This window comes from Brevibacterium sp. LS14, from assembly GCF_012027885.1.
Taxonomy (GTDB): Bacteria; Actinomycetota; Actinomycetes; order Actinomycetales; family Brevibacteriaceae; genus Brevibacterium; species Brevibacterium casei.
This window is the reverse complement of the sequence record NZ_SJXG01000033.1, coordinates 1-52,857: the sequence shown is the minus strand read 5'-3', so window position 1 is coordinate 52,857 and position 52,857 is coordinate 1. Positions and strand designations below refer to the sequence as shown.

The 52,857-nt window shown below is 67.5% G+C and carries 47 protein-coding genes and 1 pseudogene; 26 read left to right on the top strand and 22 right to left on the bottom strand.

Annotated elements, in window-relative coordinates; all coding sequences use genetic code 11:
* The first annotated feature begins 44 nt into the window (after positions 1-44).
* The gene (locus EZE58_RS04620) at positions 45-1,136 is read left to right on the top strand and encodes an IS630 family transposase (RefSeq protein WP_009376884.1); all 1,092 of its coding nucleotides are present in this window, start codon (positions 45-47) and stop codon (positions 1,134-1,136) included.
* Positions 1,137-1,837: 701 nt separating this feature from the next.
* On the opposite strand, the gene EZE58_RS04615 is transcribed toward EZE58_RS04620, so the two are convergent.
* The 7 genes from EZE58_RS04615 to EZE58_RS04585 all read right to left on the bottom strand — a co-directional run bounded on the left by EZE58_RS04615 (position 1,838) and on the right by EZE58_RS04585 (position 11,431).
* A complete protein-coding gene (locus EZE58_RS04615) occupies positions 1,838-2,974 on the bottom strand; it encodes a peptidoglycan-binding protein (protein WP_009376882.1) in 1,137 nt (378 codons plus the stop codon).
* 91 nt (positions 2,975-3,065) lie between these two features.
* Positions 3,066-3,383 carry a thioredoxin gene (trxA, locus tag EZE58_RS04610; protein ID WP_009376880.1) on the bottom strand — a complete coding sequence of 106 codons (318 nt, stop codon included), beginning with the start codon at positions 3,381-3,383 and terminating at the stop codon, positions 3,066-3,068.
* Positions 3,384-3,492: 109 nt separating this feature from the next.
* Positions 3,493-4,482, bottom strand: a complete 990-nt coding sequence (trxB, locus tag EZE58_RS04605) for a thioredoxin-disulfide reductase (protein WP_144587778.1) — start codon at positions 4,480-4,482, stop codon at positions 3,493-3,495.
* 169 nt (positions 4,483-4,651) lie between these two features.
* Positions 4,652-6,865, bottom strand: coding sequence for a virulence factor MviN (locus EZE58_RS04600; RefSeq protein WP_144587822.1), 2,214 nt, complete (start codon positions 6,863-6,865; stop codon positions 4,652-4,654).
* A 135-nt stretch (positions 6,866-7,000) separates the two neighbouring features.
* A complete protein-coding gene (gene murJ, locus EZE58_RS04595; RefSeq protein ID WP_063250374.1) occupies positions 7,001-8,614 on the bottom strand; it encodes a murein biosynthesis integral membrane protein MurJ in 1,614 nt (537 codons plus the stop codon).
* Positions 8,615-8,617: 3 nt separating this feature from the next.
* Positions 8,618-10,900 (bottom strand): DUF6049 family protein, encoded by a 2,283-nt coding sequence (locus EZE58_RS04590; protein ID WP_144587776.1) that lies wholly within the window; start codon positions 10,898-10,900, stop codon positions 8,618-8,620.
* 42 nt (positions 10,901-10,942) lie between these two features.
* Complete coding sequence (locus EZE58_RS04585; RefSeq protein ID WP_040341368.1) at positions 10,943-11,431, bottom strand: NUDIX hydrolase; 489 nt, start codon at positions 11,429-11,431, stop codon at positions 10,943-10,945.
* A gap of 114 nt (positions 11,432-11,545) precedes the next feature.
* On the opposite strand from EZE58_RS04585, the gene EZE58_RS04580 reads away from it, so the two are divergent.
* The 9 genes from EZE58_RS04580 (at position 11,546) to EZE58_RS04540 (ending at position 21,735) form a co-directional block, all read left to right on the top strand.
* The gene (locus tag EZE58_RS04580) at positions 11,546-13,027 is read left to right on the top strand and encodes a CCA tRNA nucleotidyltransferase (RefSeq protein ID WP_063250373.1); all 1,482 of its coding nucleotides are present in this window, start codon (positions 11,546-11,548) and stop codon (positions 13,025-13,027) included.
* A 109-nt stretch (positions 13,028-13,136) separates the two neighbouring features.
* Positions 13,137-14,843 (top strand): AMP-binding protein, encoded by a 1,707-nt coding sequence (locus tag EZE58_RS04575; protein WP_009376862.1) that lies wholly within the window; start codon positions 13,137-13,139, stop codon positions 14,841-14,843.
* Between the two features lie 325 nt (positions 14,844-15,168).
* Positions 15,169-17,508 carry a transglycosylase domain-containing protein gene (locus EZE58_RS04570; RefSeq protein ID WP_009376861.1) on the top strand — a complete coding sequence of 780 codons (2,340 nt, stop codon included), beginning with the start codon at positions 15,169-15,171 and terminating at the stop codon, positions 17,506-17,508.
* A 50-nt stretch (positions 17,509-17,558) separates the two neighbouring features.
* The gene (locus EZE58_RS04565; protein ID WP_009376859.1) at positions 17,559-18,983 is read left to right on the top strand and encodes a hypothetical protein; all 1,425 of its coding nucleotides are present in this window, start codon (positions 17,559-17,561) and stop codon (positions 18,981-18,983) included.
* 176 nt (positions 18,984-19,159) lie between these two features.
* Positions 19,160-19,450, top strand: coding sequence for a 30S ribosomal protein S6 (rpsF, locus tag EZE58_RS04560; protein WP_009376857.1), 291 nt, complete (start codon positions 19,160-19,162; stop codon positions 19,448-19,450).
* A 31-nt stretch (positions 19,451-19,481) separates the two neighbouring features.
* Complete coding sequence (locus tag EZE58_RS04555; protein WP_009376855.1) at positions 19,482-20,102, top strand: single-stranded DNA-binding protein; 621 nt, start codon at positions 19,482-19,484, stop codon at positions 20,100-20,102.
* A 35-nt stretch (positions 20,103-20,137) separates the two neighbouring features.
* On the top strand, positions 20,138-20,377 hold the full coding sequence (gene rpsR, locus EZE58_RS04550) for a 30S ribosomal protein S18 (protein ID WP_009376853.1): 240 nt from the start codon (positions 20,138-20,140) through the stop codon (positions 20,375-20,377).
* 16 nt (positions 20,378-20,393) lie between these two features.
* Entirely contained in the window at positions 20,394-20,852 is a 459-nt protein-coding gene (gene rplI / locus EZE58_RS04545) for a 50S ribosomal protein L9 (RefSeq protein WP_009376850.1), read from the top strand.
* A gap of 247 nt (positions 20,853-21,099) precedes the next feature.
* Positions 21,100-21,735, top strand: coding sequence for a DUF1345 domain-containing protein (locus EZE58_RS04540; protein WP_009376849.1), 636 nt, complete (start codon positions 21,100-21,102; stop codon positions 21,733-21,735).
* A 163-nt stretch (positions 21,736-21,898) separates the two neighbouring features.
* On the opposite strand, the gene EZE58_RS04535 is transcribed toward EZE58_RS04540, so the two are convergent.
* The 4 genes from EZE58_RS04535 to EZE58_RS04520 all read right to left on the bottom strand — a co-directional run bounded on the left by EZE58_RS04535 (position 21,899) and on the right by EZE58_RS04520 (position 24,035).
* Positions 21,899-22,678, bottom strand: coding sequence for a class I SAM-dependent methyltransferase (locus EZE58_RS04535; protein WP_167559953.1), 780 nt, complete (start codon positions 22,676-22,678; stop codon positions 21,899-21,901).
* A gap of 119 nt (positions 22,679-22,797) precedes the next feature.
* On the bottom strand, positions 22,798-23,400 hold the full coding sequence (locus EZE58_RS04530; protein WP_009376847.1) for a DUF488 domain-containing protein: 603 nt from the start codon (positions 23,398-23,400) through the stop codon (positions 22,798-22,800).
* Positions 23,397-23,612, bottom strand: coding sequence for a DUF2945 domain-containing protein (locus EZE58_RS04525; RefSeq protein WP_009376846.1), 216 nt, complete (start codon positions 23,610-23,612; stop codon positions 23,397-23,399). The genes EZE58_RS04530 and EZE58_RS04525 overlap by 4 nt, the downstream gene beginning before the upstream one ends.
* Positions 23,613-23,624: 12 nt before the next feature.
* Complete coding sequence (locus tag EZE58_RS04520; RefSeq protein ID WP_131248443.1) at positions 23,625-24,035, bottom strand: hypothetical protein; 411 nt, start codon at positions 24,033-24,035, stop codon at positions 23,625-23,627.
* A 150-nt stretch (positions 24,036-24,185) separates the two neighbouring features.
* Here EZE58_RS04520 and EZE58_RS04515 point away from each other — a divergent pair, with 150 nt between their 5' ends.
* Positions 24,186-25,484 carry a DUF445 domain-containing protein gene (locus tag EZE58_RS04515; RefSeq protein ID WP_009376843.1) on the top strand — a complete coding sequence of 433 codons (1,299 nt, stop codon included), beginning with the start codon at positions 24,186-24,188 and terminating at the stop codon, positions 25,482-25,484.
* Positions 25,485-25,631: 147 nt separating this feature from the next.
* On the opposite strand, the gene EZE58_RS04510 is transcribed toward EZE58_RS04515, so the two are convergent.
* Genes EZE58_RS04510 through EZE58_RS04500 form a run of 3 tightly spaced genes read right to left on the bottom strand, consistent with a single transcriptional unit; the run spans position 25,632 to position 27,527 of the window.
* Positions 25,632-26,693 (bottom strand): FUSC family protein, encoded by a 1,062-nt coding sequence (locus tag EZE58_RS04510; protein WP_205772116.1) that lies wholly within the window; start codon positions 26,691-26,693, stop codon positions 25,632-25,634.
* A gap of 55 nt (positions 26,694-26,748) precedes the next feature.
* A complete protein-coding gene (locus EZE58_RS04505) occupies positions 26,749-27,138 on the bottom strand; it encodes a VOC family protein (protein ID WP_009376839.1) in 390 nt (129 codons plus the stop codon).
* Positions 27,135-27,527 (bottom strand): metalloregulator ArsR/SmtB family transcription factor, encoded by a 393-nt coding sequence (locus EZE58_RS04500; protein ID WP_009376837.1) that lies wholly within the window; start codon positions 27,525-27,527, stop codon positions 27,135-27,137. The genes EZE58_RS04505 and EZE58_RS04500 overlap by 4 nt, the downstream gene beginning before the upstream one ends.
* Positions 27,528-27,717: 190 nt before the next feature.
* On the opposite strand from EZE58_RS04500, the gene EZE58_RS04495 reads away from it, so the two are divergent.
* The 5 genes from EZE58_RS04495 (at position 27,718) to EZE58_RS04475 (ending at position 33,754) form a co-directional block, all read left to right on the top strand.
* The gene (locus EZE58_RS04495; protein ID WP_040341366.1) at positions 27,718-28,446 is read left to right on the top strand and encodes an ABC transporter ATP-binding protein; all 729 of its coding nucleotides are present in this window, start codon (positions 27,718-27,720) and stop codon (positions 28,444-28,446) included.
* Positions 28,447-28,454: 8 nt separating this feature from the next.
* Positions 28,455-29,810 carry an FtsX-like permease family protein gene (locus EZE58_RS04490; protein ID WP_227007234.1) on the top strand — a complete coding sequence of 452 codons (1,356 nt, stop codon included), beginning with the start codon at positions 28,455-28,457 and terminating at the stop codon, positions 29,808-29,810.
* A 26-nt stretch (positions 29,811-29,836) separates the two neighbouring features.
* Complete coding sequence (locus EZE58_RS04485) at positions 29,837-31,213, top strand: FtsX-like permease family protein (RefSeq protein ID WP_063250370.1); 1,377 nt, start codon at positions 29,837-29,839, stop codon at positions 31,211-31,213.
* Between the two features lie 164 nt (positions 31,214-31,377).
* Positions 31,378-32,715, top strand: coding sequence for a replicative DNA helicase (gene dnaB / locus EZE58_RS04480; RefSeq protein ID WP_009376829.1), 1,338 nt, complete (start codon positions 31,378-31,380; stop codon positions 32,713-32,715).
* 73 nt (positions 32,716-32,788) lie between these two features.
* Positions 32,789-33,754 (top strand): LysR family transcriptional regulator, encoded by a 966-nt coding sequence (locus EZE58_RS04475; RefSeq protein WP_009376827.1) that lies wholly within the window; start codon positions 32,789-32,791, stop codon positions 33,752-33,754.
* On the opposite strand, the gene EZE58_RS04470 is transcribed toward EZE58_RS04475, so the two are convergent.
* From EZE58_RS04470 to EZE58_RS04455, 4 genes are all read right to left on the bottom strand, one after another.
* On the bottom strand, positions 33,726-34,664 hold the full coding sequence (locus EZE58_RS04470) for an NAD-dependent epimerase/dehydratase family protein (protein WP_167559949.1): 939 nt from the start codon (positions 34,662-34,664) through the stop codon (positions 33,726-33,728). The two genes, EZE58_RS04475 and EZE58_RS04470, sit on opposite strands and share 29 nt — an antisense overlap.
* Positions 34,665-34,666: 2 nt before the next feature.
* Positions 34,667-36,247 (bottom strand): succinic semialdehyde dehydrogenase, encoded by a 1,581-nt coding sequence (locus EZE58_RS04465; protein WP_009376823.1) that lies wholly within the window; start codon positions 36,245-36,247, stop codon positions 34,667-34,669.
* Between the two features lie 30 nt (positions 36,248-36,277).
* Positions 36,278-37,186, bottom strand: coding sequence for an acetoacetate decarboxylase family protein (locus EZE58_RS04460; RefSeq protein ID WP_009376821.1), 909 nt, complete (start codon positions 37,184-37,186; stop codon positions 36,278-36,280).
* Between the two features lie 154 nt (positions 37,187-37,340).
* Positions 37,341-37,910, bottom strand: coding sequence for a TetR/AcrR family transcriptional regulator (locus EZE58_RS04455; protein ID WP_009376819.1), 570 nt, complete (start codon positions 37,908-37,910; stop codon positions 37,341-37,343).
* A gap of 94 nt (positions 37,911-38,004) precedes the next feature.
* Between EZE58_RS04455 and EZE58_RS04450 the strand changes: the two genes are divergently transcribed.
* The 4 genes from EZE58_RS04450 to EZE58_RS04435 all read left to right on the top strand — a co-directional run bounded on the left by EZE58_RS04450 (position 38,005) and on the right by EZE58_RS04435 (position 40,511).
* A complete protein-coding gene (locus EZE58_RS04450) occupies positions 38,005-38,733 on the top strand; it encodes a type 1 glutamine amidotransferase domain-containing protein (protein ID WP_009376817.1) in 729 nt (242 codons plus the stop codon).
* Positions 38,730-39,521 carry an SDR family oxidoreductase gene (locus EZE58_RS04445; protein WP_009376815.1) on the top strand — a complete coding sequence of 264 codons (792 nt, stop codon included), beginning with the start codon at positions 38,730-38,732 and terminating at the stop codon, positions 39,519-39,521. The genes EZE58_RS04450 and EZE58_RS04445 overlap by 4 nt, the downstream gene beginning before the upstream one ends.
* Before the next feature lie 19 nt (positions 39,522-39,540).
* Entirely contained in the window at positions 39,541-39,987 is a 447-nt protein-coding gene (locus EZE58_RS04440; protein ID WP_009376813.1) for a hypothetical protein, read from the top strand.
* A gap of 80 nt (positions 39,988-40,067) precedes the next feature.
* Positions 40,068-40,511, top strand: coding sequence for a hotdog domain-containing protein (locus EZE58_RS04435; protein ID WP_223289833.1), 444 nt, complete (start codon positions 40,068-40,070; stop codon positions 40,509-40,511).
* A 16-nt stretch (positions 40,512-40,527) separates the two neighbouring features.
* On the opposite strand, the gene EZE58_RS04430 is transcribed toward EZE58_RS04435, so the two are convergent.
* The 4 genes from EZE58_RS04430 to EZE58_RS04415 form a co-directional block, all read right to left on the bottom strand.
* Positions 40,528-41,196 carry an HAD family phosphatase gene (locus tag EZE58_RS04430; RefSeq protein ID WP_063250363.1) on the bottom strand — a complete coding sequence of 223 codons (669 nt, stop codon included), beginning with the start codon at positions 41,194-41,196 and terminating at the stop codon, positions 40,528-40,530.
* Positions 41,197-41,247: 51 nt separating this feature from the next.
* Entirely contained in the window at positions 41,248-42,027 is a 780-nt protein-coding gene (locus EZE58_RS04425; protein WP_009376807.1) for a DeoR/GlpR family DNA-binding transcription regulator, read from the bottom strand.
* Between the two features lie 209 nt (positions 42,028-42,236).
* Positions 42,237-43,610 carry a putative PEP-binding protein gene (locus tag EZE58_RS04420; protein WP_063250362.1) on the bottom strand — a complete coding sequence of 458 codons (1,374 nt, stop codon included), beginning with the start codon at positions 43,608-43,610 and terminating at the stop codon, positions 42,237-42,239.
* Between the two features lie 486 nt (positions 43,611-44,096).
* Complete coding sequence (locus EZE58_RS04415) at positions 44,097-44,300, bottom strand: cold-shock protein (RefSeq protein WP_009376805.1); 204 nt, start codon at positions 44,298-44,300, stop codon at positions 44,097-44,099.
* 300 nt (positions 44,301-44,600) lie between these two features.
* Between EZE58_RS04415 and EZE58_RS04410 the strand changes: the two genes are divergently transcribed.
* The 6 genes and pseudogenes from EZE58_RS04410 to nrfD all read left to right on the top strand — a co-directional run bounded on the left by EZE58_RS04410 (position 44,601) and on the right by nrfD (position 52,755).
* Positions 44,601-45,350: an ABC transporter permease gene (locus EZE58_RS04410; RefSeq protein WP_197464191.1), complete on the top strand. Its 750-nt coding sequence runs from the start codon at positions 44,601-44,603 to the stop codon at positions 45,348-45,350.
* 68 nt (positions 45,351-45,418) lie between these two features.
* On the top strand, positions 45,419-45,835 hold the full coding sequence (locus EZE58_RS04405; RefSeq protein WP_101623331.1) for a thioredoxin family protein: 417 nt from the start codon (positions 45,419-45,421) through the stop codon (positions 45,833-45,835).
* Positions 45,832-46,569, top strand: a complete 738-nt coding sequence (locus EZE58_RS04400) for a class I SAM-dependent methyltransferase (RefSeq protein ID WP_063250360.1) — start codon at positions 45,832-45,834, stop codon at positions 46,567-46,569. The genes EZE58_RS04405 and EZE58_RS04400 overlap by 4 nt, the downstream gene beginning before the upstream one ends.
* Before the next feature lie 47 nt (positions 46,570-46,616).
* Positions 46,617-49,787 (top strand): annotated as a pseudogene (gene fdnG / locus EZE58_RS04390) (formate dehydrogenase-N subunit alpha); the annotation flags it as partial.
* Positions 49,788-50,287: 500 nt separating this feature from the next.
* Complete coding sequence (locus tag EZE58_RS04385) at positions 50,288-51,394, top strand: 4Fe-4S dicluster domain-containing protein (RefSeq protein ID WP_009376796.1); 1,107 nt, start codon at positions 50,288-50,290, stop codon at positions 51,392-51,394.
* Positions 51,391-52,755 (top strand): NrfD/PsrC family molybdoenzyme membrane anchor subunit, encoded by a 1,365-nt coding sequence (gene nrfD, locus EZE58_RS04380; protein ID WP_009376794.1) that lies wholly within the window; start codon positions 51,391-51,393, stop codon positions 52,753-52,755. Before EZE58_RS04385 ends, nrfD begins: the two co-directional genes overlap by 4 nt.
* Positions 52,756-52,857: the final 102 nt, after the last annotated feature.

Sequence of the window (52,857 nt, the reverse complement as noted above, 5' to 3'; positions counted from 1 at the left end):
TGTCCTGCGCCTTAAATTCGGTCTGTAAGTTGTAGGATTGGAGTATGGCGCGAACTGGACGACCCAAGGCCGAACTGATCCTGACGGATGAGGAGCGGGAGCAGCTTGAGCGCTGGACTCGGCGTCGTAAGTCGTCTCAGGCGCTCGCGTTGCGCTCGCGGATCGTGTTGGCGTGTGGGGATGGCATGTCGAACAAGGACGTGGCCGCGTTGGTGGGTTGCTCGGATCCCACGGTGACGAAGTGGCGCTCTCGGTTCGTGGAGGCCCGTCTGGACGGTCTCGTTGATGATCCTCGCCCGGGGCGCCCGGCGACGATCACTGCGGAGCAGGTCGAGGATGTCGTGGTCGCGACGCTGGAGTCGACGCCCGCGAACGCGACGCATTGGTCGCGGGCGAAGATGGCCGAGCGCACCGGACTGTCGAAGTCCACGATCGGACGGGTATGGAAGGCGTTCGGTTTGAGACCTCACCAGGCGGACGGATTCAAGCTCTCTAACGACCCGCTGTTCGTGGAGAAGGTCTACGACATCGTCGGCCTCTACCTCGACCCGCCCGAATCCGCCGTCGTTCTTTCGGTGGATGAAAAATCTCAAGTGCAGGCGCTGTCGCGGTCACAGCCCGCGTTCCCGATGATGCCGGGCATGCCCGAAAAGCGCACGCACGACTACTTCCGACACGGCACGACGAGCCTGTTCGCGGCGATGAATGTCGCTGACGGCACGGTGATCGCGTCCACCCATCGCCGACACCGTGCGGTGGAGTTCAAGAAGTTTCTGCAGAAAATCGATCAGAACGTGCCCGAGCATCTGGATGTGCATGTTGTCTGCGACAACTACGGCACACACAAGCACCCGGCCGTGACAGCGTGGGTCGAAAAGCACCCCCGGTTCCACATGCACTTCACGCCGACGTACTCATCGTGGATCAATCAAGTCGAGCGGCTCTTCGCCGAAGTCACCCGCGAACTCCTCCAACGCTCAGATCACCGCAGCGTGCAAGCACTGGAGAAAGACCTCCGCGGCTGGATCAAAGCATGGAACGAGAACCCGAAACCCTTCATCTGGACCAAGACCGCCGACGAGATTCTCACCTCCATCGGACGACTTCTACAACGAATCAACGGCGCGGGACACTAGCGACTGAGTGGAATCGCTACGGCAGATCGTACATCCACATGGTTCCACATGGTATGAGCAACTGAAGACAGAATCACACGCACTGGCGCACGGGCGATTTTCAGCCGAACGATGTCGCTGGCGGAGGGAGAAAATGCTTGTCGTCTGCCGACTACTTGACCGGTTTAGTCAACCGAGGGATCGACTCTGTGGGCGCCCGCCGACGAGAATGAGCCGTGGATGTCGGAACTTTTGGGGTGTGATTGGGCCTTGGTTCCACGTGAAACGGAAGCCTCGTCCCTCCATACCCATCTCCGCCTCATAAGTGGCTGCGTCCGCCATGAGCTGACCGGCGGAAACGGTGTTCGTGTGGTGGTAAAACGGAAGGTTTGGGTGGTGGCGGCATAGGAATCTGAGTAGGCGTATCGGCGCGGCCCGTGAAGCGGGTCTATGCAAGGGAAGTCATCGTCGGCATAATGGACGACCGCCGGTTGTTTGCCGTCGGGTATCACGCACAGCGCCTATGACCCGGGGCAATTATGACATGGGGCCGATTCTGCGCTCTGCTTGACCGATATCTGATCGGAGACGGTCGATGACCTCGAGGGCCGGGCCCAGCACCAGTACTCGGCCAACGGGGCGAATCAGAATCGGGATCTTGTCGATTCGTGGATCACACGAACGGGAAGCGAATGGATGAACGCCGAACCGATCAGCGATCCTCAGCCGTAGGCCTTGATCTCGGCGAGGCTGAGGGTACCGGTCTCGGGATCCGAGTCCTCTCTGACGTAGAGACGCTGCAGCGCTGCAGCGATGCCATCCGCGATGGCGTCGCGGACCGCAGGGTCTTCGAGGTTGCGTCGATCGCCTTCGTTCGTGAGGTACCCGGTGACCACGTGGACCTTGGGTGTGCGGAGGCGCTTGAGTGACGACCACGTGCGAGCGTGGGATCGGCAGTCCTGCATTCCCGTACGCGCGGTGATCTCACTCTGGATGAGGCCCGCGAGACGGGCCCCTACCGGTGAGTTGATGTCCGGATGTTCCTCGTGCCCGAAATAGAACGTCGCGAGACCGTTCGCGCCGGGCGACCGACTGACGTCGGCGGTGACGGTGACGACGGCCGATGCGCCCAGCTGATCGGCCGCATTGATCTCGGCAGCATCGCCGTCGAGGAGGACGGCACCAGCGCCGACGGCCTCCAGGCGCCCTGCCAAGCGACGTGCTACATCTGTAGTGACTTCCCTCTCGAGCCTGCTCTGCTCCTCGTTCATCGGCAGGGTGACGAAGTCCGCGATCGTCGTCGCCGCTTCGATGACGAAAGTGCGTCCGGCGAGCGATGTTCCCGACGCCGCGACTCGAGCGTGCTCCTCGAGGGCGAAGAGGTTGCCCGTGCTCTGCTTGCGATCGACCGCAGAGAGTCCACGCAGCGTCTGCGGTCCTGCGACGCCGTCGACCTTGGTTCCGAGACCACGTTGCAGCTCCTTGACCGCCGCTTCGGTGGTGGCACCGTATTCGGCGTCGATTCGGCCGGCGTAGAACCCCAATCCCGACAAGGTGCGCTGCAACGAGAGCACATCATCCCCTGTGAGGACCTTGACGGGGTCAAAGCGGAGCACACGGTCCCCGAGCTGGTACCGGGCCCGTTCGAGCTCTGCGAACGTCTCAGTGCCGAGCACACCGTCGCAGAGGATTCCCCTGGTCTGCTGGAACTGCCGGACGGCGAGCTCGAAGGGACGATCGAAGTCCTGGGTGTGGGCATCGCCGACAGTGAGACCGAGACGCGCCATCTGCGATTTGATCGCAGGGAGGACCTCTGAGGTGTCCCCGTTCCTGAACTGGGGGCGTCCGTGGTGATTCAATGTCGTGCCAATCTGCTTCTCTGGGGTGTGTTTCCGAGGGGAATACGCCGAAGGCGCCTGTTGATATTACAACAGGCGCCTTGGAACTTGATCAGATGAACTCTGCGAGCTCTTCCTCCAGCGCCGGCTTGGGACGGGCACCGATGATCGTTTTGGCGACCTCGCCGTCCTTGAAGACGTAGAGTGCCGGGATCGAGGTGATCCCGTACTTGCTCGCGGTCTCGAGGTTGTCGTCGGTGTTGACCTTGACGACGGTGAGCTTGTCGGAGTTCTCGTCGGCGATCTGGTCGACGATGGGGCTGACCATGCGGCACGGGCCGCACCACGGGGCCCAGAAGTCGACGAGGACGGGCTTATCGGACTTGAGGACGGTCTCATCGAACGTGGCATCAGTGACTTCGGTCGTCATGAGCTCCCTTTCTGCTGGCGGTGGTCTGTCTCTACCGAGAACAGCGTGTGCGGGGGTTTCATTCCCCCAGGGCGCAGGCAGACTCCGGAGCCTGGTGCACCCGCCTCCGTCAGGCGTTCATGACCTCGACGGAGGCTTCGTGGTCGCCGTCGGCTTCGAGCTGCTCTGAGGCCTCGAGATCGGCGAGGTAGTTCTCCGCGTCGAGGGCGGCCGCACAGCCGGACCCGGCTGCGGTGATCGCCTGACGGTACACGGAGTCGATGACGTCGCCGGCGGCGAAGACGCCTTCGACGGCGGTCTTCGACGAGCGGCCTTCCACCTCGAGGTAGCCGTCGGCGCGCAGGGGCAGCTGCTCGGCGAAGAGGCTCGTGCGCGGGTCGGACCCGATCGCGACGAACAGACCGGTGACCGGAAGTTCGGAGGTCTCTCCCGTGACGGTGTTGCGGACCGTCAGCCCGGTGAGAGCCTCGTCTCCATGGATCTCCGCCACCTCGGTGTCGAGGAGGAACTCGAGCTTCTCATCGGCGCGCGCACGATCCTGCATGGCCTGGGAGGCACGGAGCTCCTGCCTGCGATGGATGAGCGTGACCTTCGACGCGAAGCGAGTGAGGAACGTCGCCTCCTCGAGGGCGGAGTCGCCGCCCCCGACGACGGCGATGTGCTGGTCGCGGAAGAAGAAGCCGTCGCAGGTCGCGCACCAGCTCACCCCGTGGCCGGAGAGCTTCTTCTCGTTCGGCAGTCCGAGCTCGCGGTAGGCGGAGCCGGTGGCGAGGATGACGGCCTTGGCGGTGTAGCGCGCGCCGAGGGCGGTTTCGATCTGATGGGCTCCGGGGTTGAGCTTGAGCGTCTCGACGTCGTCGTAGACGACCTCGGCTCCGAAGCGTTCGGCCTGCTCGCGCATGGCCTCCATGAGCTCGGGACCTTGGATCCCCGCGGGGAACCCGGGGTAGTTCTCGACGTCGGTGGTGTTCATGAGCTCACCGCCGGCGGTCACGGATCCCGCGATGACCACAGGTGACAGGTTGGCTCGGGCGGCGTAGACGGCGGCCGTGTATCCGGCCGGACCGGACCCGATGATCACCAGTTGTGTGTCAGTCATGTTGTGCGTTCCCTGTCGTAGTCTCGTGCGCCGTGCTGACGCTGGATTCCTAGCCTAGTGGTAACGGCAGCCCGACGGCGACTATTCCGCAGGCAGCGGTCGCCTGCGGCCGTCGTCCGGGCACCCCCGCCGAGGTGGTCCACCGGCTGACGTGGCCGACCGCGACCGCTCAGGCGAGGTCGACGGTGCTGATGGTGGCTCGGTACCCGCCGTCATCCTTGGGCAGCTGGGTGATCCACAGGATGAGAGAATCGGTCTCCACGCCCTCATCGAGCTTGACGGTCACCCCGTCGTCGCCCTTTTCGAACTCGCCCTCGCCGACCTTCTTCGCCGAGGTGGGATCGGAGCCGTTGAGGATCTCGAACTTTCCCCCGGAAGTCGAGGACTTCACGGTGACCTCATTGACGGTCGCCGACTTCTCGAGCTCGAAGAGCAGGCCGACCCCGGACTTGAGGTTGCCGAACTTCGCCGAGTTGTAGCGATCCGTCCGCCACGACCCCTTCTCGCCGGAGACGACGTCGCCGGCGCGGTCGTCGTTCTCCTTGTCGTCGCCCTCGGGATCGAGTGCGGAGACCTCGGCGATCTTCGGGGGCTCGGCCTTCGGTTCCTCCTCGGCCGGACTGTCTTCCGCGGGTTCGCTCGGAGCCGCAGTCTCGGGTGTCGCCGTCGGCTCGTCCTGTCCCGAATTGAGATTGACGACGATGATGCCGATGATCACTGCGGCGACGACGAGGAGACCGAGGACGAGGAGGGCGAAGGGCTTCCGCGTTCGGGCTCGGGTCTCCCGCGGGTCCTCCCCGGGGGCGGACGCCAGGCTGCTCGCCGAGGCGGCCCCACCGTTCCCGTGCCCGGACCCTCCGGTGGGTGCTGAGCTCGTCGGTGCGGTGTTCCCGGGTCCACCGGCTCCCGCCGCTGCCGCGCCCACGCCGGCCGCCGCGGTCCCGGCGGCCGCGGTCCCGCTTTCGCCCTGGTCGACGGTCTCCGGGGAGAGCCTGCGCACCTGCTTCGGCGGGGCCGCTGCTTCGGCTTCCTCGCGCCGCGCGGCAGCCGAGGCATCGAGGGCGGCGAGGCGGCGCCTGGCCTCCTCCTCCTTCGCGCGGGCGATGCGGCGCTCGCGTTCGTATTCGCGCAGCTGGTGCTCGCGCTGCTGCTCCGAGGTCTCGAACATCCCGCCGAGGAACCACGAACCGTCGTCTTCGTCGTCGATGATCACGCGGGTGTCGTTGTCGTCGTCCTCCTCGTCGACGGCGACGATGTCCATCGCCTGCGTGTCAGGGTCGGGTTCATCGCGGTTGAGGATCGGGGTCGTGAGATTCTCGTCGTACTCATGCGCGGAGTAGCCGGAGTACTCCGAGTACGTCTGCTCGGGGGACCACTCGTCCCAGTCCTTCGCGGCGTTGTCGATCTGCTCCGCGCCGATCGGGAAGCTCGAGGCCTGTCGCATCTGCATGCGCTCCGCGTAGCGACCGGTCGTGCGTCCGACGACACCGGCAGCCAGGCCACGGGTCCCAGGACGGGTGATGCCGATGCGCACCAGAGCCGCCTTGACCTGGTCGTCGCTGGCCTGCGATGTCGACCCGCCGAGCGGCGCCGGACCCGGACTCGGCAGCTTCGTCGCCTCGTCGAAGCTCGACGGGGACTCGTCGAAGAGCTTGTCGTTCTCGGCTGCGGGCGTGCGGTTGACGTAGCGCAGCAGCTCGGCGTCCCATTCGTCGAGGAATCCGAGCACCTCGGCGACGGACCCGGGACCGGGATCGGCGCCTGTGAGCACACCGCTGACGAAGTCGTCGAGTTCGGCGGGGATCTCCGGGTTGAGTGACTTCGCCCGCGCGATCCGCGAGTTCTCGCGGGGCGCTGCGGGGATGCCGTCCTTGCCCTCTTCGCCCGGCCAGTATCCGGTGACCGCTGCGTAGAAGAGGCGGACGAGGTCGAGGGCGTCCTGCCGGGAGGCTGCCGTGGGCGTGTAGTCGTCGGGGTCGATGACGCCGTTGCCGAGCGCGAGCGCGGCATCGATGCCGATTCCCGAGAGAAGGATCCCGCCGTTCGCGTTGATGCCGACGACGCTCGGGCGGAGGAACATGTGGAAGAGACCTCGCCTCGCCGAGGTGACGAGGACCGTGCCGACCTCCCCGATGAGCGCGCGGGCGGCGTCGATGGGAAGCGGCGTCTTCGGGAGGATGGAGCCGAGCGGGGTGACGGCGATGCGCGTCGAGACGACGTAGTCGAGCCCGTTCGAGTTCCCGACGTCGAGCGTCGGGGCGATCCGCGGGTCGCCGAGGATCGATACCCGGCGTGCGGCTTCGAGGACGTCGGAGCCGCCTGAGGCGTCGGCGACGTGGATGAGGACCGGTTCGTCGAGGATCGCGTCGAGGGCGGTGCACACCGCACCGACCTCGGGCCTGTCCTCCAACCACGGGCGGTCAACCGTTGATACGACATAGCGACCGGCAACGACCATGCCGGGTTCGATATCGATCAGGGGGATCACCTCCGGGGCGGCGGGACGGACGAGGACTGACTATCTCCTAAGTTTTCCAGCTGCGAGGCCAATAATCGAATGCAACTCTCGGACTCGGAGCAGAAAGCAGGCTCCGACGTAGACGATGAGCATGACCGTGCCGACTCCCGCGGTGGCGACGAAGGCCTGCCATCGCCCGGAGAGTGCGAAGTCCGGGAAGAAGAGGAGGAGCCCGTAGCCGGCGAGTCCCGCAGCGAGCGCGGCGAGGAGGAACTTCACATGCGCCTTCGCAATCGTGCGGACGTCGATGTCGCCGAGGCGTTTGGAGAGGATTGCGAATGAGAGGATCATCGCGAAGAGGTAGCCGAGGCTCATGACGAGGCCGATGATCGCCACCGTCACGGACTTCGGGAAGATCGACGCCGAGAGGACGGCGAGGGACTGGAAGACGATCTGCGGCAGCTGGATGAAGAACGGCGTGCGCGCGTCCTCGTACGCGTAGAACACGCGCTGGGCGAGGTAGTTCGCGCTGAACGGGATGAGCCCGAAGACCATCGTGATGATGACGAGCCCGACGGCCATCGCCTGTTCCCGCCCGGCCCCGGCGATGATCATCGCCACCGGAGAGGCGAGGACGACGAGGGCGGCCACGGCGAAGGAGTTGACGAGCCCGACCATGCGCACGCCCATCGAGAAGTCGGACTTCACCGCCTCGGTGTCGTGCTCGGCGGCGTTCCTGCTCAGTGAGGTGAAGAGGGCGGTGGCGAGCGAGACCGCGATGAGGGAGTGCGGCAGCATGAAGACGAGGTAGGCGTTCGTGTACGCCGCGTTCGAGGCGTTCCCCTCGCCGGGCACCGAGGCGCCGGCGGCGACGCGGGAGATGATGAGGAAGCCGAGCTGGCCGATGAGCATCGCCGCGAACGTCCAGAAGGCGACCTTGCCGGCCGTGCCGAGGCCGACGCCGCGGAAGCCGAAGGTCGGCCGGTACCTGAAGCCGATCCGCTTGAGCGGCCAGATGAGGATGAGCGCCTGGGCTGCGACGCCGAGGGTGGCCGACCCGCCCATGAGCGCGATCTTCTCGGGCGTCCACGTGTCGAGCGTGTGCGGTGAGGCGGTGTTCGTGCCGAAGACGACGATGAAGACGAGGAGTCCGGCGATCGCGACGATGTTGTTGAGCACCGGCGCCCACATGTAGGGACCGAACGACGACTTCGCGTTGAGGACCTGGCCGAGCAGCGTGTAGAGGCCGTAGAAGAAGAGCTGCGGCAGACACCAGTATGCGAACGCCGTGGCCAGCGCCATCTGCTCAGGACTCCACCCCGAGGAGTAGAGCCACACGAGGATCGGGGCGGCGAGCGTCGCGACGACGCTGACGATCGCGAGCAGGAGGAAGGAGAGCGTGAGGAGGCGGTTCGTGTAGTCGCGTCCGCCGTCCTCGCGCTTCGTCGCGCGCACGAGCTGGGGAACGAGCACGGCGTTGACGACGCCGCCGGCGAGCAGCATGTAGAGGGTGTTCGGGACCTTGTTCGCGACGTCGAAGGCGTCGGCCTGGACGGCGGTGATGCCGATCGCGGTGGCGAGCAGGGAGGCCTTGACGAGGCCGAGGATGCGCGAGGTCAGGGTGCCGGCGGTCATGATCGCCGAGGATCGCGCCAGGCTCGAGAAGTTCGCCACGTCCTACCTCTTCTCCGGTTCGTCGTTCTTCGCGCGGGCGACCGCCGCCGCCAGCTGCTGTTCGGGGATCTTCCGCCGTCCGCGGGACACGGACTTGACCAAGCCGATCACGAACACGGCCGCGAGCGCCAATCCGACGACCGCGGTGCCGATGTTCTCCCAGTCCGCGCGGACCCGCACGAGCAGTGAGGCGTCCCTGGGCAGGACGACGCCGTCGGCGGTGACCATCTCGATGGTCGTGGGCACGTCGGCGTTCGCGAGCCCCTCGACGGGGACGTCGACGCGCATCGTCTCTGCGGGTGGGACGGCGACGGTCTCCGTGGTCTGGGCCCGCAGCTGCGGGGTCTGCGGTTTCATCTGCAGCCTGAGCGTCGCCTCGGCGTTGGTGTCGTTGACGATCGTCACCGGGATCGTCGTCTTCTCCCCGGTGACGAGGAGCACCGAGGAGCCCTTCTCGAGGTAGAGGCCGTCCATCTGCGCCCGGCTCGTCTGCTGCGCCTTCGCCAGGCACGTCGACGAATCCCCGCCGAGGGTCCACGCGACCGAGGTGCACGCGAGCAGGGACCGGTCGAGGCGCGTGTTCGCGGCCTCAGGATCGGAGAACGCGCTGTTGAACTTCGACTCCGTGGTCCGGACCTCGGCGATCCCCTCGAGCGTGCTCGTGGCGATCCGCTCGGGATCCGTCGCCTTCTGGAGCAGGCCCCGCGGTTCGGGATCGCTCTCGAGCAGGGCATCGAGACCGGCCGCTTCGATCCAGGGGGTTCCGGTCACGGTCTTCACTGTCGACTCCCACCCCGCCGAGGCGGTCGTGCGCGGCAGAGGCACGAGCAGGTGCCGTGACCGGTTGGGCGCCTCTGACTGGATCGCCGCGGTCGTGGCGACGAGTTCGCTCATCGCCGCCGGCGGTGCCTCGGCGTTGATGACGTCGGCGCTCAGCCGGGTCAGGGCCGAGTCGGAGATGAGCGTCTCGACGGCCGACTGCCCGTCTGAGGTCGTCCGGGTCACCGAATGCGCGTCCTCGCGGATGCCTGAGGTGGGAGGCTGCTGGACGTCATCGAGGATGACCGTCGAATTCCCCGCCTTCTGCAGGGCGCGGAGGTCCGCACGGTCCGCGGTGCCGGCGATCGGCCACGCGATGTCCGTGCGGGCATTCGGAAGGACATCCTTGACGATGCTCTTCTCCTTCTCCGCGAAGGCACCGAGGTCGTCGAGCTCCTCGCCGGTGAGCGAGTTCTGATCGGGATCGCCGAAGGGCAGGGCGAGCACCGTGCGGGTCTCTGCGGTCGCGAGGAACTCGCGGTACCACGCGTCGAGGCGCTTGCGCTGCTCCTCCCGCTCGTCGGGGCCTTCGGCGGCTGCGGTCTCACCAGGGCTCGGCGGCGGGGAGGGCGCACCGGTCTCCTCTTCCTCGCCGTCCTCGGCGGGGGGTTCTGCCACGGCGGCCTCGAACGAGGCGACGACCCTGGGGTCGAGGGCGATGGCCACCTTGGGGTCCTCGAACGCCCGGGCGGCGTTCGTCAGCGCTCCGTCCTCGGCGATCGCGGCATCGAGCTCGTCGGGGCCGATGAGGCCGTCGGTGGTGTAGCCGGGCAGGGTGACCGGGGCGAGGAAGCTGATCGCTGTGCGATCGAACTTCGGGTTCGGATACCACGTCGTGAAGCCCACTCCGGTGGCCAGCGCCCCGGAGGCGTCGCGGATCTGCACGCTCAGTCCACGGGACCCCCACGAGGAGTTCGGGGAGGACGCGCGCAGACCGAGCTGGTCGGCGGGCACCGTGATCGTGAACTCGCCCGTGGACCCCGGGGCGAGTTCCTTGGCGAAGGTCGCATCCACCGAGGTGACCGGATCGGCATCGTCACCGCCCTGCTTCTCGGCCTGCTTCCTCGCCTCCGGCCCGTCGCTGTTGAGATCGGCGACGACCCGGTGCCGGGACTGATCGGTCTTCCACGCTTCGATGCGGTATTCGGAGTCGAGGGTGCGCAGCGACATGCCGAGGCGCAGCTGCGGATCGACGATCGCCGTGTCCGTCGAGTTCGTCACCGTTCCGCGCACGGTCAGGGTGCCCTTGTCGTCGAGCCACGGAGTGATCTCATCGAGTCGCATCGACACGCCGGTGCCGGATCTCCCGCCGTCGGCGTCGCCGCCGTCGGCCGCGCCGCTCGCATTCTCGCCGCTCTGGCCGCCGGAAGCCGCCGCGGCCAGGGGGAGGGCGAAGACCGACCCTGCCAGCAGCAGGGTCGCAGTCAGCAGCGCGAAGAGGACGCGCGCGGGGGTGAAGCTGTTCACTGTTCCATTTCGTTCGTCATGCGGCACACAGGCACACCGCCCTCACATCTCCCACTCACGGACCATGGGACGGGCAGCGGCGACGATACGGCGTTCGTTGGCGAACGACAATCGCGTCCGCAGCTCGTCGAAGGGCACCCAGGCGGCGTCGACGGCCTCCTGGTCGGGATCGTTGTCGACCGTGAGCGTGCCGGACCTCGCGCGGAGCAGGAAGTGGTGGACGAGTTTGTGGATGCGGATCCCGGTCACCGTGAACCAGTAGTCGACGGTACCGAGCGGGCAGATGACCTGGCCGAGGATCCCGGTCTCCTCCTCGACCTCACGGCGGGCCGCCTCGGCGGCGGTCTCCTCCCCTTCGAGATGCCCTTTGGGCAGGCACCACTCGAGACGCCCTGCGCGGTTGAGTCGGGCGATGACGGCCACACTGAGATCCTGACTGGAGAAGTCGACGACGATGCCCCCGGCGGATGTCTCCTCGACCGTGGTGCGTCGGGATGCCCGCGGTCCCGGTTTGGGCATCGGTGTGGTCATTCTCCTACCTTAATGGGCGATTCTTGGAAGTCCCGCTTGACGCGCTCCCGGTAGGCTGGAGGTTGCTCGATCGCCGTGCCCGCAGGCCGGCTTACCCCAAGAGTCAGGAGTTCGGTGGACCCGCAGAGCGCGCATGTGCGGCTGTACGACAAGCTCGATGAGCTCGACGACATCCTCGGTCCGCTCGGCAGTCGATTCGCCGAGGCGGGATTCGAGCTCGCCCTCGTCGGCGGCTCGGTGCGCGACGCGCTCATGGGACGGCCGATGCCCGACCTCGACTTCACCACCGACGCCCGCCCCGACGACATCCTCGCCCTCATCGTCGACTGGGCCGATGCCCATTGGGACATCGGCCGGGAGTTCGGCACGATCGGAGCGATGAAGTCCGGGGTGCAGATCGAGATCACGACCTACCGCGCCGAGGCGTACGAGCCCGATTCGCGCAAGCCCGTCGTCCGCTTCGGCACCGACCTCGACGCCGACCTCGTCCGCCGCGACTTCACGATCGGGGCGATGGCCGTGCGCCTGCCCCAGAAGACCTTCGTCGACCCCTACCAGGGCTTCGACGACCTCATGGCCGGCCGGATCCGGACACCCGGAACCCCGGCGGACTCGTTCTCCGACGATCCGCTGCGGATGATGCGCGCCGCGCGCTTCACCTCACAGCTCGGACTCGACGTCGATCCCGGTGTCGAGGCGGCGATGACGGAGATGGCCGACCGGATCGCCATCGTCTCCGCCGAACGCATCCAGGTCGAACTCGTCAAGCTCATCACCGGCGTCGATCCCGCCGCCGGGATCGACCTGCTCGTGCGCACCGGGATCGCCGACCATGTCCTGCCCGAGGTGGCGGGGCTGCGGCTCGAGACCGACGAGCACCACCGGCACAAGGACGTCTACCAGCACAGTCTCACCGTGCTCCGGCAGGCCGTCGACCTTGAGGCCGCCTATGCCGCGAGGCAGCGGGAGGCCGGAGTCGAGGCCGCCGACCCACAGCACCTGCCCGAACCCGACTTCGTCGTCCGCTTCGCCGCCCTCATGCACGATGTGGGGAAGCCCGCGACGAGGAACTTCCTCCCTGGCGGTGCCGTGACCTTCTACCACCACGATGTCGTCGGCGCGAAGCTCACGGCGAAGCGGATGAAGGCCCTGCGTTTCGACAAGGACACGACGAAAGCCGTCTGCCGCCTCGTCGAACTCCATCTGCGCTTCTACGGCTACGGGGATGCGGGGTGGACGGACGCTGCCGTGCGCCGCTACGTCACCGATGCCGGAGCTCTGCTCACCCGCCTCCACATCCTCACCCGTGCCGATGTCACGACGCGGAACCGGAAGAAGGCCGACCGGCTCGCGTTCGCCTACGACGATCTCGAGTCGAGGATCACCGCGCTCGCCGAGCAGGAGGAGCTCGCGGCGATCCGGCCCGACCTCGACGGTCGGCGGATCATGGAGATCCTCGGCATCGAACCCTCTCCGCTCGTCGGGCGGGCCTACAAGCACCTCCTCGAGATGCGCCTCGAGCACGGACCGCTCGGCGAGGAGCGGGCCGAGGAGATGCTGCGGGCCTGGTGGGCGGAGAACGCCCCGAAGGAGTGACACCGCCCCCCGCCTCTACGGGGGCGGCCGCCGCCTGGTAACTTCGGAGTCGTGAGAATGTGTGCGCCGTCACAGGCGACGCGCGAGCAGCGACCACGAGGAGACCGCAATGACTGTGACTGACGAGTTCCGGGCGGCCAGGGACCGGCTCATCGAGCTCCGCAGCGACTACGACGCTGCCCGTGAGAACTTCGAGTGGCCGCGCTTCTCGCACTTCAACTTCGGCATCGACTGGTTCGACCGGATCGCCGAGGACAACGACGATCCTGCGCTGTGGATCGTCGAACAGGACGGGTCGGAGGGCAAGTGGAGCTTCGCCGAGCTCGCCGCACGTTCGAACCAGGTCGCGAACTTCCTCCGCCGCTCCGGCGTCCAGCGCGGCGACCACGTCATGGTCATGCTCGGCAATCAGGTCGAGCTGTGGGAGACGATGCTCGCGGGCATCAAGCTCGGCGCCGTGCTCCTGCCGACGACGACGCAGCTCGGCCCCATCGATCTGAGCGACCGCGTGGAGAGGGGCCGGGCCCAGTTCGTCGTCGCCGGTCCTGAGGACGCTGCGAAGTTCGACGACGTCGACGCCGAGGTCGTCCGCATCGTCGTCGGCGGAGAGCCGACCCGCCAGCAGGACTATGCCTACGCCGAGGCCGAGGAGGAGCGCACCGAGTTCGAACCGCAGGGCCGTTCCCGCGCCGACGACCTGCTCCTGCTCTACTTCACCTCGGGCACGACGTCGAAGGCGAAGATGGTCGCCCACACCCATGTCTCCTACCCCGTCGGACATCTCTCGACGATGTACTGGATGGGGCTGACCCCCGGCGACGTCCACCTCAACGTCGCCTCGCCCGGATGGGCGAAGCACGCCTGGTCGAACATCTTCACCCCGTGGATCGCCGAATCGTGCGTGTTCCTCTTTAACTACTCGAAGTTCGACGCCGGCGCGCTCATGGAGACGATGGATCGGGCCGGGGTGACGAGCTTCTGCGCGCCTCCCACGGTCTGGCGGATGCTCATCCAGGCCGACCTCGGCCAGCTGCAGACCCCGCCGACGAAGGCCCTCGGGGCGGGTGAGCCGCTCAACCCCGAGGTCATCGACCGGGTCAAGAGCGAATGGGGTGTGCTCATCCGCGACGGATACGGACAGACGGAGACGACCCTGCAGATCGGCAACTCCCCGGACCAGCCGCTCAAGTACGGGTCGATGGGCAAGGTGCTCCCCGGCTACGAGGTCGTCCTCATCGACCCGGCCACCGGGGAAGAGGGTGACGAGGGCGAGATCTGCCTCCGCCTCGACCCGACTCCGCTCGGCCTGACCACCGGGTACTGGAACAACCCCGAGAAGACCTCTGAGGCCTTCGAGGGCGGCGTCTACCACACCGGCGACGTTGCGCAGCGTGATGAGGAGGGCTACATCACCTACGTCGGGCGGGCCGACGACGTGTTCAAGGCCAGCGACTACCGGCTCTCCCCGTTCGAACTCGAGAGCGTGCTCATCGAGCACGAGGCCGTCGCCGAGGCGGCCGTGGTCCCCTCCCCGGATCCGGTCCGTCTCGCCGTCCCCAAGGCCTATGTCGTCGTCGGCAGCGGGTTCGAGCCCGATGCCGAGACCGCGCGCTCGATCCTCGCGTACTGCCGGGAGAACCTCGCCCCCTACAAGCGGATCCGCCGACTCGAGTTCGCCGAGCTGCCGAAGACGATCTCGGGCAAGATCCGTCGCGTCGAACTCCGCGCGAGAGAGGATCAGCTCCACCCCTTCAGCGGCGAACCCGCTGTCGAGGGGACCGAGTACGCGGACACCGACTTCGACCTCAAGGGCTGAGTCGGGCGGCTGCACGACAGGGGATGCGGACGGGAGGTCGGCCTCGCGGCCGAGGCGATTTCAGTGCCTGTGACAAGGGAGAATGTGAGCAAACACGCACTCTGAGTGTTTGCTTTACGTGAAGAGATGTAAAATTGCTGGTGAACGGGTTGCCGTAGGCGCGCCGTTCTCACAGCGGGTGATGCTCAGCAGCCACATGGCGCGGCGGAACCGCATTTTTCACGGTGTTCCAATGAACGCGTGCGACACTGAAATCCATTTGTGACCTTTTCGAACCTCGTCGCCATCGCAGTGCGGGACGTGGAGAAGACCTGGAGGACCTTGGGTGGCTAAGGCAGAGAAAGCAGCCGGAACCAGAGGCAGGAAGACGAAGAATCTGCTCAACTATCCGCGTGCCGGAGTGAGCGGGTGGACGCGCTTCCTGCCCAGTCTGCGCATCCTCGTCGTCGGCGGACTCAGTGCGATCATCCTCGCGTGCATCGCGTTCGCAATCGGCTACGCGACGACCGAGGTCCCCGAACCCAACCTCGAGGCGACCGGGCAGACGTCGACGATCTACTACAACGACGGCAAGACCCCGATCGGCCACTACAAGATCGAGGACCGGAGGTCTGTCGACATCGGTGAGATCTCCGAGCCGATGCAGAAGGCCGCGATCGCTGCCGAGGACACGTCGTTCTACGAGAACCGCGGCATCTCGATCAAGGGCCTCTCCCGCGCTGTGGTCGGCGTCGTGACCAACCAGTACGCCGGCGGCGGGTCGACGATCACCCAGCAGTACGTGAAGAACTTCTACCTGACGAACGAGCATTCGCTCGACCGCAAGGTCAAGGAGATGTTCATCGCGCTCAAGATCGACCAGCAGCAGAGCAAGGACGAGATCCTCGCGAACTACCTCAACACGATCTACCTCGGACGCCGCTCCTACGGTGTCGAGGTCGCAGCGCAGAACTACTTCGGCAAGTCCGCGAAGGACCTCGATCTCGCCGAATCGGCGCTCCTCGCCGCGATGATCCAGCGCCCCGGTGCCGCCGATCCGGCGGAGAACCCGGAGATGTACCAGGATCGCTTCGACTACGTCATCAAGTCGATGGTCGACGAGGGCTTCATCACCCAGGAGCAGGCCGACCAGGTCGAGATGCCCGAGGTCAAGGCGCAGAGCAAGGAGGACTCGCTCAGCGGTCAGAAGGGCTACATGTGGGAGTACGTCCGCAAGGAGGCCATGGCGAAGCTCGGGATCGACGAGTCGCAGCTCGACCGCGGCGGCTACAACATCGTCACGACCTTCGACGCGAAGCGGATGAAGGAAGCCGAGCAGGCGATCAACGACCTGCCGAAGGACAAGCCGAAGGGCCTGCAGGCGGGCCTCGTCTCGATCGATCCGAAGACCGGCGGCATCGAAGCCTTCTACGGCGGCAAGAACTACCTCGATCAGGCGTTCAACGCCTCGACGCAGGGACACGCTCAGGCGGGTTCGACGTTCAAGCCCTTCGCCCTCGTCGCCGGCTTCGAGAACGGCGTGCGCCTGACCGATCGGTACCCGGGAAGCCCGACGACGCTCAACAATGACGGCACTCCGTGGCCGGTGAAGAACTTCGGCGGCTCGAGCTATGGACCGGTCACCCTGCTCAAGGCCACGCAGTCCTCGATCAACACGGCCTATGCAGCGCTCAACGTCCAGGTCGGTCCCGACAAGACCGTCGACGTCGCACAGCGGGCGGGCCTGAGCCCCAACTGCACGAAGGAGCAGATGGCCTCGGGCGACACCGGCAACTGCACGATCGACCTCACCCCGAACGCGGCCAACGTCCTCGGTACGCCGAGCGTCAAGGTCATCGACATGGCCACCGCTTACGCGACGTTCGCTTCGAACGGCGTGCGCCACGAGACCCACTCGATCGAGTCGGTCTCGAAGGACGGCGAAGAGGTCTACAAGGCCGACACCAAGGGTGAGCGGGTCTTCGACAAGGCCGTCGCCGCCGAGACCACCTACGCCCTGCGCCAGGTCGTCAACGGCGGGTCGGGCAGCTACGCCCAGAACCTCGGCCGCCCGGCGGCCGGCAAGACCGGTACCTCGACGTCGAACAAGTCGGCGTGGTTCTCCGGCTACACCCCGCAGCTGGCCACCTCGGTCGTCCTCTACCGCGAGGTCGACGGCAAGTCCGTGCCGATCGGCGCCTACGGCGGTCGCAGCGAGGTCACCGGTGGTTCGTTCCCGATCCAGGTGTGGACGGCGTACATGAAGGACGCCCTCGAGGGGACGAAGGTCGAACCCTTCCCCGAGCGCGGCAAGCTGCCAGAGGTGAAGAAGCCCGCCAATACGAACGCTCCTCCGGCGCCCAAGCGCGAGCCGCGCGAGGATGACGACGACGCGCGGAAGAAGGCTCCCGTCGACGAACCGACGAAGAAGCCCAAGGACGACGAGGAGAAGGACTCCGGCAAGGACAAGGACAAGGAGAAGGACGCCGACTCCACCGCCGATACCGACGGCAAGGACTCCGCCGACGGGTCGAATGAAGGGTCCAAGGACGGCAACGAAACCGGGTCGTCAGACGAAGGCGGGGACGGTGAGAATCCGACGAAGCCGCCTAAGAAACCGGACCCGACTAAGCCCCCGAAGAAGCCGGTTCCTATCGATCCGCCGACCGGAGCGCCCGGCGGGTGATCCCGCACGCCGGGGGCCGGTCGTCCTCCGATGACCGGTAACCTCTGAATATGCCTTCGACTCCAGCCACCCGGATCGCCGAGCCCCTGCTCGGCGGTCCGGACGGCATTCACCGCGGTTCCGCATCGGCCGTGTATCTGCGCGGGCAGGCGTTCGTCCTCGCGGGGATCCTCGGGATCACGACGTTCCTCGCTCTCGCTCTCCAGGGTCCGTGTCTGAGCTCGGGCTACGAGCGGCCGAGCGCCTCGGCGAGGATGTGCGCGGGCCCGCTGTCGACGGCGTTCCTCGGGCAGTTCAATCCCGAGGCGGTGGGCCGCGCTCGCGGCGGAGCCTCGGGTCTCTCGGTCCTCGACGGCGTGCTCGTCGACGTCTTCCGCCTCATCACCGACGACGTCTCGGTGTTCATGGCGTTCGTCCTTCTCCTCAACGTCGTCGGGGTCGCGGCACTCGGTGTGGCGTTGCTCCTCCTCGCCCGCCGGCGGGCATGGCTCGTCGCCGTCTTCGCCTCACCCGTCATCCTCTTCACCCTCGGATCGACGCTCGACCCTCTCGCGCTCGCGCTCAGTCTCTGGGCCGTCGTCCTCGTCGTCGCTCCGGCTCCGGTGACTCCGCGACCGTGGCTGGCGGGGATCCTGCTCGCGATCGCTGCGTTCGAGAATCCGCTCGCTCTCCTCGTCCTCGCCGCCCTCGCGCTCTCGGGGCTCTACCCGCCGGGCCGGCTCGAGCACCGCAACCCGCAGATGATGATCGCCACCGCGACGATCGCCTCGGCGATCATCCTCGTCGCCGACGGCACCACGATCCGTCGCGTGACCCAGTGGCTCTCGGACGCCGTCGACGGCGGCTCGTTCGCCTCGATCCTCGTCATGGCCCGCATCGGTGACGCCGGGACGTGGGCGACGGTGTGGATCGTCGCGAGCGGGCTCCTTGTGGCGGGCGTCCTCGTCGCCCTGTTCATGGTGCGTGTGCATGGCCTCGACCCGGCCGTCACCTCGTGTCTGCTCATCGGCTCGTGCCTCGTCCTCGCCCCCGCCCTCATGCCGTGGGATTCGCTGTGGCTTCTCCCCTTCCTCGCCCTCGCCGTGTCCCGGTGGTGGGTGCTCATTGCCTGGGCCCTCGCCGAGGCGGTCTTCGCCATTGCGATCCAACTCGGCGACGTCACCGGCATCGATCCGAGCAAGGGCCTCGAACCCTCCTTCATCGCCCTCTTCTCCCTCCTGCGGCTCTTCGCCCTCATCATCGTCGTCGTCTTCGCTGGGGAGAACCTCTACCGGCGTCGGGTGCGCGGACGGCTGCGCCCGCGGATCCGGTCGGCAGAGCCAGCCACCGGCGATGCCGATTCCGAGGGCGCGGGCCCCCGCGCCGACGTCGCGGCCGGCGGGAATGATGGAGCGGCCGGCAGCGGTGCCGGGAAGACCGCCGAAGGAGACTCAGGCGGACACGGGGACTCGGGCACCGCCTCGGCGAGGGAATGACCCTGCCCCCGTGGCCAAGGGCACGGGAAACCGACATGACAGCCGGCGGCGCGGTCCCGTAGAATAGGGAGGTCTGTTCCCATTTCGCGGACCTCGCGGAGGACGGAACGGGCACGCATTTACCCTCCTGCCATGGACCGACCATGGCCGTGAAGACCAGAGGAGGTGGGTGACACATGCGTCATTACGAGCTCATGCTCATTCTCGACAGCGACCTCGAAGAGCGGACGTTGGCTGACACCGTGAACAACCTGATCAAGGTTGTCCCGGCAGAGAACGGAACCGTCGACAACGTGGACATCTGGGGACGTCGGCGCTTCGCCTACGAGATCCAGAAGAAGTCCGAGGGCTACTACGTCGTGGTGGACTTCCACGCGGAGCCGGCCACGACCAAGGAACTCGATCGTCAGCTCGGACTCAACGAGTCGGTGCTGCGGACCAAGATCCTCCGCCCGGACGCCAAGTAAGCGTCACGCTACCCCGTTTGAGGAGCATTCAATGGCAGGCGAAACAGTCATCACGGTCGTCGGGAACCTGACAAGCGATCCCGAACTGCGCTTCACACCCAACGGTGCTGCAGTCGCGAACTTCACCGTGGCCTCGACGCCGCGTATCTTCGACCGTCAGTCGAACGAGTTCAAGGACGGGGAGACCCTGTTCCTGCGCTGCTCGGTCTGGCGTGAGATGGGAGAGAACGTCGCCGAATCGCTGCAGCGGGGTACCCGGGTCATCGTGCAGGGCCGACTGAAGTCGCGCTCGTTCGAAACCAAGGAAGGCGAGAAGCGCACGGTCATGGAGCTGGACGTCGACGAAGTCGGCCCCAGCCTGCGACGCGCGACCGCTCAGGTCTCGAAGAACGAACGCGGCGGCGGAGGCTTCTCCGGCGGTGGCGGCAACTCCGGCGGCTACCAGGGTGGCGGCCAGCAGGGCGGCTACCAGCAGCAGTCGTCGGGGTGGGGCAACAACCCGCAGCAGGGCAACCCGCAGCAGGGTGGACAGCGCCAGGGCGGCTACAGCCAGGGGAACAACGGTCCGAACAACGACCCGTGGGCATCATCTTCTCCCCAGAACGACAACGGCGGCTGGGGCAATCCCGGCGCCGACGAACCGCCGTTCTGACCACGTTTTAGACATTTCTCATACAGGAGAGACTCATGGCAAAGCCAGAGATCCGGAAGCCTATCAAGAAGAAGGCGAATCCGCTCAAGAAGGGCGAAGCGGCCAACATCAACTACAAGGACACCGCTACGCTCCGCAAGTTCATTTCTGACCGTGGCAAGATCCGTGCACGGCGCGTCACCGGCGTGACCGTGCAGGAACAGCGCGTCATCGCGAAGGCCGTCAAGAACGCCCGCGAGATGGCACTCCTGCCCTACTCGAGCTCTGCTCGCTGATCGGAGGAGAACAGTTATGCCGAATCGCAAAGTGATTCTCACTCAGGAAGTCGACGGCCTCGGGGCCGCCGGTGACATCGTCGAGGTTCGCGCCGGCTACGCGCGCAACCTGCTCGTCCCCCGCGGCTGGGCCACCCCGTGGACCGAGGGCGCGGAGAAGCAGATCCTCGCGCTGCGCAAGGCCCGTCAGGCCAAGCAGATCGCCGACCACGACGAAGCCGTCCGCGTCAAGGACCAGCTCGAGTCGACGAGCGCTCGCATCGAGCTCAAAGCCGGCAAGAACGGTCGCCTCTTCGGCGCCGTCACCCCGGCACTCGTCGCCGAGGCGCTGCAGACCGCGACCGGACACGACTTCGATCGTCGTCAGGTGGCGCTCACCGGTCACGTCAAGACCTCCGGCAGCTACACCGCTGTCGTGCGCGTCAACGACACGATCACCGCGAACGCCAAGTTCGACGTCATCGGCAAGGCCTGATCGCCGTAGCCTGATCGGCTGACGGTCCTGCGGGACCGTAGGCTGATCGGTCCTCCGGGACTGTGAGCTGGTCGGTCCTCCGGGACCGGCCGCCGAGACCACGACCGCCGGGTGCCCCACCGTGGGCACCCGGCGGTCGTGCATTCACGTGGCTGGGAACGGCCAGATCGGCTCCGGGTGTGGCAGAGTGTTGTCGAAAACCTCGGTTGTCGGAACTCCCGCCCCGGTCGATTGGAGACGTGACCCAATGAAGAAGCTCATGATCAGCGCCACCGGACGGCTCGTCGCGTCCATCATCGTCGGATTCATCATCGGCGGCATCGTCGGTCTCCTCACCACCACCGGCGATGGGTTCCTCGTCGGCATCGCGGCGGCGACGACGTTCTTCGTGCTCGTGGGCACCGCCGCCCTGTGGCCGATGTCCTCCGAGGAGACGAAGTCGAACGCGAGCCGGGAGGACTTCAACCCCGTCCTCGACGAGGTCGTCATCACGATCGCCCAGCTCTGCGGTCTCGGCGGCATCATCCTCCTCCAGATCGTCGGCGGCTCCCAGGCCGGGAACTGGGAGGCGGCGATCGCCCTCCTCGGCGTCTTCATGTCCTGGGCCGGCCTGCAGATCCTCTACAGCGCGCGCTACGCCTACATGTACTTCGGCGACGGGACCCCCGGCGGCATCGACTTCAACTCCGATCGGGTGCCCAACTACAAGGACTTCCTCTACTTCGGCTACGCGGTCGGCATGACCTTCGGCGTCACGGACACGAGCGTCTCCGACACGCAGATCCGCGCCGTGGTGCTGCGCCACAGTCTGCTGTCCTACGTCTTCAACGCGGTCATCCTCGCCACGGCCATCAACCTCGTCGTCGGGGTCTTCTCGAACTGAGGGTGGCGGGGCGCAGGGAGTTGCGCTGCGGGTGCGGTCGTGCGTGTTGTCGACGCCGCAGTCGGGGCTGTCGGCTGTTCCGGAGGAGGATCCAGTGCGAAACTGAGCCCGATTTCGAACTCGATCCTCCTCGGGGAGTCACCCATTCTCGCTAGGGCGGTGCTCATCGTCGTGGTTTCGCCACAAGCAACAGCGCATGGTTCTGCGTCTCGAGTACGTCCTGTCCTAGAGCATCCCTGAGCGCGGTGTGCAGAGCCAGTCGATCTTCGGTCCCCGTAGTGAGCTGATCCGAATGGGTGGCGACCATCGACAACCACGCCTCTGGAGCGTATCGGAGGCTTTCCTCGAAGTGGAGTTCTTCGACATCGAAGCTATTCCGTCGCAGCACCTCGACCAATGGGGCCGGGCCGTCCTGTTCTGCGCCCTCGCTGTCGACTTCTCCACTGGAACGATCTTGCTGCGGAAGATACTCGTCCAAGGTCTCATCGATTCGCCTCGCGGGAGGGCCCTGTGGAACGATGCGGTTCCAGGCAAGTGCGAGTGTGCCTGAGGGAGTGAGGATCTTCCGAATTCGGGAAAGTGCCGGAACCGGATCGACCCAATGGAACGACTGTCCGAACGCAACGATGTCGAATTCTCTGCCGGATGGGTCCCACTGTTCGAACTTCGCCGTTTCCACGTGCAGGCCCTTGCCTGCGGCGACGGCGGCCATGCCCGGATCGGGTTCGACCGCAAGGACATCGCACCCTCGCTCCCGTAACTGCATGGCAAGAATCCCGGTACCTGCACCGACATCAAGTGCCCGTAGTCGAGGTTTCGAACCCGACGAAGCTTCTAACATCGCGGTCAGCAGCTCCTTCGGATACCGGGGCCTGTAGCGGTCATACTGGTCGGCTACGGGACCGAAGGACTCGGCTCGCGCTCTGTCGGTATGGGGTTCCATTTGGACAGTCTAAGGAACAGCATTCCCGAGGAGGATCCGGTGCGAATCCGAGCCCGATTTCGAACTCGATCCTCCTCGGGAAGACTGCCGAGGGTAGGACGAGGACGTTGAGGGCGGAATCAGCGCTTCGGGTAGGTGATGGTCCGGTCGTCGGCGACGACGGCACCTGAGCTGAGCACCGCCTCGGCGGTCTGATTCCTTCCGAGCACATGACGGACGGGATGGTCACGGGCCAGCAGGTAGTCGGCGATGATGCGCCGATGACAGCGCCACCACACGGCCTCCGAGCACATAACGGCACACCGCCGCTCATCGCCCCATCCGAGCAGGACATCGATGTCGGTAGCGAACTCTACGCCGAGGGCGTGGTCGGCGTAGTTGTGGAAGCTGCGGTTCTCCCACCATGCGTTGACGTCGAAGGGCACGTCGTCGCTGACATTCCGCCGTCCGGTCAGTCCGTCGAGACGACGCAGCTCGATGTGCTGATCCGCAAGCGCCTCGGCGAGGACATCGGCGTTGAACTGCGGGTTCGCCTTCGATCCGGGCAGCTTGCGGACGTCGACGACCACCTCGGCGCGATTCTCGTGGAGAAGGTCGAGGAACTCCTCGAGGGGCCGGTTCGAATGGCCGATCGTGAGGAAGTCGGGTCCGCCCGGTGCGGGTGCGGGGGCTTCGGGCTCACCCGATGCGGGCCCATCCGGTTCCGGCGCGGAATCGCTCATTCGTCGATGAGGTGGAGTGCGCTGCCCTTGTGGGCGGCGATGTGATCGGTCTTGTCGCTCTTGATCTCGTACTGGGGATCGTCCGGCGTCGCCCGGTGCGTGTGCCCCTTGTAGTCGAAATCCGCGGTGTGGACCCGGATGATGTGCCCGGAGACCTCACCGGCCTCGGAGTTCCACCCCACGTGATCGCCGACGGAGAATTCGTGTGCCATGTCGGCCTCCTTTCAGAATTCGATGCGCTCGGCTGGAGGGAATTCGGCGTAGGCGACGCTGTCGTCGAGCGGGGCGAGCTCGAGACTGCTCGGAACACCTTCGTCGATGATGAGGTAGAGGAGAGCATCGGGGAGGTATGCACTGAGCACGAGATCATCGTCGGAACGCACAGTCTTGCCGTCGACAGGATCGAGGTCCACCGTCGGACACATCCCGCATCCGCACGCCGAGGTGACGACCACCTCGGCGAGGTTGGCCTCCCACAATGCCCGCTGAGCATCCGTGATCGCCGTCGGCGGATCCCACCCTTCCTTCTGTTCGGGCGTGAACTCCGCATAGTCCTCGGCACTCGGCGAGGTGTGACCGCGACGGATGAGGAGAAGCGCTGTGTTCCTCTCGAGGTCGGTCAATGCTCGGTTCATGGCTCCACGGTACTCCGGCCGGCCGCAACGCACACTGGGATCGACCGTGGCAGCTGAGGTTCCCAGGTCCGACCCAGCCGGTCGGCACGGAACCCGGCCCATAGTTCGCTAGAGTCGGTGTTCGCTAGAGTCGGTGCCCAGGGGGTAGAGATGACGATCGAGAGAACCGAGCTGATGCCGCGCTTCGGCGGGCCGAGCGAACTCACACCGGAGGATCGGGAACGAGCGCGGGGCCTGCGGAAGATGCGTCGGCTCGCCCTTTCCCTGCTCATCCTCGCGACCCTCATCTTCCTCTCGACGAACCTCTTCACCGACCTCTCGGGCGTCTGGGGCTTCATCGCCCGCGGCTCCGAGGCCGCGATGATCGGTGCGATCGCCGACTGGTTCGCCGTGACCGCACTCTTCCGCCACCCACTCGGCCTGCCGATCCCGCACACCGCGATCATCCCCCGGAAGAAGGACGCCCTGGGGGCGAGTCTCTCCGCGTTCGTTGCGACGAACTTCCTCCACGCCGAGGCGGTGTCGACGAAGATCCGGTCGCTGGGAGTCTCACGGCGCGCCGGGGAATGGCTGAGCAGGTCCGCCAACCGCGACCTCGTCGTCGACCGGGCCGCCGGCGGACTCGAGTACGTCCTCGACCGCATCGACGACGAGCAGATCGCGGCGCTCACCCGCAACGTCATCATCCCGCGTCTGGTCGCGACGAAGAAGTCACCGGTGCTCGGCCAGCTGCTGCGCCAGATCGTCCTCGACGGTGCCCACCACAAGCTCGTCGACCTCGTCATCGCCGAGGCGTACACCTGGTTGAGCGACAATCCGCAGGTCATCGACGAGATCGTCCACAACCGCGCCCCGTCCTGGGTGCCCGACTTCGTCAACGATCAGCTCGCCAGCCGTCTCCAGCGCGAGATCCTCGGCTGGCTCGTCGACGTCCGCGACAACCCGTACCACAAGGCCCGCCAGGCCCTCGACGCGTGGCTCGTCGACCTCTCCACCGACCTCTCGACCGACACGCCGCTCGCCGAGAAGGCCGAGGACATCATCAACGACCTCCTCACCCAGGACGGGGTCGTCGACTCGGTCCTCGAGATCTGGACCTCCCTCAAGCAGCTCCTGCGCGAGGCGATCATCGAACCCGACGGTGAGGTCCGCGACCGCATCGCCGATCTCATCGGCGAATTCGCCGAGCGCCTCCAGACCGACACCGCGTTCGCGGAGAGGATCGACGACCGCGTCGCGACGACCGCCGGCGACCTCGCCGAGAGCTTCGGCCCCGAGATCGCCAGCGTCATCTCGGACACGATCGAACGCTGGGACGCGAAGGAGGCCGCCGACCGCATCGAGCTCTACGTCGGCCGCGACCTCCAGTACATCCGCATCAACGGCACCGTCATCGGCGCACTCGTCGGCCTCGCCCTCCACACGGTCATCGTCCTCCTCCCGACCTGAGACCGGCGTCATCACCGACCGCATCGTCCGGTGAGAGGACCGATGCCGCCATGCGCACGGAACTCACGATCGACGGTCTGCCCATCCGCCCGAGGCCGCGGGCGGTGACCCGGCACGAGCCGAGGTGCGATGAGTGCGGAACCCGGCTCACGCCTCGGCGAGGCCGTCGTCCGTGCGCGACTGAGCGCTGCGACGCCTGCCGAAGTACCCGACGACGAGGACGACGGCGATGCCGACGACCGCCCCGAGCAGTGTCTCGATCCCGCGGTCGATGATGAGCGTCGAGCGTGGGATCGGGTGCGCGAGCTGGGTCATGAGGAGGATCATCGGGGTGAAGAACGTGAGCGCGAACCCGTAGTTGCGCATCATCAGGTACTCGGTCGGGAACTGGAGGAGGATGACCGGGATCGCCAGCCACACCGGTGAGGGGTCCGGCCAGAGGATGAGCGCGGTGAGGATGAGTCCCGAGAACGTCCCGAGGACCCGGTGGACGCCGCGGGAGATGCGGCCGGGAAGCTCGGCCGCGGCCAGCGGCACGGCCGCCGAGGCCATCGCCCAGTACGCGTGATCGAGTCCGATGAGCGTGCCGAGGATCCCCGCCGAGGCGACCGCCACCGCATACGTGGCAGCGTGCCTGACCATGCGCGGAGCATGCGGGCTGCGCAGCGGGGTGATCGCCCGCCGGGAGCCTGGCCGCCAGGCGCGGGTCCGGAACCATCCGAGGAAGCCGATGGCGATCGCGAAGGCCGCCGCGAGGACGCTGATGCCGATCGACACCCACGGTGGGGCGAGCGGTTCGACCGAGGCACAGGTGCCGAGGGCGAAGATGGCGAAGAACGGTCCTCCCGGGCGCATCCGCGCGCGGTCGGCGATGATCGACCCGACCGCGGCGAAGAACGCCTCGATGCCGATGAGCCCCCACACGGGTGTGTCCATCGTCGCGAGCATGACGCCGATGACGACTCCGGAGAGGAGGAGCACGGCTGCCTGGAGCTGGTGGATGAGTCGCAGCTGGTGCGGCTCGCCGCGGCCGTACATGCCGCAGAAGGCACCGAAGACCGCGTAGATGATGAACTGCTCATACCCGAGGATGAGGAGGACGAGCGAGGGGATCGCGACGCCGAGGCCGACCCGGATCGGTGCCCCCCGGTCGTCATCGCCGGGCTCGAGGCGCAGGGTGCCCCGCAGATAGTCGATGATCCTCTTCATGGCTGTGGTGCCGACCGCCACCCGCCAGGTGGTCGGCGGACGTACCGGGGCGCGGTCATTCCTCCTGGTGGATGAGCTGGACGAGATTGCCCACCGTGTCGTCGAGCACGGCGGTGGTGATCGGCCCCATCTCGAGGGGCTTCTGGGTGAATGATACGCCGAGGCCGGTCAGCCGCTCGTACTCCGCGGCGACGTCGTCGACGGCGAACTGGTTGATCGGGATCCCGTCGGCTTTGAGCGCCGAGGTGTACTCGCGGGCCGCGGGGTGCCCCATCGGCTCGAGGACGACCTCGACGCCGTCGGGCGCCTCGGGTGAGACGACCGTGAGCCAGCGCGCCTCACCGACGGGGACGTCGTGCTTGAGGACGAAGCCGAGCTTGTCGGTGTAGAACTCGAGCGCGCGGGCCTGGTCCTCGACAGGGATACTGATCCACTGTGCCTTCATGATGGGTCTCCTTCTCTGGGGTCTGCGGTGCCTTGGGTTGGGGTGGCTGGTGCTGGGCGGTCCGGTGCTGGGCTGTTCTGTGCTGGGCGGGCGGTGCCGTCGGACTGCGCTGCCGCCTGCTGCCCTCCGGTCCACCGGTCGAACGCTGTCCGGAGCGGTTCGGGATCGAGCCGGTGGAACTTGTAGCGCCCCTCCCTCCTGGTGACGACGAGGCCGGCGGATTCGAGGACCTCGAGGTGCTGTGACACCGCCTGCCGGGACAGGCCGAGCCCGTGCCTGTTCGCCAGGCGCGAGCAGATCTCGAACAGGGTCTGGTCGTCGCGCTCGGCGAGCTCGTCGAGGATCGTCCGCCTCGTCGGGTCGGCGATCGCCTTGAAGAGGTCCGTCACCCCGCCACCATAGGCAAGTGATCACTTGCCTGTCAATGGTCTGGGGGCCTCGGATCGGGCCGAATCTGGCCGTTCTGTTGACCCACGCCACATTCGCCTGCCATACCCCACCTGGAGAGTCGGGTTTTCCGACTGCGAGCAGTGGGAGGACTGCATGGTCGCTGAGAACGATCCGCGAAACCATTGAGATATGAACACAACACAGATGCCCGCGATCATCACCGCCTCCAACGTCGTCAAGCACTACAACCAGACCTACGCCCTCGCCGGAGTCGGCCTCGACATCGGCCTCGGCGAATCCCTGGCCATCATGGGACCCTCCGGGTCCGGCAAGACGACCCTGCTCCACTGCCTCGCCGGCATCATCCGCCCCGATGAGGGTTCGATCCGACTGCTGCCGACCGACCGCAGCGCCGCCGCGGACATCACCGGCCTCAAGGAGTCCGGCCGCACCGCCCTGCGCCGTGAGGTCTTCGGCTTCGTCTTCCAGCAGGGACTCCTCCTGCCCGAACTCAGCGCCGAGGACAACGTCGCGCTCGCCGCGATGCTCGCCGGCATGAACCGCACCGAGGCCACGAAGCACGCCCGTGCCTGGCTCCAGCGCCTCGGCCTCGGCGAACACCTGACCAAGCGCATCGGTCAGCTCTCCGGCGGCCAGGCCCAGCGTGTGGCCATCGCCCGCTCCCAGGTCACCCAGCCCGTCGTCACCTTCGCCGACGAACCGACCGGAGCCCTCGACTCCCGCACCTCCTCCGAGGTCCTCTCCGAGCTGCTCGCCTCGACGACCGGTCGCGGCTCGACGCTCGTCGTCGTCACCCACGACGAGAACGTCGCTGCCCGCTGCTCGCGCGTCGTGCGCCTCGCCGACGGCCGCATCGTCTCCGACTCCGCCGCGCAGTACGCGACGAACAACGGGTGATGCCGACCATGAATGTCCTCCCACTCGTCCTCTCGAAGCAGACGTTCACCTCGACGACGGCCCGCCTCGTCGCGATCGCGTTCTTCGCCTGCTCGACCCTGTTCCTCACCGTCGCCGCCGGCGCCTGGGCGTTCAACGACCGTCCCGAGGTCGACCGCTACGCCGAGGTGGCTGAGCTCTACCGCATGCTCGCCGTCCTCGCCACGGTCTTCCTCATCGTCCCCGCCGTCAGCCTCGGCGTCGCCTCAGCGAAGCTCAGTGCCCGCCGTCAGGACGAGCGCCTCTCGACGCTCTCGCTCCTCGGTGCCTCGAAGGGCACGGTGCGCCTCGTGGCCGTCGCCGAACCCTTCATCCCCGCTGCCGCGGGCATCCTCGCCGGCATCGTCGGCTACCTGGTCCTCGCCTACCCCCTCAGCTTCATCGTCTTCACCGGTGTTCCGCTCGGATACTCTGCGCTGCTCATGCCGGTCTGGCTGCTCGCTGCGGTCGTCGTCGGGCTCCTCCTCGTGTGTCTCCTCGCCGCTCTTCTCGGGCTGCGCAAGGTCATCGTCTCCCCGCTCGGTGTGCGCACCCGCTCGCTGGCGCGGAAGTTCCCGATCGTGCGCATCATCACCGTCGCCGTCCTCGCCGTCGTCATGGTCTCCGCCCTCGTCTTCTCCCAGCAGGAGGGACAGCGTCAGCTGACGACAGCGATCGCGAGCATCGTCACGATCGGCGTCGCCCTCCTCGTCATCAACGTCCTCGGTGTGCTCATCATGAGGGTCCACGCCGCGGTCAGCAGCCGCATCGCCCGTCGCCCCGGTGCGATGCTCTCGGCGGCGATGATCGCCGATGCGCCGTCGCAGTACTGGCGTCGGGTCGCCGGTCTCGCACTCATCACCTTCATCGCCGTCGTCGGCGGAGCGGGAGCGGCGATGATGCGGGGCAACATCGAGGCCCTGCCCGCCGAGGAGCTCGCGCAGATGGGCCCGTACCAGTTCACCGCGGACGACGTCTTCACCGGACTCATCCTCACCCTCGGATTCGCGTTCGTCTTCATCGTCGTGTCCGCGACGATCAACCAGGCCGCGGACATCCTCGACCGTGCCTCGACGTACCGTGAGCTCCACGCGGCCGGCATGACGCAGTCGATGATGCACGGAGTCACCGTCCGTTCGGTGATGTCCCCGATCATCCTCGTCACCCTCGTCTCCCTCGTCCTCGGCGGACTGCTCGCGGCGGTCATGGCTCAGGCCGAAGATGTCGGTGATCCCGTGACCCTCGGCGTCGTCTCCGCAGTCCTCATCGGCGGAGTGGCGATGGTGTGGCTGGGACTGCAGTTCACTCGTCCGCTCGTCCGCCGCGTCACCGCGGTCGCCGCCTGAGGCGACCGCCCGAACAGGAGTCAGCCATGTCGGCACCCGTGAAGATCCTCCCCGTCGTCCTCGGTCGCAGAACCGTGACCTCCCCGAGTTCGCTGCTCGTGATGAGCTCGTTCTTCGCCTGCGCGACGCTCTTCCTCACCGTCGCCGCGGGGGCGTGGATGTTCTTCCAGATCCCGCCGATCCCCGAGGCCGAGGGGATCGACGGAATGTACAAGTTCCTCGCCGCCTTCGCCACGGTGCTCCTCGTCATCCCGGCGAGCACCCTGGCGTCGGCCTCGGCGACGCTCTCGGCGAGGCGGCAGGACGAGAGGCTCTCGACGATGTCGCTGCTCGGAGCCAGGCGCTCTGAGATCGTCGCGCTCGCCGTCGCCGAGCCCCTCGTCCCGGCTGTGTGCGGCATCGTCCTCGGCGTCGCCGGGTACCTCGTGCTCGCGTGGCCGGTCAGCCTCATCCACTTCCTCGGCGCGCCGATCGGGTACGCGAACATGCTCATGCCCCCGCTGCTGCTCGCCGGCGTCGTCGTCTTCCTCATCCTCGTCTGCGTCCTCTCAGCACTCGTCGGGCTGCGGAAGGTCACGGTCTCCCCGCTCGGAGTGCGCACGAAGTCACTCGACCGGAAGTTCCCCCTCGGCCGCGTCATCGCCGTGGCCATCGCGATCCTCCTCCTGCCCGTGGGAATCCTCGTCGCGAAGTCGGCGGAGCTCGGCTTCGCCGTGGTCATCGCTGCGATCCTCACGGTCTTCCTCCTCGGGCTCATCGTCGTCGACCTCCTCGGCGGACTGCTCATGCGGTGGTTCGCCCACATCGCCGGCACCCGGGCCTCGTCCCCGGCGCGGCTCATCGCGGCCCGCCTCGTCTCGGACGAGCCGAAGCGGTTCTGGCGCCGGGTCTCCGGGCTGGCGATGACGGCGTTCGTCGCCGCCGTCGGAGGGTCGGGCATCGCTCTCATGCAGCTGGGCATGGACTCCGTCGAGGATCCCGCGACCGATGCCCCCGCCGAGGTGGGGGTGTTCTTCGAGGACATGTTCACCGGCATCCTCCTCGTCCTCGGCATCTCGATCGTCCTCATCGCCGTCTCGGCGCTCATCAACCAGGTCGCCGACATCTACGACCGGGCCGACACGTTCGCCGACCTCTATGCCGCGGGCATGGATGTCGACACGATGCACGCAGCCCTCGTGCGGGCCGTGCTCTCCCCGGTCGTCTGGGTGAGCCTGCTCGCCGGTGGACTCGGCCTCCTCCTCGTCCTGCCCCTGGCCGGTGCGGCGCTCGTGTTCAAGCCGGTCACGTTCTTGACGATCCTCGCGTCAGTGGTCGTCGGTATCGTCGTCATCAGACTCGGCCTCCAACTCGCGAAGCCGATTCTCGCCTCGGTGGCGACTGCCGGGCGCGCCCGGGTCTGAGGGACGTCTGGCAGGACCACCGCAGCACCGCCTCGGCGGGCCCTTCGTTCGGTCGCCGAGGCGGTGACGAGGATCGCTGTCGATCCCGAGTCGGGCCCGGGTAAAGTGGGATGGCACTGCATCCGGGTCGGGGCCGTGGAACGGCGAGGGAGGAAGTCTTGGGAGTGACGACAGATCAGGAGTTCGACGGCCTGAGGACCCCTCCGCAGGACGTCGAGGCCGAGGAGAGCGTCCTCGGGGCGATGCTCCTGTCGAAGGACGCGATCGCCGACTGCGTCGAGTCGATGTCCGGCGACGACTTCTACCGTCCGGCCCACGAGACGATCTACGAGGCGATCCTCGACCTCTACTCGCGCGGTGAGCCCGCGGACTCGGTGACGGTCGCGAACTACCTGACGAAGACCGGTGACCTCTCGCGCATCGGCGGGCCCGCCTACCTCCACACGCTCATCGCCTCGGTGCCGACCGCGGCGAACGCCGCGTACTATGCGACGATCGTGCGCGAACGCGCCGTTCTGCGCCGCCTCGTCGAGGCGGGCACGCGGATCGTGCAGATGGGCTATGACGCCGAGGGCGACACCGATGACGTCGTCAACAACGCGCAGGCCGAGATCTACCGGGTCACGGAGAAGCACACGACCGAGGACTACGTCATCCTCTCCGAGATCCTCGGCGAGGTGGCGCAGGAGATCGAACGCAACGGCGATACGGATGGGCAGACCGCGGGTGTGCCGACCGGGTTCACCGAGTTCGACCAGCTCACCAACGGCCTCCACCCCGGGCAGATGATCGTCATCGCCGCGCGCCCCGGTGTCGGCAAGTCGACGCTGGCCCTCGACTTCATCCGCTCGGCGGCGATCCACCACAAGCAGGCCGCCGTCTTCTTCTCCCTCGAGATGGGCAAGAACGAGCTCGTCATGCGCCTGCTCTCGGCCGAGTCGGAGATCCCCCTGCAGTCCCTGCGCCGCGGCGAGCTCAGCCCCCACGACTGGACGAACCTCGCCGCGACCGAGGCCCGCATCAACGATGCCCCGCTCTTCGTCGACGACTCGCCGAACATGGCGCTCACCGAGATCCGCGCGAAATGCCGCCGGCTCAAGCAGCAGCACGACCTCAAGATGGTCTGCGTCGACTACCTCCAGCTCATGAGCTCGGGCAAGCGCGTCGAGTCGCGTCAGCAGGAGGTCTCCGAGTTCTCCCGTTCGCTCAAGCTGCTCGCGAAGGAGCTCGAGGTTCCCGTCATCGCGCTCTCCCAGCTCAACCGCGGCAGCGAGCAGCGCACCGACAAGCGCCCGATGATCTCCGATCTGCGCGAATCCGGTTCGATCGAGCAGGACGCCGACATGGTCCTCCTCATCCACCGTGAGGACATGTACGACAAGGAGCACGAACGCGCCGGTGAGGCCGACATCATCGTCGCCAAGCACCGTGCCGGACCGACCGGTGACATCGCCGTGGCGTTCCAGGGAGCGAAGTCGCGCTTCGTCAACATGCCGCAGTAGGGGGCGATCACGCGGGCCAAGATCTACCGCGAGGGCTCCGCCGACGCCTGAGTCGCTTTGTACGATGGCAGTCATGGACACGACGCCGAACGACCTGCTCGTGCTGCTCGCGGTCTCCCGGTCGGGGAAGTTCGCGTCGGCTGCCCGGGTTCTCAAGGTCAACCACACGACGATCTCCCGGCGGATCGCCGCCCTCGAGAAGTCACTCGGCGGCCGCGTGCTCTCCCGCTCAGCCGGGGGCTGGGAGCTCACCGAACTCGGAGCCTCCGCCGTCCGCGTCGCCGAACAGGTCGAGTCCGCGGTCCACAGCCTCGGCGAATCCGGACAGACCCCCGACCCGATCACCGGGGTCGTGCGGATGTCGGCGACCGACGGATTCAGCGCCTTTATCGCCTCTCCGGCGGTCGCGAAGTTGCGGCGAGCTCATCCGGGGCTGAGCGTCGAGATCATCACGGTGACGAGGCAGGCGCTGCAGCAGCGCTCGGGTCTCGACATCGAGATCGTCGTCGGCGAACCCCAGGTCCACCGCGCCGAAGCGCTGCGACTCGGTGAGTACGCGCTGGGCATGTACGCCGCCCGCGACTACCTCACCGAGCACGGGACCCCGAACACCGTCGACGAACTCATGGAGCACCAGCTCGTCTACTTCGTCGACGCGATGCTCCACGTCGACGACCTTGATGCCCCCAGACGCCTGGTCCCGGCGATGCGCGACGGCCTGACCTCGACGAACGTATTCGTCCACGTCGAGGCCACGCGGGCTGGAGCAGGCATCGGGTTCCTCCCGTGCTTCATGGCCGACCGGCATCCCGACCTCGTCCGGCTGCTGCCGGGCGAGCTCTCCGAACGCCTCCCGTATTGGATGGTCCTGCGCACGGATTCGCTGCGCCGTCCCGCGGTCGCCGCCGTCGTCCAGGCGCTGCGGGAGGAGACCGTCTCGCAGGCGGAGGCGCTGCTCGGCCGGAGCAGACGGGCGGACACTCCGGCCGAGACCGGCGGCGCCGCTCTCGTCAGTGCGCCCGATCAGCCGGCTCGGTGAGGATCGCCCTGACTCCCTCTTCGTAGGTGGTCACGGCGAAGTCGGGGAAGCGGGAGGTGAACTTCGCGGTGTCGAACACGTTGTCCCCGCGGTACCGGGGAAGGAGTTCGGCCGCCTCGGCGAGCATCGGATTGAACCGGCTCCCGATCTTGAACACCCACAGCGGCAGCACCGTGTACCCGATCCTCCGCCCGGTGACCGCCGAGGCGATTCCGATGAGCTGCCGGTAGGTCTGGCGATTCTCATCGATCGGCAGATGCCACGTCTGCCCGTACGCGTCGGGGGTGTTGCCGAGGAGCGCGAGCGCCCGCGAGGCATCCGGTGTCCATATGAGCGAGCGCTTCGTCCGCGCGCTCACCGGCACCAGCGGGCGCTTGCCCGCCCTGATCCGGTCGAAGACGAGCATGTTCGACCAGCTCTTCGTCTTCCCCGGCCCGTAGAACTCCGGGGCCCGACCGATGAGCGCCTCGATCGTCCCAGCGGCCATCTCCTCGAGCAGCATCGTGACGATCTCCGCCCGCACCCGACCCTTCCGGCCGCCGGGCGCGAATCCCGTCGACTCGGTCTGCGGGGCAGGCATGCCCGGATACATGTACGTGTTGTCGAAGAAGACGAGCTTCGTGCCGTGGACCTTGCACGCGTCGATGACGTTCCTCATCATCACCGGGAACTTCTCCTCCCACAGCGCCGAATCCATCGGCAGTCCCACGGTGAGGTAGGCGATCTCGCTGCCCGCGACGGCGCGCTCGGTCGAGACCGGGTCCATGAGGTCGGCGGCGACGAGCTCATCGGTGCCGTTGACCTGTTTGGGTCGCCGGCTGACGAGGCGGATGTCTGTTGTGAAGTTCCGGTGGAGCTCGCGGGCGAGCTCATCGGCGATGGGTCCGCCGGCTCCGAGGATGGTCTGCATGATCACTTCACTCCCGGGATGTGCTTGAGCACGCGCAGCGCGCCGGAGACGATGCGGGCGTAGCGTGCGGGATCGGCCTTGTCCGGTGCACCGACGGGCAGGAGTCGCGAGGCGGCGATGGTCTGCGATTCCGTGTACTTGAGGATGCCGTGCTCCCCGTGACGTCGGCCGAGTCCCGAGGACTTCATCCCTCCCATCGGAGCGTCGACGGAGCCCCACGCGGCGGCATAGGCGTCGTTGACGTTGACGGTTCCCGCCTCGAGACGCGCAGCCACCCGGACACCGCGGTCCTCATCCGAGGTCCACACGCTGAAGTTGAGTCCGTAGTCGCTGTCGTTGGCCTTCGCGATCGCCTCCTCCTCGTCGGCGACGCGGTAGAGGCTGACGACGGGACCGAAGGTCTCGTGGGCGAAGACCTCCATCGACGCGTCGACATCGGTGAGGATCGTCGGCTCGAAGAAGAACGGGCCGAGATCCGGGCGGGCATTCCCACCGGCGAGGACGGTCGCTCCCTTGGCCTTCGCATCCTCGACATGGCGGACGACGGTGTCGAGCTGCTTCTGCGAGACGAGCGATCCCATGTCCCCCGAGTAGTCGAGACCGGCCGACAGCGTCATCGCCTGCGCCGCCGCGGCGAACTTCGTCGTGAACTCGTCCCAGAGGACGCCCGGGACATAGATCCGCTCCATCGAGATGCACAGCTGACCGGTGTTGGAGAAGCTCGCCCGGATCGCCCCGGACACGGCATTGTCGACATCGGCATCGTCGAGGACGAGCAGGGCGTTCTTCCCGCCGAGCTCCATCGAGGACTCGATGAGGTTCTCCCCGGCCTGCGCGGCGACGGTGCGACCGACGGCGGTCGACCCCGTGAACATGAGGAAGTCGGAGTTCTCGATGATCGGCCGGCCGAGCTCGGCACCCGAACCGGTGACGACCTGGACGAGGCCGGGCTGCATGCCCGCCCGTTCGAGCAGTTCGACGGCCCACAGGGCGGAGAACGGGGTCTGCGCGTCCGGCTTGGCGAGCACGGCGTTGCCGGCGACGATCGCCGGAAGGGCATCGCTGATGCCGAGGGTGAGCGGATAGTTCCACGGCGAGATCACCCCGACGACGCCCTTCGGATGGTGGAGTTCCCAGACCTTCGTCAGCCCCAGCTGCACACCCTGCCGGCGCTTGGGCCGGAGGATCCTCTCGGCGGTATGCGCGTAGTAGCGGGCGTTGATGGCGACATCCATGATCTCCTCGAACGCGTGCCGCCGGGCCTTGCCGTTCTCGAGCTGGATGAGGTCGAGGACTTCGTCCTGATGCGCGAGCACGAGGTCATGGAAGCGCAGGAGCACGCGGGCGCGCTCCTTGATCGGTCGCTCGGCCCACGCCTGCTGCGCTCTGCGGGCGCGCTCTGCTGCGGCGACGACGTCGGCCTTGGTGCCGTGCGGCACGGTGCCGAGGACCTCACCGGTCATCGCATTGGTGACGTCCTGGGTGGAGGCGGGATCGGCCACTTCGACGCGGCGTGCCAGGGCCGCGAGTCGGTCGGTGGTGATCCTGGGGGTGAGCCGCCGGGCGGCGGTGAGAGTGGACACGATGGTCTGCCTTTCGAGCGTATGTGGGGGTCAGTCGAGGGAGATGACCCGGGGCATGTGGAGGGCCGCCTGGCCGTGGGTCATGACATCGAACATGAGCGTGCGGCTCGTGCGCAGCGAACGGAGATCGTCGGAGACCCGTCCCTCGCCGAGGTGGAGGTCGATGTCCCGCGGGAACAGCGTCGACCCCGAGACCAGGGCATTCGTCTGGTTGAACGTTCCGTGCCAGCCGCCGTCGAAGTGCGTGTACGACGTCAGCGAGGACACCGCGGTTCCCGAGCGGTGCCGCTTCTGCCGCGGGGTCGGCGCGTGGAGTTCGACGTCGATTCCCCCTGAGTCGTTGAGCACCCGTCCGGAGACCGACTGCGCCGTGATGTCGACGTCGATGTCGGTGACCCACTTCGGGAAGCCGTAGCCGTCGTGGCCCCGGACCTGGGCGATCTCCGTATTCACCGGCAGTGAGAGGACGTAGGAGTCAAGATGGTTGTTCTTCAGCGCCGCGATGAGGTCGATCGCCCCGAGCGGACCGTGGTGGGGCGGCTTGACCGCGATCCCTACCGCCGCCTCGGTGTAGAAGTCGATGTCGGCGACGTCGTAGCGGAAGAGGATGAGCGAGGCGAGGCCGAAGCCGGGGACGACCTCGAGCGGATCGAGCGGGGTGGGAAGGCGATCGCGCAGGGCGCTGGTCGGAGCGAGCATCGTCAGACGTGCACTCGACATCGCGTAGTAGAAGTTCGGGGTGAAGGTCGGTCCGATCGCCGACTGCACCTCGACCTTGGGCTGGTCGCGGAAGAACTCCACGCCGCCCACCCGGGGGTCGCGGGCCACATCGTCGAGGTCGGTCTGCATCCGGTAGCGGTCGAAGAGTCCGCCGGTGGGGACGGACACGGTGCGGTTGCCGAGGGTCACTGTCGTGGAGGTATCGCGGTCGATGCTCATTGTCACTCCCATTCGCTTCGGTACTCCCGGGTCGAGAGTAGCCAGCCGAAGTTAACGGCGTCAACATCGAGATGGAGGGAATCATTCCCCTGGGGTGGTGATCTCGGTCTCAGGCTGCGGGGGCGGCGCACATGCGCGGTGCGGGGGCGGCGCCTCAGCCGGCGACGGCGGCGAAGGCCGCGCGGACGCGGTCGTCGAAGTCGTCGTCATTGCGGCCCAGCGTGCCCTCGAGGTGGAGCGTGGCCATGCCGTGGGCGAGCGCCCAGCCGGCGGTCGCCATTCCGTGGGCGTCCCGGTCAGGGTGGATCTTGGCTGTGACCTCCTCGATGAGCGCGAAGACCTGCGCGCAGGCCTCACGGCGGGCTTCGTCGTCGGCGAGCTCGGAGCCGAACATGAGCGCGTAGAGCGCGGGATGGTCCTCGGCGAAGTGGATGTAGACGAGTGCGAGATCGACGAGCGGGACCTGCCCGGCCTCAGTCGCGTCGATGACGGCGCGGAGCGCCGCTTGAAGTTCGCGGAACCCGTGTTCGGCCATGGCGGCCTCGATGTCCTGTTTGCTGCCGAAGTGGCGATAGGGCGCGGCCTGCGAGACCCCGACCCTGCGCGCGACGGCGCGCAGCGAGAACGGCTCTCCCTCCTCGAGCATCTCGATCCCCGCCGCCACGAGGGCGGCGCGGAGATTGCCGTGGTGGTGACGTGGCTTCTCGGTGGTCGGCGTTGACACTGCTGTGGTTCCCCCATACGTTGTAGACACCGTTAACTTTACCAAGCCGGTCGGCCGAGGAGGCCGGCGGCATCTGCGCCCGGAAGGCATTCCCATGACCTCGGTTCTCTTCGTCATCACCGCAGCCACCGGCTGGACGCTGCGCGACGGCACCGTCCACCCCACCGGCTACTGGGCCGAGGAGGTCGCCGAACCCTACCGCGTCTTCTCCGAGGCCGGATGGGACATCACCGTGGCCACCCCGGGCGGAGTCGCCCCGACCCTCGACGAGCTCAGCCTCGGCGTCGCCGGCGGCAGGCCGAAGAAGCGCCAGGAGATCCGCGACTATCTCGAGTCGATCAAGGACGTCCTCGACCATCCGGTCGCCCTCGACTCCGTCGATGAAGCCGACTACGACGTCGTCTTCTACCCCGGGGGCCACGGTCCGATGGAGGACCTCGCGGTCGACCCGGTCTCAGGCGAACTGCTCAAGCGCAGACTCGCCTCGGGCAAGCCGCTCGCCCTGCTCTGCCACGCCCCGGTCGCCGTCCTCGCAGCGACGAGCGACGACGGCACGAACGCCTTCGCGGGGCGGACGATGACCGGGCTGTCGAATGTCGAGGAACGGCTCAACCCGTTCGCCTGGAAGGCGAAGTGGCTGCTCGAGGACGCGGTCAAGGACGCGGGCATCCACTATGAGAAGGGCATCATGCCGCTGCGCCCCCATGTCGTCGTCGACGGCAGCCTCTACACGGGACAGAACCCGGCATCCGCCGAGGCGCTCGCCGACCGCATCCTCGCCGATGTCGAGGGACAGACGGCGGGCACGGGAGCAACCCGATGAGGCGCGCACCGCTCGACCACCGCGGCACCACCGCGCTCGTCACCGGCGCGAGCTCGGGTCTCGGCGCCGAGTTCGCACGCCAGTTCGCCGCGCGCGGGGCCGACCTCGTCCTCGTCGCCCGGCGCCGGGATCGGCTCGAGGCGCTCGCCGATGAACTCACGGCTGCGCATCGCATCACGGTGAACGTGTTCACTCAAGACCTCACAGCCTCCGACGGGGTGCACGGTCTCCTCTCCGACCTCGAGACCCACGGCCTCGCCGTCGACTCGCTCGTCAACAACGCCGGCTTCGGGATCACCGCCCCGTTCGCCGAGACCGATGCGCACCGCCTCGACGAGATGCTCGCCCTCAACGTCGTCGCCCTCACTCGCCTGACCAGGGCGCTGCTGCCGCAGCTGCTCAGGGCTGACCGGGGCGTCCTCGTCAACGTCGCCTCCGCTGCGGCATACCAACCGACGCCGGGCATGGCTGCGTACGGGGCGACGAAGGCCTATGTCCTCTCGCTCACCGAGGCGATCGCCGAGGAGACGCGCAGGAGCGGCCTCCGCGTCCTCGCGCTCAGTCCCGGACCCACGAGCACGGAGTTCTTCGCCGTCGCCGGCGGCGACTTCTCCCAGCCGATCAGCTTCGAGACCCCGGAGAAGGTCGTGTCCGTCGCGTTCTCCGCCCTCGACCACCCGCAACCGCGGTCGGTCATCTCGGGACTGTCCAACCGGGCGATGGTCGCCGCCGCCGGTCTCATGCCGCGCCGGCTCGCGCTCTACGCGGCCCGTCGCGCCCTCGAGTGACCGCTCGTAGGGTGGTCGTATGAGCATCGACACCGCAGAGATCACCGCATACCTCGACCGCTATGCGCGGTCGCTGAGCGATTTCGACGCCGAGGCGGCCGCGGGGCTGTGGTCGATCCCCGGCATGATCGTCGACGAGACGTTCTCCGGAGTCCTCGACTCCCGGGAGGCGATGGCCCAGGGACTCGAGCAGTCCTACCCCGTCTATCGAAAGCTCGGGCTCGCCTCCGTGGGATACGACCTCCTCGGCGAGGATCACCTGACCGAGGGGCTCGTCATGGTCCGGGTGCGCTGGGACTTCTTCGACGCCGACGGTGCCCGGCTCACCGACAGCATCGCCCACTACCTGCTCCGGCGGGAGGACGAGGGTCTGCGGGCGACCGTGTGCGTGCAGACCGACGACGTGGAGAAGCTCCAGGCGCTCGCCGCCGAGAAGGGCGTCGACCTCTTCGCTCAGGAGGAGTGACCACCCCGCGTGTCGGCGGGCGTCACTGCCTGACACATGGTCGAAAAACCGGTGAAACATCCGCTCGCTACGCTGGCCGCATGAGCGAGACGACTCTCACGGCCAGGGCCGAGACGACCGGCGGGATGAACTTCTACACGCGCAAATGGGTGCGGCCCGAGGACCTCAATGCCAACGGCTCGCTCTTCGGCGGCAGCCTGCTGCGCTGGCTCGACGAGGAGGCCGCGATCTATGCGATCGTCCAGCTCGGCAACCACCGCGTCGTCACCAAGCTCATCTCCGAGATCGAGTTCGAATCGTCTGCCCGCGAAGGCGACATCATCGAGATGGGCTTGGTCGCCACCCACTTCGGGCGCACGTCGCTGACGATGCGGGCGAAGGTCCGCAACATGATCACCCGCAGGGTCATCCTCAGCATCGACCGGCTCGTCTTCGTCGGCGTCGACGAGTTCGGCACGCCGATGCCGCACGGCTACACGACGATCACGTACAAGCGCGACCGGATGACCGCCGAGAACGGATGAGAGTCGAGGGGACCCCTCAGCGGCGAGGGGACCCGCCGGGAGCGGTGCGCTCGCCGGCGACCGGTCCGCTCGGGGCGTCGAGGACTCCGAGGGACTCGAGTTCGGTGCGCAGGTCGTCGGCGCCGGTGAAGACGATGCCGATGATCCCGAGCCGTCTGGCCGCGGCGACATTGGCCTCGAGGTCGTCGACGAAGACCGTGCGCGACGGATCGAGGTCGAAGCGGGAGAGGAGGAGCTCGAAGATCGCCGGATCAGGTTTGATGAGCTTCTCACGGCCCGAGACGACGATGTCCTCGAGCTCGCTGATCGCCGGGGCGGCCACGGGCGCATGGTGGATCGTCTCCGCCGACCAGTTCGAGAGACCGAGCAGCCGGACGCCTGCGCCTTTGAGTTCAGCGACGATGTCGGCCATCCCGGGGATCGGGCCGGTGAGCGAATGCTCGAAGCGCTCGTAGTAGCGGGCGACGATCTCCCCATGGCGGGGATCGACCCGTGCGGCGCGGTCGACCACCTCGGCGACGGTGGCCCCGTTGTCGGCGGAGACGTTGAGGGAGGCGAAGTCAGCCGCGGCGGCGAACTCCTCCCACTCGGCCCGACTCATCTCATCGGAGAGGGGACCGGTCTGGTCCCAGCCGACGAGGACCTGGCCCAAGTCGAAGACGACGGTCGTGGGGACATCGGACATCGGAGCACCGCCTCGGAGTGGATTCGTTCCCGGACCCCCTACGCTACCGCGTCAGGCGAGGAGGACCTCGACCCCGGCGGCGGTGAGTTCGGCGACCGCCTCGGGATCGGCGTCCTCGTCGGTGACGAGGACATCGATGTCCTCGAGCGGGCAGATGCGCACGAAAGCGCTCTTGCCGATCTTGGAACTGTCGGCGACGACGACGACCTGCTTCGCGCGGGAGGCGAGGACTCCGTTGATGCTCGCCTCGCCCTCATCGTGGGTCGTCGCCCCATAGCCGAGAGCGACGCCGTCGACGCCGAGGAAGACGAGGTCGAGGTTGAGCTGGGAGATGACGTCGTAGGCGATCGGGCCGATGAGCTCGTTCGACTGGGGGCGGGCGACCCCGCCGGCGACGACGAGCTTGATGTGCTGGCGCACCGTGAGGAGGTTGGCGATGTTGACGGCGTTGGTGACGACGGTGAGCCGGCTGTCGTAGGTGTGGTGGACGAGATCGGCGCGTTGGGCGAGCGCCTGCGCGGTCTCGCTCACGGTCGTGCCGCCGTTCATCCCCACGGTCATGCCCGGTTTGACGAGTGAGGCGCTGAGCGAACCGATCCGCTCCTTCTCATTCGCCCGCTGCGCTGACTTGTACTTGATCGGAAGGTCGGCGACCCCGGAGGACACGGCCCCGCCCCGCGTGCGCGTGAGCAGCTGCTGTGCCGAGAGGTGGTCGAGATCGCGACGGACAGTCGCCGTCGAGACCGCAAGCCTGTCGGCGAGCTCGTTGACGCTCATGTGATCGTTCTCAGCGAGGAGCTCGAGTACTGCGTTGAGACGCTCATATCGCATCGCGCAACCTCCTGTGCTCCTATGGCATACCGAATGTTGTGCATGAGCGTAGCACTCGGCTTCTCGTCGCGATCAGGCGGAATGCCGTGAGTGGGGAATCTCGAGGAGTTCGGCGAGCGTGGCCGCTCCCGCGCCTCCGGGCGTGTCCTCGTCAGCAGCATCCTCGTCTCCCTCGCTGGTGGGCAGCAGTGGTCGTCAGTCGGTGCGATTCAGGCTCGGTGGGTGGGCTCAGGGGTGCGCAGGTCGGCGGTCGCGAGCGCATGCCGGGCGGCTGCCCGCGCCGCGCTCGCCGAGGAGGCGCCGAGCGCGGCGACGGCCATCGCCTGGCACTGACCGTGGTCGGATTCCCCGATCGCCTCAGCGACCGCGGGCAGCGCCCGCGGCGACATCGACAGCGAGGTCACACCGAGTCCGACGAGCACGCATGCGAGGAGCGGGTCGGCAGCCGCCTCGCCGCACACCCCGACGGGTTTGCCGTGCGCGGTTCCCGCCACGGCGACGGTGCGCACGAGGCGGAGGACCGCGGGCTGCCACGGATCGTTGAGCTCGGCCACGGCACCGAGCTCCCTGTCGGCTGCCATGGTGTACTGCGTGAGGTCGTTCGTCCCGATCGAGACGAAGTCGCATTCGGCGAGGATCGCGTCGGCCATCACCGCTGCCGCGGGCACCTCGATCATCACCCCGGCACGGGAGATGCCGTAGCGCCGGGCGATCATGCGGAAACCCCTGGCTTCGGCAGGGGTCGAAATCATCGGCGCCATCACCCAGGGGTCCACATCCTGCACGCGGGCGGCGATGGCGATCGCCCGCAGCTGGTCCTCGAGCAGATTCGTCGTCGCCCGATATCCCCGGACCCCGAGCGCGGGATTGCGTTCGCCGAGGCCGTGTGACGGGGGCATCGTCGTATCCGTGCCCGTGTCGAGGGTGCGCAGGATGACCTTGCGCTCCGGGACCTCGGCGAGCACAGAGGAGTAGAGCCGCGCCTGGACCTCGATGCTCGGTTGCCGGGTGCGCGTGCGGAAGGCGAGTTCGGTGCGGAAGAGCCCGATTCCGTCGGCCTCGCACGCGGCCACCTCGGCCGCTCCGGCTGCGTCGCCGACGTTGCCGAGGAGTTCGACAGGGTATCCGTCGGCGGTGCGGGTGCCGCCGACGCTGCGTTGTGCGGCCGGTGCCGCTGTGCTGCGGGCGGGTGACTCCGTGACGTCCGCGACGCGGACCCGGCCGGTCCCGCCGTCGACGCGGACGCGCATGCCGGTGCGCAGGGCGGTGGCTCCGGCGGCGACGACAGCGGGGATGCCCAGAGACCGGGCGACGATCGACGTGTGGCTCATCGGACCTCCGGCCTCGGTGATGAGCCCTGCGACGAGATCGGGATTGAGGCCGGCGGCGTCCGCGGCGGAGAGATCGCGGGCGATGAGCACGGTGGGCTCACGGAGCTCGGGGACACCGCCGGCCGCCTCCGACTCTCCGTTCTCGGTCAGCGTCTGCGTGCGCGGGGGTCCGAGCCTCGGTGCCATGAGCTGCACGACGCCGACGCCCGTGCCCGGGCTGACACCGAGTCCGGTGACCACCTCGGCGCTCACTGGGAGGGACTCCCGGACGTGGAGAGCGGGGTGGCCATCGTTGACTCCTCAACGGTCTGCAGCGAGCGCGGGGTCTGCCGTGCGACAGCGAAGGACTCCGCCAAGAACATGAGCAGAGTTGCATAAAAATGCACAAAAAGTCAACGGAATGATCGAAAGTCTCACGCTGTGAGCATCGTGGGGCAACGGATTCCGCAGGCTGAACAGACCGGGAGGATTGCCATAGAATCACTGGTCAGAGAAGCATCCCTCCCGCTATCAGCCTCATCGTCAGCGGCGCGGGCGACGGAAATCGTCGGTGCGCTGCCATCGGGACTGTGATCGGTTGAGTGACGATTCGATCATCTTCGATCATCGAGAGGATCGGCATATGTGCTCGAAGCGGCCGGTGACAGCAGACATGCTGTCACCGGCCGCTCCGATCCGCGTCGGGACGATCAGCGCGGAGGCGTCGACCGTCCCGAGGGAGTCTCTGGGCTGGTGGGCTCAGAGGGGGCGAACGGTCGTGGCCTGGAGGCCCTTCTGTCCCATCTCGGACTCGAATTCGACGTTCTGTCCCTCGACGAGCTCGCGGTAACCGGTCGATTCGATGGCGGAGTAGTGCGTGAAGACATCGGCCGAACCGTCGTCAGGCTGGATGAATCCGTAGCCCTTCTCCGCGTTGAACCATTTCACGGTACCTGTGGTCATATTCTTTGTATCCTTATTCAACTGCGACCGCCGGAGCGGTCTTGATGGTCGGATCCGAGACGGATCCGGCTGTTCACACACAGGGGTCCGAGCGATGGTCGGCGGGTGCCGCACATCGCCGGGCCGTGAGGTGTGAGTTTTCCGTCGGAGGACGCGCGGACGAACCGCAGGTCCGACGGAGATCTGGGGGAGGCGTCGATGCACGACGCGTATGAGAAGGGAGAAGAGGGAAATGAAGCGATGCCCCCACCCTAGCAGAGTCCGCCGGTGCACGGTCGCGCGGCATCCTAGACTGTCCTCGTGACGATCACCGAGGTCCTTCCCTTCCTGGGCGGCATCACCGTCCTCCTCGTCATCACTTTGGCCGTCCTCCGGTTCGCCGAGGTGGGGCTCGGATGGCTGCCCGTCGTGGCGATCGTGCGCGCCGTCGTCCAGCTCGCCCTCGTCGCCCTGCTCCTGTCCGGGGCGCTCACCGCCTGGTGGTCGGTCGCCGCCTTCGTCGGTCTCATGCTCACGACTGCCTCGGTGACCTCCCTGCGTCGGGCCCGCGGGCTTCCGCGCGGACCGCTCGGCGCCGTCCTCGGCGTCGTCATCGGCACCCTCGTCACCCTCGGGCTCGTCCTCGTCCTCGGACTCGTCGATCTCCGGTTCGAACGGATCATCGCGATCGCCGGCATCGTCTCGGGCAACGCGATGACCGTGGCCACGCTGTCGATGCGCCGCTTCGCCTCCGATCTCCACACCGGCTGGGGCGAGGTCGAGGCGTGGCTCTCCCTCGGTGCCCAGCCTCGGCGGGCCGGGAAGCGGCTGCGGCAGACCGCGGTGCGCGAAGCCCTCCTGCCCAACCTCGACCAGACGAAGAACACGGGGCTCGTCACCCTGCCGGGCGCGTTCGTCGGCGCGCTCTTCGCCGGCGCGGCACCGCTCGAGGCCGCCCAGTTCCAGATCGTCGTCCTCACAGCGATCATGCTCGCCGGGGCGATCACTGCCGTCGTCGCCACGCAGGTCGCCTCCGGGGTCGCCTTCAAGCCGGCGGAACCAGCACAGTGAACCCTGCTGAAAAGGACAGATGCCTCCATGTGCAGACAGCGCCCATGATCCGGGTTTAGACTGCCCAGATGTCTACGATCGAGATCACCCAGGACAACTTCGAGACGACCATCAACGACAACTCCATCGTCCTCCTCGACTTCTGGGCCGCCTGGTGCGGCCCGTGCCGCCAGTTCGCCCCCGTCTTCGAGCAGGCCTCCGACGCCAATCCCGACATCGCCTTCGGCAAGATCGACACCGAGGCCCAGCAGGAACTCGCCGGGCTCTTCGCCGTCACCTCGATTCCCACCCTCGTCGCCTTCCGTGACGGCATCGTCGTCTTCGCCCAGCCCGGAGCGCTCGCCGCCCCGCAGCTCGAGCAGGTCATCACCGGGGTCAAGGACCTCGACATGGATGCCGTCCGCGCCGAGATCGCCCAGCGCGAAGCCGCATCCGGCTCCGACGGCGCGAACGAGGGAGCGACCGAACCCGGTCAGGAGAGGTGAGCCGCAGACCGCATCCGGGGTCGGCTGGTGAGTGGGAGGAGCGCTACGCCGGCACCGAGGCGGTGTGGTCGGGCGACCCGAACCCCTCCCTCGTCGACGTCGTCACCGAGCTCGACCTCTCGCCCGGTCGCAGCCTCGACGTCGGTTGCGGCGAGGGCGCCGACGTCCTCTGGCTCGCCGCCCGAGGCTGGCAGGCGGTGGGCATCGACGTGTCCGCGACCGCCATCGACCGAGCCCGCGCCGCCGCTGCGGCCGCCGGGACGAGCGCGGACTTCGCGGTCGCCAACCTCACCGACTGGGCCGGAGCGACCGACGCCCGGAGAGCGGCAGCATTCCCTCGCCGAGGCGGCTTCGACCTCGTCACCGGATGCTTCCTCCACACCCGGATTCCCGACACGCGCGAGGAGCTCCTCTCCCGCCTCGGCGAATTCGTCGCCCCCGGCGGACACCTCATCCTCATCTCCCATGCCGGGATCCCGCCGTGGGCCGCCGGCCACTCCGGCGGTGGCGACGGGTCGCATGACCACGATGCCGGCCGCGACGCCCATGCTGGTCACGACGCCCACGACGAGAACGACTTCCGCGGTCCGGAGGAGGACTTCGCCCTGCTCAAGGCGAGCGGAACCGGGGACTGGGAGCTCGACCTCGGCGAGATCCGCACCCGTGCGGTGACCGCTCCGGACGGCTCCTCAGTCGACCTCGACGACGGCATCCTCGTGGCAAGGAAAGTTTAGGCATTCTTCACTACACGACGTAGAGGTCGCGGGGGTAGGATGACGCCATGGCTCGGTTCAGCTTCCTCGAGTGGCCGGTACTCCGGCAGTTCCGTTCGTCCGACCCGACTGGACGCGGCGAATCCGTCGTGTCCCCGCAGACGCGCAACACGGTGCCGCGGACGACGACGGCCGACAAGGTCGTCCAGTCGGTCTGCCCCTACTGCGCCGTCGGCTGCGGTCAGCGGATCTTCGTCAAGGACGACAAGGTCGTCGGCATCGAAGGCGACCCCGACTCGCCGATCTCCCGCGGACGCCTGTGTCCGAAGGGCTCGGCGAGCGAGCAGCTCGTCAACAACCCCTCCCGACAGACCGAAGTCCTCTACCGCGCCCCCAAGGGCAGGGACTGGCAGAAGCTCGACCTGAGCACCGCGATCGACATGATCGCCGACCGCTTCATCGAAGCCCGCCGCAACCACTGGGAGGACGTCGACGACAAAGGTCACCCGCTGCGGCGGACGATGGGGATCGCCAGCCTCGGCGGGGCGACCATCGACAACGAGGAGAACTACTTCGCGAAGAAGCTCTTCACCGCGGCCGGGGCGATCCAGATCGAGAACCAGGCCCGCATATGACACTCCGCCACGGTTCCCAGTCTGGGAACCTCATTCGGGCGCGGCGGCGCCACTCAGCCCGTCCAGGACATGGCGAATGCCGACTGCATCGTCATCCAGGGCTCGAACATGGCCGAATGCCATCCGGTGGGATACCAGTGGGTGACTGAGGCCAAGGCTCGGGGTGCACGGATCATCCACGTCGATCCGCGCTTCACCCGGACCACGGCGGTGGCCGACAAGCACGTCCCGATCCGGGCCGGCTCGGACATCGTCCTCCTCGGTGCGCTCATCAACCGCGTCATCTCCGACGGGCTCTACTTCGAGGAGTACGTCCGCGCGTACACGAACGCGACGAACCTCATCAGCGACAACTACCTCGATCCCGAGGACCTCGACGGGCTCTTCTCCGGCTACGATCCGGCGACGAACTCGTACGACAACTCGACGTGGGCCTACCAGACCGACGAGGCGGGCGTGGCCCTGCGCGATCCCAACCTCAAGGACCCGCGCAGCGTCTTCCAGATCCTCGCCCGCCACTACTCGCGCTACACCCCTGAGATGGTCGCCGACAACTGCGGCATCTCGGAGGCCGACTTCGAGTATCTGCTCGAGTCGATCACGACGAACTCCGGACGCGACCGGACGACGTGCTTCGCCTACGCCGTCGGCTGGACCCAGCACTCGCTCGGCGCGCAGTTCATCCGCACCGCCTCGATCCTCCAGCTCCTGCTCGGCAACATGGGCCGCCCGGGCGGCGGCATCATGGCGCTGCGAGGACACGCGACGATCCAGGGCTCGACGGACATCCCGACGCTGTTCAACCTCCTGCCCGGCTACCTGCCGATGCCGAGCGCCGGGGTCCATGACACGTTCGACGACTACGTCGCCGCCGTCGGCACCCCGGAGACCCACAAGGGCTACTGGGCCAACGGACGCAGCTACGTCGTCAACCTGCTCAAGGCCTGGTGGGGCGATGCGGCGGCACCGGAGAACAACTTCGCCTTCGACTACCTGCCGCGGATCAACGGCGCCCACGGGACCTACCAGACCCAGGTGCGCATGCTCAACGACGGCGTCGACGGCTACTTCATCCTCGGCCAGAACCCGGCCGTGGGATCGGCGAACGGGCGCATGCAGCGCATGGCGATGAGCCATCTCAAGTGGATGGTCGTGCGCGACTTCAGCCTCATCGAATCCGCCACGTGGTGGAAGGACGGCCCGGAGATCGCGACCGGGGAGCTGAAGACCGAGGACATCGACACCGAGGTGTTCTTCCTCCCCGCCGCCAACCACACCGAGAAGGCCGGGACGTTCACCCAGACCCAGCGCCTCGTCCAGTGGCGTCACAAGGCGGTCAATCCGCCGGGCGATGCGCAGAGCGAACTCGAGTTCTTCTTCGAACTCGGCAATCGGGTGCGAGAGAAGCTCAAGGACTCCGACGATCCGCGCGACCGGCCGCTCCTCGACCTCACGTGGGACTACCCCCTCGACGAGGACGGCGAGGTCGACGCCGAGGCAGTCCTCCGGGAGATCAACGGCTACCATGTCAGCGGCGAGAAGGCCGGGCAGCCTCTCTCCGTCTACACCGAGATGACTGACGACGGCACCACCGCCGGGGGCTGCTGGATCTACGCGGGCATCTACAAGGACGGCGTCAATCAGGCCGCCAGGCGCAAACCGCGCACCGAACAGGACGAGATGGCCCTGGAGTGGGCGTGGGCGTGGCCGGCGAACCGGCGGATCCTCTACAACCGCGCCTCGGCCGACCCCGAGGGCAAGCCGTGGTCGGAGCGGAAGAAGCTCGTGTGGTGGGACGAGGAGAAGGGCCGCTGGGTCGGAGCCGACGAACCGGACTTCCCCCTCGAACGCGAGCCCTCAGCGCACTCCGACGTCCCCTTCGGCGGGCCCAGCCAACTCGACGGCGACGACCCGTTCATCATGCAGGCCGATGGCAAGGGCTGGCTCTTCGCACCCAGCGGCATGGTCGACGGTCCGCTGCCGACCCACTACGAACCGCAGGAGTCGGGGACGAGCAACCCGCTCTACACCCAGCAGAACAACCCGCTGCGCAAGATCATGCGTCGCGAGGACAACCTGTCCGCGCCCGGTGCCGGCTTCCCCGGCTCCGAGGTCTACCCCTACGTGTTCACGACCTACCGGCTCACCGAGCACCACACGGCCGGCGGCATGTCACGGTGGCTGTCCTACCTCTCCGAACTCCAACCGGAGATGTTCTGCGAGGTCTCACCGCAACTCGCCGAGGAACTCGGCCTCGAACCGTACGGGTGGGCGACACTCGTCTCCCCGCGCGGAGCGATCGAGGCCCGTGTCCTCATCACCGAGCGGATGACGCCCCTGACCATCGGCGGACGCACCGTCCACCAGATCGGCCTGCCCTACCACTGGGGCGTCGGCGGCGACGGGGCGTGGGTCGACGGCGATTCGGCCAACGACCTCCTCGGCGTGACGATGGATCCCAACGTCTTCATCCAGAACGGCAAGTACGTCGCGGGCACCGCAATGGCGGGCAGGCGACCGCGCGGTCCCGAACTCGTCGACTTCGTCGAGAAGTTCCAGCGTGAGGCGGGGCTGACCCCCGAATCGGGCAACGAACTCGTCACCGTGCCGCCGGAGGTCGTCGACGAGGCGGCCGCCGCGGGATCCCCGGCGACGACCGGCGGACACAACGAGCGCGGAGGCGACTCCGCGGTCGGCGTCACCCCCGGTCGCACGTACGGTGCCGACGAGAGCGGAGACTCCGGCGGCGCCTCGGCGAAGGGGCACCGCGAGGTCACGGACTCCGGGGACTCGTCCGACGCCGTGGACGGTCAGGGCGAGGGCTCGGCCGGTTCGGACCGCCCGACATCGTCGGGAGGCACCGATGCGGTCGGCGGGTCCGAGGCTCAGTCGGGAAGCACCGACGACCAGCCGAAGAAGCGCGTCGACGCGAACTTCGCCGTCGACGGCGACCCGACCGACGGGGACCCGGACTACGGCTACGACGCCGAGGGCCGACCGTACGAACCGGTCGATCCCGAGCAGCCGGCGAACGCCTGGGAGTACGAGAAGCGAGCACGCAGACGCGACGATGAGCGCGCTGAGGAGAAAGAGGAGGACGACTGATGGCGGCACCGACGCTGGATGGCGGCACCGTCGCGGACGGCCACTGGCACGACTCGACGCACCACCGCAAGGGATTCTTCACCGACACCTCGATCTGCATCGGCTGCAAGGCGTGCGAGGTCGCGTGCAAGGAATGGAATCACAACCCGCAGGACGGCAACTTCGAGATCCTCGGGATGTCGTACGACAACACGGGTGAGCTCGGTGCCAACACGTGGCGTCACGTCGCCTTCATCGAACAGGGCAAGGAGCAGATCGAAGCGGCGAGGGAGTCGGGTCGCAAGCTCGTCAACCTCGGCATGCCCGGGATCCGCCCGCGCACGGATGAGACCTCCGGCCCCCAGCCGGTGGGCGGGGCAGGCGGAGGTCTGCCGTCGTCGCCGCAGCTCGACGTCGACCTGCTCGCCCCCGGAGCCCTCGACCCCGTCGACTTCGACGGCGTCGACACGACGCCGCCGGACACCGCGGACTTCCGCTGGCTGATGTCCTCGGATGTGTGCAAGCACTGTACGCACGCCGGCTGCCTCGACGTCTGCCCGACCGGTGCGCTCTTCCGCACCGAGTTCGACACCGTCGTCGTCCAGGCCGATGTCTGCAACGGCTGCGGCACGTGCGTGGCCGGCTGCCCGTTCGGCGTCATCGAACGCCGTGACGACGGCACGATCCGTCCGCCCACGGACCGCAACGGCAACGAGCGGCCCCTGGACACCGACGACATTCCGAACATGCACACGGCGAACAAGTGCACACTCTGCTACGACCGCCTCGTCGAGGGTCAGACCCCGGCGTGCGCGCAGACGTGCCCGACGACGTCGATCAAGTTCGGCGACCGAGAGGACATGGTCGCCCAGGCGCACGACCGCGTCGCCGAGCTCCATGCGAAGGGACTCACCGAGGCGCGCCTCTACGGGGCCAACCCCAACGACGGCGTGGGCGGCACCGGATCGGTCTTCCTCCTCCTCGACGAGCCCGAGGTCTACGGCCTGCCGCCGGACCCCAGGGTCGCGACGAAGGACCTGCCCGCGATGTTCGCCACCGCAGGCATCGCCGCGCTCGGCATGATCGCCGCGGCCGGTCTGTCCTTCCTCGGGAGCCGACGTCCATGAGCACATCCGAATACGATTCCTACCGTCCCCCTGAGCCCGAAGGCGGCCGGAAGAAGCGTCGCCGAGGCGGTCGTGGGTCCGGTTCCGGCCGTCAGGGCGGCTCCGGCGGCGGCTGGCAGAACCGCGGCGCCGACGGCGGACGCGAGATGCCGATGGTCGAGGACGTCGAGTTCACGTCCTACTACGGTCGACCCATCGTCAAACCGCCGCCATGGGGACATGAGATCTCGCTCTACCTCTTCCTCGGCGGCCTCGCCGGGGGGTCGACGCTGCTCGGGCTCGGCTCGCAGCTGAGCGACCGGCCGGGCATGCGGGCGGCGACCCGGCTGACCGCGATCACCGCGACCGCCGTCGGCGGTGCCGCGCTCGTCAAGGACCTCGGGCGTCCCGAGCGGTTCATCAACATGATGCGCGTGGTCAAGGTGAGCTCCCCGATGAGCCTCGGCACGTGGATCCTCTCCGGGTTCGGCGTCGGGGCGGGCATCACGTCCGTCATCGAGGTCGACCGGCTGACGAGGGAGAAGCTCATCCCGCTCGGTCCGTTCCGGAAGCTGCTCCACGCCCTCGAGCTGCCTGCGGCCCTCGAGTCGGCGCTGTTCGCGACCCCCCTGGCCGCGTATACGGCCGTGCTCCTCGGCGACACCGCGGTGCCGACGTGGAACGCGGCCGGCCGCAACGGACTGCCGTATGTCTTCGTGTCCTCGGCGTCACTGGCCGCCGGTGGTGCGGCGATGGCGCTCTCGCCGGTGCGCGAGGCCGAACCGGCCCGCCTGCTCGCCCTCATGGGGTCGGCCGGAGACATGTACGCGATGTCGCAGATGAAGAAGCGCATGCACCCGGTCGAGGTCGAACCGATGGAGGACGGCGAACCCGGTCACAAACTCCACCGGGCCGAGAAGCTCCTCATTGCCGGCGCGATCGGTGCCGCCGTCGTCGAGGTCGGAGCCCGCGTGTTTGCGAAGAAGCTCGGATCGCGGACCGGGGACAAGGCGCTCGGCGTCGCGAAGGGTGCGGCCAAGGGCGCTGCCTCCGGGTTGGTCTCGGGTGTCGCGTCTCTCAAGGGCGCGGGAGTCGTCAAGGCCGCGGCGAGCGGGGCGGCCGGTCGCGTCGCCGCCTCGGGTGCGGCGACGGTGGCCGCGAACAAGGCGGGCCGGAGCTGGAAGACGCGGACTCTGCTGCGGACGCTGTCCGTGGTCAGCGGTGCGGCACTGGCCGCCGCCTCGGCGTACACGCGTTTCGGTGTGCTCGAAGCCGGCATCGAGTCGACGAAGGATCCGCGCCACGTCATCGAACCCCAGCGCGCCCGCCTCGCAGAGCGCCGCGCCCGCGGCATCACCGACGACTCGATCACCACCGCGTGACCAGCGCGGTGCTCGGGGAGTTTGTGCAGCTGCGTGCGCTGGATGCGCGGGGAGTGTCGTCGCGACGCACCCTGGGCGGCACGTCATACCCTTAGCGGCAGT

Excerpts from the sequence above, each read along its gene's own strand:
- EZE58_RS04620 (WP_009376884.1), top strand. The coding sequence starts at position 45 with ATGGCGCGAACTGGACGACCCAAGGCCGAACTGATCCTGACGGATGAG.
- trxA (WP_009376880.1), bottom strand. The coding sequence starts at position 3,383 with ATGACGACCGAAGTCACTGATGCCACGTTCGATGAGACCGTCCTCAAG.
- trxB (WP_144587778.1), bottom strand. The coding sequence starts at position 4,482 with ATGACTGACACACAACTGGTGATCATCGGGTCCGGTCCGGCCGGATAC.
- EZE58_RS04585 (WP_040341368.1), bottom strand. The coding sequence starts at position 11,431 with ATGACCACACCGATGCCCAAACCGGGACCGCGGGCATCCCGACGCACC.
- EZE58_RS04575 (WP_009376862.1), top strand. The coding sequence starts at position 13,137 with ATGACTGTGACTGACGAGTTCCGGGCGGCCAGGGACCGGCTCATCGAG.
- EZE58_RS04565 (WP_009376859.1), top strand. The coding sequence starts at position 17,559 with ATGCCTTCGACTCCAGCCACCCGGATCGCCGAGCCCCTGCTCGGCGGT.
- rpsF (WP_009376857.1), top strand. The coding sequence starts at position 19,160 with ATGCGTCATTACGAGCTCATGCTCATTCTCGACAGCGACCTCGAAGAG.
- EZE58_RS04555 (WP_009376855.1), top strand. The coding sequence starts at position 19,482 with ATGGCAGGCGAAACAGTCATCACGGTCGTCGGGAACCTGACAAGCGAT.
- rpsR (WP_009376853.1), top strand. The coding sequence starts at position 20,138 with ATGGCAAAGCCAGAGATCCGGAAGCCTATCAAGAAGAAGGCGAATCCG.
- rplI (WP_009376850.1), top strand. The coding sequence starts at position 20,394 with ATGCCGAATCGCAAAGTGATTCTCACTCAGGAAGTCGACGGCCTCGGG.
- EZE58_RS04540 (WP_009376849.1), top strand. The coding sequence starts at position 21,100 with ATGAAGAAGCTCATGATCAGCGCCACCGGACGGCTCGTCGCGTCCATC.
- EZE58_RS04535 (WP_167559953.1), bottom strand. The coding sequence starts at position 22,678 with ATGGAACCCCATACCGACAGAGCGCGAGCCGAGTCCTTCGGTCCCGTA.
- EZE58_RS04530 (WP_009376847.1), bottom strand. The coding sequence starts at position 23,400 with ATGAGCGATTCCGCGCCGGAACCGGATGGGCCCGCATCGGGTGAGCCC.
- EZE58_RS04525 (WP_009376846.1), bottom strand. The coding sequence starts at position 23,612 with ATGGCACACGAATTCTCCGTCGGCGATCACGTGGGGTGGAACTCCGAG.
- EZE58_RS04520 (WP_131248443.1), bottom strand. The coding sequence starts at position 24,035 with ATGAACCGAGCATTGACCGACCTCGAGAGGAACACAGCGCTTCTCCTC.
- EZE58_RS04515 (WP_009376843.1), top strand. The coding sequence starts at position 24,186 with ATGACGATCGAGAGAACCGAGCTGATGCCGCGCTTCGGCGGGCCGAGC.
- EZE58_RS04510 (WP_205772116.1), bottom strand. The coding sequence starts at position 26,693 with ATGAAGAGGATCATCGACTATCTGCGGGGCACCCTGCGCCTCGAGCCC.
- EZE58_RS04505 (WP_009376839.1), bottom strand. The coding sequence starts at position 27,138 with ATGAAGGCACAGTGGATCAGTATCCCTGTCGAGGACCAGGCCCGCGCG.
- EZE58_RS04495 (WP_040341366.1), top strand. The coding sequence starts at position 27,718 with ATGAACACAACACAGATGCCCGCGATCATCACCGCCTCCAACGTCGTC.
- EZE58_RS04490 (WP_227007234.1), top strand. The coding sequence starts at position 28,455 with ATGAATGTCCTCCCACTCGTCCTCTCGAAGCAGACGTTCACCTCGACG.
- EZE58_RS04485 (WP_063250370.1), top strand. The coding sequence starts at position 29,837 with ATGTCGGCACCCGTGAAGATCCTCCCCGTCGTCCTCGGTCGCAGAACC.
- EZE58_RS04475 (WP_009376827.1), top strand. The coding sequence starts at position 32,789 with ATGGACACGACGCCGAACGACCTGCTCGTGCTGCTCGCGGTCTCCCGG.
- EZE58_RS04470 (WP_167559949.1), bottom strand. The coding sequence starts at position 34,664 with ATGCAGACCATCCTCGGAGCCGGCGGACCCATCGCCGATGAGCTCGCC.
- EZE58_RS04460 (WP_009376821.1), bottom strand. The coding sequence starts at position 37,186 with ATGAGCATCGACCGCGATACCTCCACGACAGTGACCCTCGGCAACCGC.
- EZE58_RS04450 (WP_009376817.1), top strand. The coding sequence starts at position 38,005 with ATGACCTCGGTTCTCTTCGTCATCACCGCAGCCACCGGCTGGACGCTG.
- EZE58_RS04445 (WP_009376815.1), top strand. The coding sequence starts at position 38,730 with ATGAGGCGCGCACCGCTCGACCACCGCGGCACCACCGCGCTCGTCACC.
- EZE58_RS04440 (WP_009376813.1), top strand. The coding sequence starts at position 39,541 with ATGAGCATCGACACCGCAGAGATCACCGCATACCTCGACCGCTATGCG.
- EZE58_RS04435 (WP_223289833.1), top strand. The coding sequence starts at position 40,068 with ATGAGCGAGACGACTCTCACGGCCAGGGCCGAGACGACCGGCGGGATG.
- EZE58_RS04430 (WP_063250363.1), bottom strand. The coding sequence starts at position 41,196 with ATGTCCGATGTCCCCACGACCGTCGTCTTCGACTTGGGCCAGGTCCTC.
- EZE58_RS04425 (WP_009376807.1), bottom strand. The coding sequence starts at position 42,027 with ATGCGATATGAGCGTCTCAACGCAGTACTCGAGCTCCTCGCTGAGAAC.
- EZE58_RS04415 (WP_009376805.1), bottom strand. The coding sequence starts at position 44,300 with ATGACCACAGGTACCGTGAAATGGTTCAACGCGGAGAAGGGCTACGGA.
- EZE58_RS04405 (WP_101623331.1), top strand. The coding sequence starts at position 45,419 with ATGTCTACGATCGAGATCACCCAGGACAACTTCGAGACGACCATCAAC.
- EZE58_RS04385 (WP_009376796.1), top strand. The coding sequence starts at position 50,288 with ATGGCGGCACCGACGCTGGATGGCGGCACCGTCGCGGACGGCCACTGG.
- nrfD (WP_009376794.1), top strand. The coding sequence starts at position 51,391 with ATGAGCACATCCGAATACGATTCCTACCGTCCCCCTGAGCCCGAAGGC.